The organism is Chryseobacterium hilariae, from assembly GCF_051400735.1.
Classification (GTDB): Bacteria; Bacteroidota; Bacteroidia; order Flavobacteriales; family Weeksellaceae; genus Chryseobacterium.
The window spans coordinates 115,344-173,014 of record NZ_JBLFFJ010000005.1 but is presented as its reverse complement, the minus strand read 5'-3'; the positions used below and the strand labels follow the sequence as shown (position 1 = coordinate 173,014).

Sequence of the window (57,671 nt, the reverse complement as noted above, 5' to 3'; positions counted from 1 at the left end):
ATATTATCTTTTCTATTAAAAATATAAATGCATAAAACCTTTATTCATCATATTCTCATAATGAAATTATCTTTGTTCAAGCCTGAAGAATGATACTGCCAGTTTACGGTAATAATTTCTGTAAGTGACTTTTTCAGGCCGTCATAAGTTTCCGGCTTTTTCATAAAAATATTAGCCCCGTTAACGAAAATTTCTTCTATTTCGTTTTCAGAAATCTGCTCGGCATACACTCCAATTACGATGTTACTGAATTGAGGATTTATTTTAATTTCTTTCAGGCATTCCATGCAGCTTTTTCCTGGAATATCATATTTAATGAAGATTACTTCCGGAATAATTGCGACACTGCTCCTCAGATATTTCATAAGATCATCTCCGTAAGAGAAACATTGAGACTTTACTCCTATCTTTAAATCTTTGAAAATATTTTTAAAGAATATAATATTACCTTCATCATCATCTACTGTTATTACATTCAGATATTCTTTATTCATACAGCACTTTTGAATTGATACTAATGCTCTGGTTTTTTCTTCTTTTTGTAATGATTTTATGAAACTGGGAAGGTGTGATGCCGGTTGTATTTTTGAACTGGGTGCTCAAATGGGCCACACTGGAATAATTCAGTTTATGGGCAATCTCTGTCAGGCTCTGCTTATTATTCAGAATCAGTTCCTTGGTATATTCTATTTTCTGAAGAATAATGAAATTTTCTATAGAGGTATAAGCAACCTCAGAAAAAAGATTGGAAAGATATCCATAACTGTGGTTCAGTTTTTCAGCAATATAAATAGATGCTTTAATGGGAACAGCATCTTCAGAGAAAACAAGTTCTACAATCGCATCTTTTATTTTCTGTACTAAAGCCGTTTTCTGGCTTTCAATAATCTCTATGCCGTAATCTTTAAGATTCTTCTTAAAAAGATTATGCTGCTCCTGGGTAATGGGTTCATAGAACTCTACTTCACCAAAGTTCAGCAGGCGATATTTCAGCCCGTGCTCCTTTAGTTTTTCATCCAACACCTTCTTACAGAGAGCATTGAAATCAAATTTTACATACATTTTCATCCTGGTATAAGTGTGTCAAATTTCGAAGTAAATATAATAATTTATTTCATTTAAAAGTGAAATAGTCCAGAAATTTTTAGCATAATATAAAAAAGAAAAAACTCCTGCATATTGAATACAGGAATTAAACACTAGGGATGAAAAAAATATACTGATAAAAAGCTGCAAAAGCTCAAAACCAAGCATATGAATGTAATATTGAAAGTGATTTGGTTCTTATACAAAGATCAAATAAAAAAAATCATCACTCGTTATAGAATTAAAATTAAATGTTACAGAATTTTAAGTCAATTATTTGTGAATTAAGAATTCCATAAGGTAATCATCCATAACATATCCGCCCCCAATATCAAAGATTCCTTCATCATAAACTTTGTATCCTTGGGATTCATAGAAGTTTCGGGCTGTATTATGTTTATTGACATTCAAAATAATTCTCTGATCACCGCTCTCAGACACTTTGTCGTTCAAAAATTGAAGCGCTTTTTTACCAAAACCTTTTCCTTTGCTTTCAGGAACCAAATAAATCCTGTGCAGTTTTGTAGTTCTCTCTTCATAATGATGCTGGAATCCGATAAAGCCTTCGTAAGAGCCGTTATTTTCATCCTGAATTATATAATAATGGTAATCCGGATTCTGTAAATGATTTCCGATTTCAGCCTCAGAGTACATCTCTGAAAGCATATATTCCATTTGCTCATCCGACAGAATATCTGCATAGGCATTTTCCCATGATCTTCTCGCCAGATCCTGAATAAGGGGAATGTCTTTTTCTGTTGCTGCTGTTAATTTCATAATTTTTCTGATTAAAAAAAGTGAAAAGCCTGAACTTTTCACCTTTGGTATTTTAATGTTAATGGTAAATTGTCAATGGTGAATTTTTAATTAAACTGAGTTCGGAATAAGAAATACCTGAAACAAATTGTATTTTTATCGCAAAGGCAAACAGAATAGATTTTTTTGACATGTTAATAAGGAAAACAATACAAATATATTTCCCTGTATTGCTTACCAGTAAGTGAAACAGCTCTGTCTATCTTTAAAAATCACATGAATGCTTTTTAAAGCTTTGTCTATCCTTGCGTTTAATTTAATCATTAGCCCGAATTCAGATTAATTAAGCCTAAAAAACTGACTATTCACTTGTGAAGCAAAATTCACTATTGACCAATTGACTTTTATATTTTCGCCATTTCAGCTTTAATTTTCGCATAAAGTCCTTCTGAAGCAGGAACTAAAGGAAGTCTTAAATAGTTTTTAATAATTCCTTTTTCAGTAAGGATTACCTTAATTCCGCAAGGGTTTCCTTCTGCAAAAATCAATCTTGTAATTTCTACCAGCTTATTGTGAATTTCATAGGCTTCTTTCACTTTTCCTTCAAAGGCCAGCTGAACCATGGTAGAAAATTCTTTCGGATATCCCTGCCCTATTACAGAAATCACTCCGTTTCCACCTGCTAATGTTACAGGAAGTGTGTATTCATCATCTCCAGAAACCAATGAAAATCCTTCAGGTTTTTTTCTCAAAATGTCAAAATACTGAAGAATATTGGGTGCTGCTTCTTTGATCATGAATAGATTTGGAAACTCATTGGCAAGACGAATAGTGGTATCTGCCTCAACATTCTGACCTGTTCTTGACGGAACATTGTAAATAATGATATTCTTACCGGTAGATGCCAACATTTTATAGTGCTGGTAAAGTCCTTCCTGATTAGGCTTATTATAATATGGAGATACAGAAAGTACTGCATCAAATGCAGAAAGATCTGCTTCTTCTATCTGTTTCTTTACTTCAAGAGTATTATTTCCGCCAATTCCCAAAACCAGGGGAAGACGTTTATTATTTACCTTAATGATATGCTCAATTACCTGTTTCTTCTCCTCTTCAGAAAGCGTTGCAGCTTCTGCTGTAGTTCCCAAAACAACTAAATAATTGGTTCCGTTTTCGATATTGTATTCAACAAGCTTTGCTAAGCTATCGAAATCAACGGATAAATCTTCATTAAAGGGTGTTACCAACGCAACACCTACTCCTTTTAAAATGCTCATCTGTTAGAATTATTTTTTTCAAATTTAATAATTTACGACAAGAATTTGTAATAAATACTAATGTTTTATTATACATATAATTATATTTGCATATACTAAAAGATATTATGACATCGCTATAACCGAAGTTATTTACAAAAACACATACATACTGGCGATTACATATGACCTTTAAAAAATTAATTTACAACATATGAAAAATAAATTCTTGTTACTAGGAATTGTTCTGGCCACACTTACCGCCTGCAAAACAGCTTCCACGCTGCAGCTGGGACAAGTTCAGCCTCAGAAAAATATTTCTATTAATAATGAGCTGAAAAATGATGAGGAGTTTGTAAAAGTTATTGAGCCTTATAAGCAAAAACTGGACAAAGAGATGAACCAAAAGATCTCCCACACCAGCGTAGATCTTACAAAGCAGGGTGATAACAGCAATCTGGGTAATCTTTTGGCCGATTATACCTTTGAAGGTGCCGATGCATGGACGAAAAAAAATCTTAATAAGAACGTTGATGCTGCCCTGATCAATATCGGAGGAATACGTACTACAATTGGTAAAGGCGATATTCTTCTGAAAAGTGTTTTTGAAGTAATGCCTTTTGAAAATGAAGTGATCATCGTAAAAATGAAAGGATCAGATCTGCAGGGACTTTTTGATTATTATGCAAAAACTCAGGTCAACAATCCTGTTTCTCATTTATATATTGAAACTAATAACGGGCAGCTTGTCAAATCTCAGATCAATGGAAAAACAGTAAATCCTGACCAGGATTATTATATTGCTACTTCAGATTATCTGGCACTTGGCGGAGACAATATGAAGTTCTTTTCCAAAGGGGAATCTATTTCTACAGGAATCAAATTAAGAGATCTTTTTATTGAATATTTCAAAAAAACGTCTGAAGTAGTTCCGAATACAGATATTCGTTTAAATTTTATCGGCAAGAAATAATGGATAGAAAAAGTTTTTTAAAAGTAATAGGTAGCGGATCTTTAGCAGCAGCTTTGGCTCCCAATATGATGATGGCAGAAGAATTGAAATTCAATCCTTTTAAATCAGCAAATAAACTTACCATTCTTCATACCAACGATCAGCACAGCAGAATAGAACCTTTCGACGCAAGCTATACCAAGAATCCCAATCAGGGCGGATTTGCGAGAAGGGCAAGCCTGGTACAGCAGATCAGAAGCCAGGAAAGCAATGTTCTTCTTCTGGATTCCGGTGATATTTTTCAGGGAACTCCTTATTTTAATTTCTTTGGAGGTGAGCTGGAATTTAAACTGATGTCGATGATGAAGTATGACGCTTCTACAATGGGAAATCATGATTTTGACAATAGTCTGGATGGTTTTTTGAAAGTTCTTCCTAATGCTAAGTTTCCATTCATCTGTTCAAACTATGATTTTAAAAATACTGTTCTGGACGGAAAAACATCACAGTATAAGATTTTTAATAAAAACGGAATAAAAGTTGGGATTTTCGGAGTAGGTATCCAGCTGGAAGGTCTTGTAGGCAAGAAACAGTATGGCGAAACCATATACTCAGATCCTGTAGATGTAGCCCAGCATTATTCCAATTTCCTGAAAAACGAGCAAAAATGTGATCTTGTGATCTGCCTTTCTCATATCGGCTATGATTATAAAGATGAACCTAATAAAATAAGCGACAAAATTCTGGCTGCCAAAACAGAAAATATTGATATCATTCTGGGCGGGCATACCCATACTTTTTTACCTGAACCACAGACTTTTACCAACCGACAGGGTAAAAACGTTCTGGTGAATCAGGTAGGATGGGCAGGTCTTCTTCTTGGCAGAATAGATTTTTACTTTGATGCAAATAAAAACGTAAAGCATATTTCCTGGAACAACCAGATAATAGACAGCAGCATAACCGTATAATATGAAAAAACTCTCTTTAATCTCTCTTGGTATTTTAGCATCCCTGCAATTCATGAATGCGCAGGTGATTTCATCAAAAAAATGGACGGATCTTTTTTCCTACAACAATGTCTTAGCCATGAAGGAAGACAATGGAAAGATTATTGCCGCTACTGAAAACGGGATATTTTACTATACCATTTCAACCGGAGAGATTACAAAGCTGTCAAAAGCTAACGGCCTCCATGACGTTAATATATCTGCCTTCGACTATAACCCACAGACTAAAATAGGTGTAATAGGATATGCAAACGGTTCTATGGATGTGATTACCCCGCAGGAGATCAAATATATTGTTGATATTCCTATTGCAACCGGCTATAACGGAAGCAAAAGGATCAATCATATTTCAATTACCGGGGATCAGGCTGTAGTATCTGTAGGCTATGGAGTTTCTATATTTAACATTAACAAAAAAGAATTCGGAGATTCTGCATTCTTTGTAACCGGTGGTGTATACGAGGCCAGCAACGAAGCCACCATATTTGGAAACAAGGTATATTCTGTAACCAATACCGGACTTAAAAGTCACGAAATGAATACTACATTTCCGGTATTCTCTACCTGGTCTACAGAAATACCGGGATCATATAAACATATTGATGCAGAATCTTCACTTATATTTTCATCTGCCACATCTGCGTTTATTTACAATAACGGTACAGGCACTCCACTTCCGGCAAGTTTTGGAAACATTCAGGATATTGTGATCAACTCAACCAATATTATAGTAACAGACAGCAGAATTTATACATTCGGACTAAACGGAGTATCTTTAAACGCTGTAAGTATGGGAGAAGAATGTAATACAGCCATAACAGCCAGCGGAAAGGTATACGGTGGAACGATACTGTCCGGGATAAAGGAAGAAAGTGGTACGACCTATAAGCCATCCGGTCCATATTCAAACACTTCATACAAGATCAATCTGTATGATAATAATCAAATGCTGGTATCATCCGGATCCAGAGCGAACAGATATAATCACCCAACATATAACCCAAAAAATCCAGGATTTTATTATTTTAATGGCACAGAATGGATTCGCTCTTCCTTTTTTTCAACAACTACATCCGTAATTAATGTATTGGATGCTGTTATGAGTAGAGCTGACAATAATGAAGTATTTTTTACAAACTATACGAGTTCTTCTCAAGGAGTCTATAAAATGAAGTACAACTCCACTAATAAAGATTTTGATTTTATAAAACGTTATGATCTCGGCACACCCGGTGATAACTCACACCGTCCTGTAGGTTTTGCATTTGATGATCAGAACAATCTTTTTGTTTCTTTTGGTTTTAATGCTGGTAGCCCCTCTATAGGTATATATGATAAAAGCGCTGATGATTTTGTAACTAAAAAATTCGGATTATCCAGTGATGGTATACAAACACCTGTATATTATGAAAATATGCTGTGGATTCCACTTCCAAGAACTAATAATTTCATCGTATACGATTATAAAAACCCTACCAATCTTTCAGATGACACTGATTATATATTAAAGGATACCAATGGATTTGCAGGAAACTCAAAAGGAACGCTATCTGTAGCGTTTAGTAAGTCAGGAGATGCCTGGATAGGTACCGACAGCGGTCTAAGAATTTTGCCTAATGCTGCTGTAGAAATAAAAAATGCAGATCCTAAAGTGGAACCTATCATTATAGAACAGGGTGGACTTGGAGAAGAACTTTTCAGAGATGGCCAGATATTGCAAATAGAAGTAGATGCCGGAGATTATAAATGGATTTCTGTAGATGGTGGTGGTGTATATTATCTTTCTTCCGACGGACAGCAGACTATAAAACATTTTACAAAAGAAAACTCCCCTCTTCCAACCAATTCTGTTACCGATATAAAGGTAGACAGAAAAACAGGAAAAGTATATTTTGTGACATTTAACGGTATTGTAGCTTATCAGGGAGATGTAGCAGATGTAACTGCCAACTTCGGGAATGTAGTGGTTTATCCTAATCCTGTAGTTTATTCAAACTTTAAAGGAAAAGTCACTATTAAAGGGCTTGCAGAAAAAACGAATATCAGAATTGCAGATGCAGCAGGAAACGTAATACATTCTGCAGTAGCAAGAGGAGGTTATTACGAATGGGATCTTAATAATCAAAAAGGGAACAGGGTAGCTTCAGGTATTTATTTTGTACTGATGACCAATGAAGACGGTTCGGATAAAGCTACTGCAAAAATAGCTGTGGTTAATTAATGAATTCACAAAACGGATTTTTATTATCATTCATAAAATACGGTGAAAATAATGCAGTTCTGCATTGTTTTACGGAAGATGAAGGCTTTCAGACCTATTTCGTAAAGGGAATTTATTCCAAAAGAAATAAAAAGAAAGCCCTGCTTCAGCCTTTGAATATGCTCAGCTTTACCATTAATCCAGCAAGAGGTAATGGAATCCCTTCAGTTTCAAGATTTGAGCTGGTAAAGAACCACGATATGTATATGGATATCAAAGCCAATACAGTCATATTCTTTATCTCAGATTTCCTGAATCAGGTTTTAAGGCATGAAAATAAAAATCCGAATCTCTTTTTCAGTATTCATGAATTTGTCAATGAGCTGGCAGTCAAAAACTATCAGTGTCATCTGCTTTTTTTAATTACAATATTAAAAATCCAGGGAGTTGCTCCTTTGATTAATGAAGGACAATATTTAGATCCCGAAACCGGAACATTCTCTATAAGACCTTCTCACCAACTGTTTACCGAAGAAATATCAGCCATCTGGAAAACAGCCATCCGCTCAGAAAATCTCTATGCAACAAAGATACACTCTTCATTAAGAAAAGATTTTTTGGACAGTCTTCTCGTTTACTATCATTATCATATTACAGATTTTAAGATCCCGACATCACTAGAGGTTATCCAACAGATTTTTGAATAATCTTAAGGTAAGGAAGTTCGAACCGCCAATCATTATCCTTTCGCCTCTTCAGGCATTTCCGTTTCAGATTCCGCCATTTCTTTTTTAGAGAATCTTGGCTGCAGAATTTTTGCAATAAGGCCTGTCCATCCTGTTTGATGGGAAGCTCCTACTCCTCTTCCATTATCACCATGGAAATATTCATAGAATAAAATATAGTCTTTAAATTCCGGATCAGTCTGAAATCTTTCATACTGGCCGTTCACCGGACGTTTTCCGTTTTCATCCATTAAAAAGATTTTAGACAGCCTTTTACTTAAAGCATCTGCAATCTGGTCCAGGTTGGAATAATTTCCGCTTCCGGTAGGATATTCCACCATAAAATCGGGGCTGTAATAAAAGAAAAAACGCTGAAGACTCTCAATAATCAGGAAATTGATCGGAAACCAGATCGGTCCGCGCCAATTGCTGTTTCCACCAAAAAGACTGCTGTCACTTTCTGCAGGCGTATATTTTACACAATAATCTGCTCCGTTCAAATTCAACGTATAGGGATTCTGTTCATATTCTTTCGACAATGCCCGCACTCCATATTCGCTTAAAAACTCTTCGGGATTCAACATTCTTTTCAGCAGCCTTTTTAACCGATGGCCACGCAGAAGCGACAGAAGATGCTTGGAATCCTGTCCCTTCACTTCCCATCTTGATACCAGGGAAGCCAGTTCCGGCTTATTTTCAAGAACCCACTTCATTCTTTTTTTGAAATTGGGAAGATTTTCGATCATTTCATCATCAATTACCTCAACGGCAAACATAGGTATCAGTCCCACAATAGTTCTTAATCTTAAATACATATGATTTCCATCGCTGGAAGAAAGAGCATCGTAGAAGAATTCATCTTCCTGATCCCAAAGACTGAAATTCTCATCCCCCATATTATCCAGCGAATGGGCAATAGAAAGGAAATGTTCAAAAAACTTCATTGCCATTTCCTCATACACTTTGTTGTAAAGAGCCAGTTCAAGAGCAATTCTCATCATATTCAAGGCAAACATGGCCATCCAGCTTGTCCCGTCTGACTGTTCCAGTTGTTCACCGTTCGGAAGCGTTATATTCCTGTCAAAAACACCGATATTATCAAGACCTAAAAAGCCTCCTTCAAAAATATTATTGCCATTATTGTCTTTTTTGTTGACCCACCATGTAAAATTCATCAGCAGCTTCTGAAATGCACTTTCCAGGAATTCAATATCAGGTTTTCCTTTGATATATTCATCAATTTTAAAAACCCTGAAAACAGCCCATGCATGAACCGGAGGGTTCACATCACTGAAATTCCATTCATAAGCAGGAAGCTGCCCGTTGGGATGCATATACCATTCGAACAGAAAAAGTTTCAGCTGATGCTTTGCAAAGTCCGGATCAATTAACGAAAAGCTTATCGTGTGAAATGCCAGATCCCATGTCGCATACCACGGATACTCCCACTTATCGGGCATAGAAATGATATGCTCATTATTAAGGTGCTTCCAGTCATAATTTCTAATCTTCTCCCGGGATTTGGGTGGCGGCATTTCTGCAGGATCTCCTTTCAGCCATTTTTCGACATTGTAATGGTAAAACATTTTATTCCAGAGCATTCCCGCAAATGCCTGCCGCTGTACAAGTTTTTCATCCTCCGACTCTATACCTTCCTGAATTTCAGCATAAAATTCATCCGCTTCTTTTTTCCTAAGATCAAAAATATCATTAAAATCAGCAAATGGATCTTTTAAGTCCTTATCTGTCATTCTGAATTCAAAAATTTTTGACTCTCCGGCCTGCAGCATCTCATCAAGAAGAAAAGAAGCTTTAGTTCCCATGCATTGCGGATTTACAGACTGGGAATTTCCGTTAATAACAAATTCATTGATTCCGTCTTTGCTGTATTTTGTTTCGTTGGGCGACTGGTAAAGCTTTTCGGTATTGGTTTCATTATCACAAAACAAGGTCTTCAGAGACTGTTTGGCATACACATTTTTGATTTCAACGTTTTTGTGCCTAATGGCAATATGCTGTGCATCTACGCTGTCCAGCTGTGGCTTATAATTATCGTAGCCCCATTTCCATGTATTTCTAAACCAAACTGTAGGCAGTATGATAATCGGAGCTTCATTTTGAGATTTGTTGACTATTGTAAGTTTAACCAGAATATCATGTTCGCTTTCCTTGGCATATTCTATAAAGAGGTCGAAGTATTCGTTCTGATCAAAGATTCCAGTATCAATCAGTTCATATTCAGGCTCGCTTTTATTTCTTTCTGCGTTGGTTTTTAAAAGATCTTCGTAAGGAAAAGCATTCTGGGGATATTTATACAGCATTTTCATATAAGAATGGCTGGGTGTGGAATCCAGATAGTAAAAATATTCCTTTACGTCTTCCCCGTGGTTTCCCTGTCCGTTGGTAAGGCCAAAGAAACGCTCTTTTACCATTTTATCTTTCTTATTCCAGAATCCTATGGAAAAAACCAGCTGCTGAAGATCATCACAGATTCCACAAATACCTTCTTCTCCCCACCGATAGCTTTTGGATTCAGCCGTATCATGAGTGGTATAATTCCATGCGTCTCCATTTTTGCTGTAATCTTCACGAACCAGACCCCACTCGCGATTGCTGACGTAAGGTCCCCATTTTTTCCATGAAATATCTGAAAGTCTTTGTTTTTCGGACATGTGCTGTTTTTTGTATGATGTGAAATGTTTATGGAACAAGAATAGAGTCAAGAGCCTAGAATCAAGAGTCAAGATTTAGATATCAGATGTCAGATGTTAGACATCAGACTATGAAAATATGAGGCTCTGTTATCTTCAAATAGCAATAACTCATCCCCACTCTAATACTCTCCAACCCAAATCTATCCTCCAGTAGAAAAGCTCTCAAAAGTGGTCATTGCTCCGTCTACAAAAATGCTGGTTCCGGTGATGTAATCTGCGAGATCACTGGCTAAAAAGGCAGCTAAATTTCCGATATCCTGTGGCTGGCCAATTCTGTTGTAAGGGATAAGATTAAGCAGTGAATTCAAAGCTTCCGGAGTACTCCATGCATCTTTATTGATCGGTGTCTGGATCGCGCCCGGACAAATGGAATTGACACGAATCCTGTCAGCTCCATATTCCTGTGCCAAAGTTTGCATCAGCATCCTGACAGCTCCTTTACTCGCTGCATAATTGGCATGGCCTGCCCAAGGGATAATTTCGTGAACTGAACTTATATGAATGATTTTTCCGCAGGCAATGGAACGGGACGGATCTATACCACGGCGCAGAAACTCCTTTATGGCTTCACGCGCGCAGAGAAACTGTCCGGTAAGATTCACTCCTATCACAGCATTCCACTGGTCGAGGGTCATTTCAGTAAATTTCGAGTCTTTTTGAATTCCTGCATTATTGATCAGGATGTCTACCGTTCCGAATTGTGAAACCGTATCCTGAAACATTTTGATGACCTGATCTTCTTTGGAGACATCACATTGGTAAGTGATTCCGTTTCCGCCTGCATCTGTAATTTCTTTTAAGACAGCCTGTGCCTCATCTAAGGATCTTTCTGAAGAATGATTGACAATTACTGTAGCCCCCGCAGAAGCCAAAGATTTTGCTATTCCTGAACCTATTCCGCTGGAAGCTCCTGTAACGACAGCTACCTGATTACGAAGTGATATTTCCATATTTTATTATTTGATGTTACTCAAAGTTATGGAAACAATTCAGCAGGATGGAATTTTTGAATTTAAAATTTTCTTAAAGTTTTTTATACATCAGGTACTGGGGACCGCTTCTTCCCATTCTGGTTTTACCGTCGTACAGATAACCTGCTTTCAGGTAGGTATGATACGCTGAAACATTTTTCTGGTTAACAGCAAGAACAATCTCATTGCAATACGGAAAATTTTCTTCGACAAAACCGCCTGCTTTATGCATCGCTGTTTTTCCGATTCCTTTTCCCTGTAAGCCAGGATTTATAGAAAAAGATCTCAGTAAAACAGATTTTTCGTTGTCGGTGAGATCCAGTTTATCTTCTCCAAAATCCAGGACAAAAAAACCTGCAGGCTTTTCATCTTCAAAAATGGTAACGGCAAACGCTTTACCATCATTCCTCGCTTTGATCCTATTCAAAGCTTTTTCTACCGTTGAAGTATACTGAAGCTGATTTTCATCCAGAGCGTAATTAAGTTCCGTGAAATCGGATTCTTTAAAAAATGCTAATCTGATCATATTTCTTAATGATGATAAATATCCTGGTACATCACACCAGCTCTGATCTCCACCGGAAGCTTATTTTCCTCCGGAACAATCGGACAATTGTAATCGTAGGCATTGTATGCACAGTAAGGCTGATAGGATTGATTGAAATCCAGGATAATGGTATTTCCTTTTGGAATCTTCAGATCCATATATTTTCCGCCACCGTAGGTTTCTTTTCCGTTGGTAGCGTCCCGGAAGGGTAGAAATAAATAGTCCTTATATTTTTTCTGCTTAATCAGATCAAGGCTTTGATATAAGGTTAGCGTATAGGATTTTCCATCCAGTTGAAATGTCGCTTTTCCATATTCCTTATAAGACTTGGTTTTACCAGAAGAGGTTGGAAGCTCAAAAGGCCTGGCATTTTTTGTTTTACTGAATTTAGCAGTAACAATATACTTGAAATCCACCGGAAAGAATGGATGCTCTTTAAAATTGGTAAAATTATCTCCACGCAAAGGCGTTTTCTTTGGATCAAGATATTCTGTGTTGAGCTCTTCCTGAAATTTCCTGATCTCCATGATTTCTTTTGAAACCATTTTTTGAGAAAACATAAAAAGCGGAAAAAACAGAAATAATAAAATATATTTTTTCATGATTCTTTTCAAAATTATGAGTAAAACTATGAATTTTTCGGGTTACGAAAAGTTAAAATTGTAATAAAAACCCACAATCTATTTTAAATAATCTGTACTTCACTCTCTTTAGCATATTTTTTGACCATACAGAGCACATGGACAGAAAGAAATTCATCAAAACAAGCATTCTTGCAGTATCAGGTTTTTATTTCCTCAACTCTAATCTGTTTCAGGCCGTACAGCCCAGAATAGGGAAACAGGAAAAAGAGATTATAGAGGCTCCGATACTTATTATTGGAAGCGGATATGGAGGTGCCGTTTCTGCCCTTCGCCTCTGTGAAGCAGGAAAAAAGGTTGTTATGCTCGAAATGGGCCTCAACTGGGAAAAATCGGGAATTCCTTTTTCCAATATGCTGAAACCAGGGAAAAGTGCTGCATGGCTGAAAAAAAAGACCATTGCACCATTTATGAATATTTTTTCTCTGACTCCTTTTACGGGAACCCTGGACAGGATGGATTTTGAAAATATTAATATCTGGGTAGGCAGAGGCGTTGGCGGCGGCTCTCTGGTTAACGGCGGAATGGCCGTTACTCCGAAAGAAAGTTATTTTAAAGAGGTATTTCCTGATCTGGATCCTGAAAAGTTCTATAATCACTATTTCCCGTTGGTACACAAAGAACTGAAGGTAAATGTTATTGGAGAGCCGTTTTTAAAGGATTGTCCTTATTATAAATTTACAAGAGTGGGTGAAGCAGAAGCCCATAAAGCAGGCTTTAAAACCATACGGGTTCCGAATGTCTACGACTTTCAGTATATGGAAAAGGAATATAGAAATGAGGTTCCCCGTTCTGCTTTTAACACGGAAGTGATTTACGGAAATAATCATGGTAAGAACAGCCTGGATAAAACGTATTTGAAAAAGGCTCTGGAAACCGGGAATCTTGAAATTCTGGACCTTCACTGTGTTGAAAATATTAAGCTTAATGATGATAAAAGCTATACTTTACAAGTTCAGCAAACCGATACTTCAGGAGCTGTAGTTTCTGATAAAGTATTCAACTGCAGGAAGCTGGTTCTGGCTGCGGGAACAATGGGTACTTTAAAACTCCTGTTACATTCTAATGCAGTCAATGGTTTCCCGATTCATGAACAGATTGGAAAAAACTGGGGAAACAACGGTAACTTTATGACCGGAAGGAACTGGGTAAAACCACTTTCAGGCGGAACAGGTTCCAAACAATCAACCATTCCTGTGGGTGGAATAGATAACTGGGACGATAAGGAGCATCCTTTTTTTACAGAAATCGCTCCGCTTCCGATGGGAATGGACGTAGCAACAGCATTATATCTGCTGATCAACCGGGTGGATAAAAAGGGAAACGTTTCTTATGACAACACAAAGAAAAACCTCAGTTTGGACTGGGACCAGAGTCATACGATTAAAATGAGGGAAAATGCTGATTATTTTATTAAAAAAATGAACAGGGCTAATGGCGGAACGAGAAGCCATTTCTTATTTAATAATGGTTTCGGTGCAGATGTGTGCTATCACCCATTGGGCGGCTGTGTTTTGGGTAAAGCTACTAATGAATATGGAAAATTAAAAGATCATGAAAATCTTTATATTCTGGATGGTTCTTTGATTCCTGGAACCATTGGTGTCAATCCGTTTGTAACGATTACTGCTATTGCAGAGTACTGTATGGAAAACCTGATCACACAGAATGAATTTGCCTGACATCAGGGCATGGATTTCACCTCATCAAGGTACTTCCTGATATCATGTTCATGTTTCTGAGGATATTCAAAATCAAGTTTCTGTGCTAAGGCTGTTCCCAGCTCATGTACAAGATCCGCAGCAGCATACAGGGCATTCCAGTTATCATTAATATTGCTGCCTGAAAATGTAGCTTCTACCCGTGTCCAGAGTTCCACAGAAAGATATTTTCTGAAAAGGCGTCCGTGTTTATTGGTCGTTATATTTTTCCAGTCGTGAAAGCTGGCAATATACCATTCGATGAGAGGAACAAGATAATCTGTCCTGATCACGTTTTCGGACATGAATTTAGCATAAAACAAGTCACCACGTTTAAGACATTTTGCTACATAAGTTGTATCCCACCAGAAATCGTTCATTAATTGCTGAAACCTCTGCTCTGTTGGCTTCCGGATCATAGCAGACTGATAGGTCGGCAACTTCAGATCTTTAGTAAGGTTGTCTTTATCAACCAGAACTTTATAGCCTACATCCCAATCTTCCGGAAGATTTTCCTCCTGAACCTCTTTTACAAATTCTGATTTCTGATAAAGTTTAAAATCAACCTTTACATGATCGGCGTACAGTACCATTTTCATAGCGTGTTTTCCGTCAAAATAGGTGTCATTTTCTTCCACCATGGAAATAGGCTCACCAAAAAGATAAATCCATTTTTTATCAGCCTCGTATTCCTTCATGTTTTCAAAAACCAGCTCTACATCAAGATCACTGAAATCATCAACAGGCGCATAGGGATTGACCAGCGAACTGGTCAGCAGTACAGCACGGACGTCGGGATTATTTTCTGCCCAAATAATGATCTGCTTCAGTTTTTCTTCGCGTGCCTTCATGGTTTTCTGTTAATAGGATTCTGATATTTTCACACGGTAAACGTCAAGAGAATTTCTTTTAATAGACTCCACAAAAAAACCACCTTCTTCCGGAATAACTTCTTTAAGGTCGAAACTTTTACAGTCCCTGGGCAAACCGGAAAATACTAAAGTAAACCAGAAATCCCGCATAAACGGAACAGCTGTCCAGTTGGGATAGATCGTAATATTCTCAGCATGGATCAGCTTACTTTTATGGTCAGACTGGTTGTCAAGAAGATAAGTGGAATTCCAGATCCTGATCAGGTTGCCCAAAAACGGTGATGCCGGAAAACAGCAGTGTACAATAACCTGCTTTTCCTCTTCTATTTTGGTTTGAAGAGATTCCAGGAGTTCTTTGGCAATAATGGGTTTTACAATTACTTCTTCCACCTTTTATAACAATGTCAATTGTCAATCATGAATAGTCAATTTTTAGAATTCATAATTGACTATTCACCATTCACTTTTTTAATATTCTAATTCCAGTTTTTCTTTGGTATAATTTCTTACTTTCTCTGTAAGCTCAGGGTTTTGGGCTAATTTCTGCCCATATGAAGGAACCATTTCAAGTAATTTATCCTTCCATTCTCCATGTAATTTTTCAGGGAAACATTTTTCGAGAACATTCACCATGGCATATACCGCTGTGGAGGCTCCCGGAGAAGCACCAAGCAATGAAGCAATGGTTCCGTTTTTATTTACAACAACTTCAGTTCCGAATTCCAGCTTTCCGCCTTCTTTTTCGTCTTTTTTAATGATCTGTACCCTCTGCCCGGCTACTTTCAGTTCCCAATCTTCTTCTTTGGCATCTTTGATGAATTCTCTCAGGTGCTGCATTCTTTGTGATTTCGTCATCGCCACCTGCTGAATAAGATATTTAGTCAGAGGAAGATTATGCCACCAGGCACCAAATAATGATCTTAAATTTTTCGTATTAACACTTTCAGGGAGATCCAGATAACTTCCCTCTTTCAGGAATTTTGTCGAAAATCCGGCAAAAGGACCGAAAAGAAGTGCTTTTTTACCATCAATAATTCTAAGATCCAGGTGAGGAACTGACATAGGCGGAGCATCTACAGTCGCCTGAGTATATACTTTTGCATGATGCTTTTCAACCAGTTCCTGATTATGACTTACCAGCCACTGTCCGGAAACAGGGAAACCTCCGTACCCTTCGCTTTCTTTGATATCCGAACTGTCCAGAAGCGGAAGCGCATATCCACCGGCACCAATAAATACAAAATCAGCAACTACTTCTTGTTTATGACTGTGGATCCTGTCTTTCACCTTCATTTCCCACTTTCCGTCTTCTCTTGGATCAACGTCTTTTACCTCGTGATACAGGAATACCTCAACATTGGAATCTTCCAGCAAATGCCTTCCCATTTTTCTGGTTAATGTTCCGAAGTTAACGTCTGTTCCCATATCCATTTTGGTAGCAGCCATTATTTCAGACTGATTTCTTTTGCTCATCACCAAGGGAAGCCATTCTCTGAGCTGTTCATGATCCGTAGAATATTCCATACCGGAAAACAGTACGGATCCGGACATTTTTTCGTGGCGTTTTCTCAGATATTCAGCATCTTTTTCGCCGAATACCAGACTCATATGAGGACATGAATTGATAAAATCTTTAGGATCCTGAACATATCCTTTGGTAACCAGATATGCCCAGAACTGTTTTGACATTTCAAATTGCTCTGCAATACTTTCTGCCTTGGTAATATCGACAGTTCCGTCTGGTTTTTCAGGAGTATAATTAAGTTCACAAAATGCGGAATGCCCTGTACCAGCATTATTCCAAGCTGCAGTACTTTCTTTCGCAAACCTTCCAAGCCTCTCAAATATGGCAATTTCCAGATTGGGATCAAATTCGTGAAGCAGTGTTGCTAAAGTGGCGCTCATAATTCCGCCGCCTATCAGTACAACGTCATATTTTGGTTTCGGTGTTCTGCTTGTAAGCGAGTGTGGCATAATTCTAAAATTTACATCAAATTTCGGGAAAAGTTTTATAAATAAGGATGGGTTTAACGATTTTAACACGTTAATTTTTGTGCTTAAATAGTTTTCTAACAGGCAAAAAATTCTAGGGAAACTGTCAATATTGTACTATCGAAATAAGTAATCAGATTATCTCTTCATTATTTATTATAACTTTTATATTTTAGCTTATAATTTGCAAATATCAGTTCATGAACGCTTTTTGAGATATTTGTTTTAATATTTAATAACATGTTTGAAAAGAAAGTGTACGTTCAACGACGTTCTGCGTTAAAATCGAAATTAAATTCCGGGATATTGCTCTTTTTAGGTAATGAAGACAGCCCGATGAACTTTAAAGATAATATATATCACTTCAGACAGGACAGTACCTTTCTGTATTATTTTGGAATTAGCGAACCTTCACTGGCAGCCATTATCGATCTGGATGAGGATAAAACCATTCTTTTCGGAAATGAAATGAGTATTGATGATATTGTGTGGATGGGCAGGCAAAAAACGTTAGCCGAAAAAAGTGCAGATTCCGGCTTATCAAATATTCTTCCGCTGGATCAGCTCGATATTTACCTCAAAAAATACCAGGAGAAAAACCGTACCGTTCATTTTTTACCACCTTACCGTCCGGAAAATAAAATTAAACTCGCCAATTGGTTTGATATTCCTATGGATCAGTTGAAAGAACGTTCGTCATTAAGTTTCATAAAAGCTGTTGTTGCACAGCGTTCAATAAAATCGGCTGAAGAAATTGCAGAGCTGGACCGTGCAGCATCGGTATCAGCTGACATTCATCTAATGGTAATGCAACAGGCAAAACCAGGAATGTATGAGCGTGAACTTGCCGCAAAAATACAAGGCGAAGCATTGGCTTCAGGAGGTAATCTGGCTTATCCCGTAATCTTAACTGTTCAGGGTGAAATCCTGCATAATCATTATTACGGCAATCAGCTTAGGGAGGGTCAATTAGTCTTAAACGATTCCGGAGTGGAAACTGCTTTAGGATATGCCGGAGATCTTACCCGAACTTTCCCTGTAGGGAAAACATTCAGTGCGGAGCAAAAGGATGTTTATGATATCGTACTCAGTGCCTATCATCATGCAAAAGGTCTTTTGGCACCTGGTGTCAGGTATCTGGATGTTCATTTGGCTTCTTGCAAAATACTGGCACAGGGCTTAAAAGATATCGGCCTGATGAAGGGTAATATAGAAGATGCTGTACAGGCTGGTGCCCACGCTATGTTTTTTCAGTGCGGTACAGGCCATATGATGGGTCTGGATGTTCATGATATGGAAGGTTTAGGTGAGCAATACGTAGGATATACTGATGATCTTGTTAAAAACACTACTCAGTTTGGCCTTAAATCTTTAAGGTTGGGTAAAGCACTGGAAGCAGGTTATGTGCTAACCGTTGAACCGGGTATTTACATTATTCCGGAACTTATCGACCGTTGGAAAGCATCTAATCAATTTGCTGAATACATCAATTATGATAAACTGGAAACATTCAGAAACTTTAGCGGCATCAGGGTGGAAGATGATTTTCTGATTACGGAAAACGGAAGCAGAATGTTGGGTAAACATTTGGCTTTAACTACTGAAGAAATCGAATCGATCAGGAGCGAAGCCTATTAAAAATAAGAATACAGTATACAATGGACTGGGGTTTTCCCTGCCGTAACTACGAAATTTACAGCGAACCATGAATTAGATTTTCAGGCATTTGATTTAAACATTGAAGCTCAATTAGAAGCCGGTACAGAGGGGATTATTTGAAATTAAAACCGAACATGTTTCCGTGGCCAGGTAAATAAGCTAACATTTTTGTGGCTCATCTGAAAAGATTACATTGTTCAAATATTATCAAAATGTAGCTATATTTTAACCTAATTATACAAACAACAACTCTAATTTGGGGTAATATCATTAATTTTAATCGTAATTGATAAGTCCAATTACGATGAAAGTATTACCGTTTACCATCCTGGTCCCAAAAGATAAAAGCGTGATCACAGAGTATATTAAACTCCCCCATTTTTATCAATATCTCCACAGACATGATGAGTGGCAAATTACCTATGTGGAAAGTGGTGAAGGAACTTTAATTGCCGGTAATGATATGTGCCCGTTCCGTTCCGGAGATGTCTTTGTCATCGGTGCCAAGCTTCCCCATTTATTTAAAAGTAATGCTGAATATTTTTCCGATAACAGCGATAAGGTGATTAAGGCCTGTTCCGTTTACTTCAATCCCAATGGTACTCTGGCTTCTTTGTTCGGCCTGCCTGAAATGAAGATGGCGAAAACTTTTCTAGAAAAAAACAAACATGGTTTTAAAGTTCCGTATGGCTTTACGGAGGACATCATAAAACAAATCTTTACGGTTCATAAGGCAACAGACATCGATGTTCTGGTCAGTTTTGTGAAATTAATTAATACTTTGCAGCATCTGAACGAAAATGTCGAACGGTTATGTTCAGATCTTTATTCATCCAACTTCAGCGAGAATGAAGGAATGCGACTGAGCAAAATCATTAATTTCATTACGGACAATTATAGCAATCCTATCTCTCTGGAAGATGTCGCCAATGCTGCTTTTATGACTCCGCAGGCTTTTTGCAGATACTTCAAGAAACACACAGGTCATACGTTTATTTCTTTTCTGAATGAAGTAAGGATTAATGCTGCGTGTAAAAGTCTTATTGCGGGAGAAAAAGCAGACTGTATTTCAGGAGTTGCTTACAGAGCAGGATTTAGCAGTATTACGAATTTTAACAGGTATTTAAAAGTATTATCGGGCAATCTCCAAAGTCTTATATTGCTACCTACAACAGTGTGAGCAGGGTAAACCAACCAGTCTGATCAACCTGTAAAACTAATCTTTATGGTTAAAATAGTAGTATTATTCGTCAATATATAAAAAGAATCTTTAAAATTCCAAGGTTATATTTACAATAAAAACCAACCTATGTTTTATCCTACCGCTAAAAAAGCGATAGCACTGATCTTCTGTATTTCAATTTTTTTTCAGACAAAAGCACAACAATCTACATTAACGCCTTATAAACCCAGTGCGGCAGAAATAGCGCTTGCCTATCTATCGGCCAACAAATTGGATACGATCATCCGCAATATCCCAACCAATAACAACATTGTCCCTTCCTGGAAAGAAGACGGAAGCGGCTTCTGGTATAAAAAAAGCCTTCCGAATAAAACATGGGAATATTACTATGTAGATGCAAGAACAGGAAAACGGAAAATCGCATTTGATCATCATAAATTAGCTCAGAATATAGAAAAGTATACAAGTCAAAAACAAAATCCACAGAAACTGAACATTTCTGAACTCTCTTTTGATGATCAAAAGAAAACAGCAACATTTAAAATGCGTGATGATTGGTATCAGTTCAATTTAAAGAATTATGCCATATCAGACGCAAAAGATACCCTCATTTATCATTACGACCCTAAAGGCCTGTTGCAAAAACGTAAATTGCGCTGGCAAAAAAACATTGAAGTAAAACGGTCACCGGATAGTAAAAATGAAATCCTGATCCGTGATGGAAATCTGTTTGTCATCAATATCAAAAATAAATCCGAAATCCAGCTAAGTGTTGATGGCACGGTCGATCAACCTTATAGTAATTTTGCATGGTCACCTGACGGCAAAAATATTATTGCTTACAAAACGGATCCAAAAAAAATCAAAGAAGTACATTACGTCCTGAGCTCTGTTCCGGGAACTACCCGCGGCCAGTTAAAATCAAGAGAATATGCCCAACCTGGTGACGATTTTACCACTTATCAACCTTATATTTTTAATCTAGAATCTAAAACATCAATAAAAGTGGAGGCAGATCCGATAGATTTTTTTGATGCCCCAGAACTGAACTGGCAAAACAACCGATATTACAGCTACGAGAAAGTGGATAGAGGCCATCAGCGATTCAGGGTCACTGAAGTGGATGTGGCCACTGGAAAAACAAGAAATATTATCGACGAGAAAACAAAAACGTTCATGTACGAAAGACGTATCTATACTCTGTATCTGCCCCAAACCAATGAAATGATATACAGCAGTGAACAGGATGGATGGAGGCATCTTTATCTTGTAGACACGGCTACCGGAAAACAGTCGCTTTTCACTAAAGGAGATTGGGTGGTCAGAGATATCGACAGTGTGGATGTGGTAAAAAGACAGGTTTGGTTCAGAGCAAGCGGAATGAATGTAGGTGAAGATCCTTACTTTATCCACTATTACCGGATCGGATTTGATGGTAAAGGGCTCATTGATCTTACTCCAGAAAAAGGAAACCATAATATCAGTTTTTCTCCTGACCGTAAATATTATATCGACACTTATTCCCAGGTCAATGTGCCTCCTGTTACTGAATTAAAATTAACAGCGAATGCCACAAAAATAAGTGAAATAGAACATGGGCAGAAAGAGCCTTATCTGGCAACCGGTATAAAATTGCCTGAAGTATTTGTTGCCAAAGGCCGGGATGGCATCACGGATATTTGGGGGATCATATGTTTCCCATCAAAAATGGATCCCAATACAAGTTATCCTGTCATTGAAAATATTTATGCAGGACCGAACGATAGTTTTGTTCCCAAAAGCTTTCTCCCTGCCAGCGAAATGCAAAGCATAGCTGAACTGGGCTTTATTGTCGTACAGATAGACGGTATGGGCACTGCCAACCGGTCTAAAGCCTTTCATGATATCTGCTGGAAAAATTTAGCAGATGCAGGATTACCGGACCGTATATTGTGGATGAAAGCCATGGCCCTCAAATATCCGAATGCTGATATTACGCGTGTCGGGATTTACGGTACTTCAGCAGGCGGACAAAGCTCTACAGGCGCTTTACTATGCCATCCCGAGTTTTATAAAGTGGCCGTATCTGCCTGCGGCTGTCATGACAACAGAATTGATAAGCAATGGTGGAACGAGCAATGGATGGGGTATCCTGTTGCAAAGCATTATGAAGAACAGTCAAATATTACAAACGCTGCTAAATTGCAGGGTAACTTATTTCTGATCGTTGGGGAAGCAGATGAAAATGTACCTCCGGAAGCCACTTATCGTCTTGCAGATGCATTAATCAAAGCCAATAAAAATTTCGATATCTTAAGCATCCCGGGAATGGGTCACAGTGATGGAGGTGTTTATGGGCGCAGACGGAAGAAGGATTTTTTTGTAAAGCATTTACTTAATGTCGAACCTCCCAAACCCAATACAACGAAGTAGACTCATCATATCTACAATCTAACAAAAAACCGTCATTACACTCAAAGAGCAAATGACGGTTCATTATTTTTTAAGCTGTATTAAACCATTAGCTTAATTCAATTTTGCTGTTAATTTTTTAAACTGTTTTTCTGCATTTTTTCCTTCATAAAGGATTGCGTAAACTGTATCAATGATTGGCAGTTTCAGATGTTTCTGCTTAGCTGTTTTATAGATGGAATCTGCTGCATAATATCCTTCTGCCACCATGTTCATAGACTGGATTGCTGATTTCACAGTGTATCCTTTTCCGATAAGATTTCCTAAACTCCGGTTTCTTGAGAACAGAGAGTATGCTGTTACCAGAAGGTCACCCAGGTAAGCACTTTCGTTAACGTCTCTTGGGGCCTCATATACGGCTTCCAGGAAGATTTCCATTTCACGGATCGCATTGGATACGAAAACAGCAGTGAAATTATCTCCATAACCCAGTCCGCTTGCTATACCCGCACCAATCGCAAAAATATTTTTAAGGATGGCACTATACTCATTTCCTAAGATATCTTTACTGGAATGTACTTTGATAAAATCTGAACTGAAAATTCCTTCCAGCTTGTCGGCCGTTTCATCCTCCACGGCAGCAACGGTAAGATAAGAAAGTCTTTCCATAGCGACTTCTTCTGCGTGGCATGGTCCTGCAATAACAGCCTGATTTCTGAAACCGATCTTAAATTCATCTCTTAAATAATGGGCTACCACATCATTTACTTTAGGAATAATTCCTTTAATGGCGGAAACAAAGATCTTATCACCATATTCACAGGTCATTTTATCCATGGTATCCGACAGGTAGATGGAAGGTGTTGCCAATACGATCACATCGCAGGCACTCACCAGCTCGTTGATATCTGTTGTAAGTTTCAGACTTTTAAGATTAAAATTAACTGCTGTAAGATAGGAAGGGTTGTGTCCGCGGAGCTCAATAGCTCCTTTTACGAATTCACTTCTTACGCACCAGTGTACCGTTTTACAGTTTTCAACAAGCATTTTTACGATAGCGGTTGCAAAACTTCCGCTGCCTACTACTCCTACAGAAATGTCTTTCTTATTCTTTTTTGGATTAGAAGATTCTGAAATTATTTTCTTTTTAGCCATAATTGGAATGTGAACTGCAAATATATTAAAACAAAGACGGAACGCAGACTTTGGAGCTATGATATAAACCATTTTCTGAAAAAATTAACACCCAAACACAATTAAATATCTAATTAGACGTTAAATACAGAAAAAACTAAGTTTTCTTTAAAAATATCCCTAAAAGAGTATTTTTAATTAAATTTGCATGCTTAAAACTGTTTTGTAATATACTAAGAGAAGAAATATGAAGAAATTTCTAAACAGCAAGAAGAACGTGAATGTTCTCCTCGGAGGACTTTTACTAGTAGTTTTTGCACAGGCGATCTTTATTGCCAGGTTATTTTCTGAGAAGGATGACAAGAAGTATGAAGTGAACCTTGTCAAAATAAACACTGAAAAAGACAGTGTAGATTATTTAAAGATGAAAACAGATCTTACTTTGGTAGATCAGACCGTAGCCGAACTTAATTCATTCCTGAGATCCAAAGACATCGCCAACGAAAAGGTGATGATCCTGAGTAAAGACAGTATCTCGAATTCTGTATATCTGGCAAAGCAGGCCAACCGCTACAGCCAGTATTTAATGAATCTTCAAAAAAAGCTGATGGAAGTTCCTCTGGGAATGCCTACCGACGGATACATCTCCTCTAATTTCGGTATCAGAAAAAATCCAATTCCTTTTAAAACCGTATTTGCCTCTGTAAAGCCTAGTGCTGCAGAATCCAAACCAATGGCTGCCGCTGCACCAAAACCAGAAGTAAAAGCTGAACCCGTTGAAAAAATCATTGAATTAACGGACAGCTACGGTAATAAAAGAGAAGTAAAAGTAATGGTGACTCCAAAAGCGGCACCTGCTGCTCCGGCACCATCTCCAACTGCTGCATCAACAAAAGCTGTTGCCGGCAATACCTCAACGAAAGCCCCAATGGAAAAGAACAATCCACCTGCTGAAGCAGATCAGATGCAGTTTCACAAAGGGCTGGACATTGCAGTCGCTTATGGTTCAGACGTGAGAGCTGCTGCTGCAGGAACCGTTATTTTCTCTGGTCAGAAAGGAGGCTATGGAAACTGTGTTATTGTATCTCATGGAAACGGACTGGCTACGCTTTACGGCCACTTATCACAGTTGGTTTCAAAAGTCAATGACAAGGTAAAGGTAGGACAGGTTATTGCCAAATCCGGGAATTCCGGGCGTTCTACAGGGCCGCATCTTCATTACGAAGTACACAAAAACAACACACCGGTGAATCCGAAACTGTTTATGAATTTATAAAAAAAGGGCTGTCAGGTAGACAGCCATTTTTTATGCTCAATTATTAATCGGATAAGAATTTAAACAGATTTAAAATCTTTTTGAACTATTAAGATTAAACTCACATGAATTCGGGTTAAGAAGATTATATCAGTGGCTGGAAGTTCATACCTTTGTCATGGTTTAAAGCCTTGACAAGGATCTATTTTTCTCGATTAGTATGAAAATTAATAAAACAGTCCTGCAAGTCTGGTTTTAGTTCAATAACATCTCTCTTCCTAATATCAACTTTCTGATATCAAAAAAACTACCATCTGATGACGGCAGCTTTTTATTTATTATTTCAGAATTTTAAGGGTTCCTTTCAGGTGAGTGAACGATCCGTTCGGCTCTGCAATATTGGTGTAGATTATATTCTTATTGTAATCCTGAACATGGGTAACATTAGAGCCTAATTTAGGTTCGTGCCAGTATACCATAAATATATTTTTTGCCACTTCTACAGCAGTGTACTGTACGGTATCTGTATTGCCTTTCCCAATTCCTGAAACTCCTGTAAAGGACATTTCTTTGTTATCTTTAAAATCCAGAATGAATTTAAGTGTTCCGAAATCGGCTTCTACTTTGTTTCCTATGGCCGGATAAGGCGATCTCAGATCCCAGTCCATCTCGCCAAAAAAAACTTTTGCTCCCATTCCCAGCTCATCCTTTCCATGAAGATCAGGGTATTTTTTAACCATAAAATCTACAACAGCAACAGATGTTTTATTTTCTGTGACTGCTTTTTTATAGTTTTCCAGATAGTTTTTAACGAAATCCAGAGATTGTGGTGACAGCGAAAGCTTTGCAAAATGGGAAGGAATTACCTGTTCAGGTTTTAATGCTTTCATGGCATCAATCTGTCCTATCCACTGATCAATTGCTTTGATATTCTGGGTGTCTGCCATCCAGATATGGGAATCTACGGAAACGGAAATACCGCCGGCCACTGTTTTTAAAGATGGAATCCATACAAAACTGTGAGCAGGATCTTCAGCATTCTGTTTTATTTCAATTTTATTTCCTTCCAGATCCGGAATAGCATTGGCGGCTGAGGGAATAATAATCTCTGAGGGAGTATCTTCTTTCAGCTGCGGCTTCCATACGGCCATTTTATCGTCTTTTGAAGCGGATATCAGGTAGGCAGTCTGTGCTGTTGAAATGATTTTTGCATTGGGAAATGCTTTTTTGATAACATCCAGCCCAAAATAAAAATCAGGGTCGCTGTGGGAAATAAAAACTGTTTTAAGATTTTTTCCTGTTGCTTTTATTTCTTTAACCAATTGTTCTGCATACTGTTTCTGAAACTGGGCATCAATAAGTACAGCGTCTTTATCTCCATAAATAATGGTGGACGTAATAGGGAAAATAGCCTTGGGACCGGGATTATAAACTTTAATCTTTAAATTCCCTGCGGACATAATGCTTACAAATCCCAGCAGAGCCAGCAGTGATAATAATTTCTTTTTTAACATTGTCTATTTTTTTAAAGGATTAATAAGCTGCTGTAAAACGCTCACGGATATGGTTGTTCTGTTCCAGCTCATCTACTAAAACTGCTGCTACATCTTCTACAGAAAGACGGCTTCTTCCGTTTTCATCAAAAACAGGAGTTTCTAAAGAAGTTCTGTACTTTCCTGTTCTCTCTCCTACATTAGCCTGATTCATTTCAATGGCAGGGCTGAAAAAAGTCCAATCCAGTGTATTGTTTTCTTTGATCTTGTTTAAATAATCCCTTGCTGCCGTTGCTCCCGGTTTGTAAGCTTCAGGGAAATCCGGAGTATCTACAATCTGTACGTTATCCGGAGTGTAAAGGCTTCCGGCTCCACCAACCACGATAAGTCTTTTTACACCCGATTCCTCTACTGCTTTTTCAATATTGATAGAACCGTTCAGAAAATCATTGTAAAGATTGGGATTCGTCCATCCTGCATTGAATGCACTAATCACGGCATCACTTCCTTTTAAAGCTTCTGCAAGTTCTCCTGTATTGTTTACGTCAACACTTTTTGCTGTTACATTTTCTTGTGATTCTACTTTAGAGGCATCTCTTACCAAAGCTTCTACAGCATATCCTCTTTCCACTAATTCATTAACTACTTTTTTCCCTACAAAACCGGTCGCACCGATTACTGATACTTTTTTCATAATATTTTATTTTAAAAATTAAATTGTAATAAAACTTGTTACATTTTGGGTTAAAAAAATTTTATTCGAACTGCTCCGAAAATTCTTTCAGGGACTTATCCCCTAAAAACTGAGTAACCAGCAGATCTGTTTCTTCAAATAAGGTATTCAAATGGATATTGATCTCTTTACCAACACTGCATGCAGGATTGGGATTCTGATTTTTCTTGCCTAGAACCTCTGTATTCTTCACAGCTCTGTAAATCTCCGAGATATTGATCTGTTCTGCATTTTTGGCAAGCTGGCTTCCCCCGTCTTTTCCCTGTCTGCTGGCAATCAGGCCTGCTTCTCTCAATACGCTTATCTCTTTTCTGACAATGGCCGGGTTGATATTGATGCTGCCGGCAATCCATTCAGAAGTGAGCCACTCCTGAGGACTTTTTGCCAATAAGGTCATAATATGTATTGCCGTAGCAAATCTTGTATTGTTCATTGTAATTACAGAACAAAGGTAAACAAATTTTTAAATGTAACAAATTTTATTACAGTTAAATTTTTCTTAAAGGATCAATTTATCCAGATCCAGCAGCAGGTAATTGATATTCTGGTTAATAGTCCTTGTTGCGGACTGCATCTGATTCAGCATGGCAGCACGGTTATGAAGATCATCTGCCCTGTAAAATCCTCCATCGCTGAAAATAACGGACTGATCAGCGGCTTTTTTAACATCATCAAACTGGTAATGAAGCCATCTTTCTTTCATGTTGCTGATAATGGAATGCTCTTCTTTATTGGAAAACTTTTTCTCTGTATACATATACCAGATGAATGGCGGAAAATTCGGAGATTCCAGCTTTTCTCTCCAGATGTCTCTCAACAGGTTTCTTTGATGGATAAATTCTACTTTTCTGCCTCTTGGATTAAGGGTGGCAAGCCCGAAACCTGCTCCAAGAACTCCCCCACTGATGTCAACAGCATTGCTCCAGCCTCCATCACTGATGATTCCTCCCGCGACAGATGCAGCTGCCCCGGTTACAATGGAAAGTAGAATCAGCTTATTATTTTTGGAATCGTTCAGGTTGTCTACATAATTTCCAATTTGTGCCACTCTTTCTCCCTCGCAGTCAAATTCTGCTGCAACAGCATCCAGTTCTGTTAAGGCAATTGTGATCTTGCTGTTGATCTTCGTTTTAAGCTGCAGTACTTTAACCTGGGAAGCAATGGATGAGTCTTTTTTAAGATCAATAATTTCATGAACTTCATCCAGATTATCCAACGCATTCAGAATAAGGATGCTCTGATCTGAAAATTTTCCCTGCAGTTCTTTATTGGCTGCCAGAATAGAATCCGAATTATAGGATGGAATTCTGTTGGTGTAATTGTATTTAAAAGGTGCTTTACAATAACTGTCCTTCAGGGTAAGGATATTTTGTTTAATCACCTGATTTTTTTTGGAGACACAGGAAGTTAACAGACTGAATACTGCCAAAAAGTAAAAGAGTTTTTTCATTCAGCTTATATTTTTTGCTTTGTGTAATATTGTTGGGAACCGCAAGGCGTAAGATTAATGGCGCAAAGATTTATCTCCGATAAAATTTAAAACTGCATATTTTGTACACCATTTTCCGGGATTCCCTGAAACCTTAAAAAATTACAACAATCTTTCTTTTGTTAAATTGATCTACACGAATATAATACAAATAAAAAAAATTACCTGAATTCAGGTAATTTTTTAAGCTATTTTTAAGCAGGATTATTTTATATCCAGTAATTCCACTTCGAAAACCAGTGTAGAATTCGGACCGATCTCTTTACTGATCTGCTGATCTCCGTACGCTAAATGCGGAGGAAGGATTAATCTCCATTTACTTCCAACAGGCATTAACTGAAGGGCTTCCGTCCATCCTTTGATCACTTTATTTAAAGGGAAAGATGCAGGAGTTCCTCTTTTTACGGAGCTGTCGAAAACTTTACCGGAAATAGTAGTTCCGTGGTAATGGCACTTTACTGTGGATTTAGGTCCTGGCTTTGCTCCGCTTCCCTCGGTAATGATCTCATACTGCAAACCGCTCGGCAACTGTACAACACTTTCTCTCTTACCGTATTCTTCCATATACTCTTTACCGTCATTAAGATTCTTCTCGGCAAGTTCTTTTTTCTTTTTAAATAACATATCTGCTACTCCCATTGTTGATATTTTTTACAAAGATAGGAGTTTTTGTGAAGATCGAAAGATGGAAGATTCTAATTCCCTCTTGTGTCCCTTCAGCTAAGACACAGACTGACAACAACTTCCTTTTTTTTCTATTCCCCTATTTCTTTCAAACTGCTTCTCACTCTCAGAATTCAAACAATTTTAATATTATGTTAACACAGATTCGGAAACTTGGCGTTATAATTGGATTTAAAAACTAAATGCCACAACCACTAAAATATAATAAGAAATTCGATGAGCTTAATGAAGAGGAAAAACAACTTCTCGAAATCAATAAAAAGTCGATTGCCGACTTTGTTGAACAGTCCTCTTCTATAAGCAATGTCAACTATGCCACCAGAAATGCCCATGCAAAGACTTATGCTGCAGCTGATGGCACATTCATTATTGATAAAAATATTCCTGAAGAACTTCTTCCGTTTTTCGACGGTGAAAAATTTGACCTTACCATAAGGATTTCGAATGCCAATCTGAAAATCAATGCAGCTGAAAAAGATGTTCCTGCTTATGGATTCGCTGTTAAAGTAAAAGATGAAAACGGTGGACTGATCGCTAATTTTCCTTTGGTTAATTTTCCTTTATTTCCTACCAATTCGGTTTCTCATTTTCTGAAACTGTTTACTGCTGTAAACCGGTTATATCTAAAAAAATGGAAAGGTATATTTTCACTGGCCGCCCAGGCTGTTAAGATGATTCCTTATTTTTTTACTTTGTCTTTTTTCAAAAATATTTTAAAACTTCTGGGCAAAAGGAATGATTTTATTCTCTCTTTTGATTATTATTCTGTGGGCGCTTACCGCCTCGGTGAGAATATGATTAAGATAAAACTGGTTCCGAAATCTGTCAATAAAAAATTCGGCCGGAATCTAAAAATGCAAGATGCTTTGAAAAACTATTTTCAGGAGAATAGTTATACAGCAGATGTTTTTATACAGTTCTGTTATAACCTGAAAGACCAGCCCATCAACCGACTGAATGTAGAATGGAAAAATTCTCCTTACATCAAGATCGGGGAAGTGATCATCAACAAAGGAGCACTGCTTGATCCCCGTGACTGTACCAATGAGCTGCTTTCATTCAATCCATTTGAAAGCAAACCCTATTTTCAGCCTGTTGGAAAGATACAAAAACTGCGTGATGAGGCGTATAAGGTTTCTTTGCAGACCAGAAGAAAAATTAATAAGCTGCTGAATAAACATCAATAAATCAGGGCTTTATTTTTAACTGGTTTGATATTTTCAATAAAAGACTGTTCTCCTGAACAGTCTTTATACCATTATTTAAACTTCCGGTCTTCTTCCCGGATGCTTAAATCATTGATGCTGGCATATCTTTTCTGCATAAGGCCATTCTCATCAAACTCCCAGTTTTCATTTCAAGAAACATACAGAACGGTCTGTACTTTTTTTCAAAAAATTACTTATAATTTAAATTCGTGCAGTGATTAAAGTAAAACGCAAGGGTAAACAGAATTTTAAATTTAAGATAAACAAGGCCGTTTCACTTATTGTCAGCAATACAAGGAAATATTTATTATCTCTGATTTCAAGTTAAAGATATATAAAAGTCAATAAAGAAGATCATAAAAAAAGCCCCTGAAAGTTGACTTCAGGAGCTTCTATGTTTATATTATAAAGAATTTATAATGTTTATTCTTCTTCCAGTTTTTCTTTATCATCTTCTTTCTTTTCAGGGAAAAGAACAGAAACAAGAACAGAAAGTACCAACACTCCTCCAACGATTCCCAATGAAATCGGAGACGGAATATGAATCCAAGGGGCAATCAGCATTTTTACCCCAATAAATGCAAGGATAATAGCCAACCCGTACGGAAGCTTGCTGAACATATAGATAAAGTTCGCCAACAGGAAATATAGGGATCTCAATCCTAAGATCGCGAAAATATTTGATGTATACAAGATGAACGGGTCATTGGAGATTGCAAAGATCGCCGGAATAGAGTCTACTGCGAATAGAACGTCGGTAAATTCAATAACTCCCACCACTACTAAAAGCGGTGTTGCCATTTTGATTCCGTTCTGAATGGTGAAGAATTTATCTCCATCATAATTATCGGAAACTTTCCAGAAACTCTTGATCAGTCTTGCACCAGCCGTATTGCTGTAATCTTCATCATCTTCACCATCTCCTTCACCCCAGGATTTGATTCCGGCATACACAAGGAAGAGACCGAAGAGGGTCATCACCACATTAATCTTCACTGCTTCTCCGAAAACATTCATTTCAGGAAGATAGGTCAGGTTAATAAGTTCTACTCCTGCAAAGATAAATATCGCTCTGAATATCAATGCTCCAATAATTCCCCAGAAGAGAACTTTGTGATGGAGGTATTTCGGAACTTTGAAGAACCCGAAAACAAGGATAAATACAAATAAATTATCTACAGAGAGGGCTTTTTCAATCCAGTAGGCAGCCTGATATTGCGTAAATTTCTCTACGGCCATGGCATGGCTTTCAGGGGTTCCGTCTGTATTAAAAACCCAATACACTACTCCGGAAAATATCATGGATAATGAAATCCATACGATAGACCAGATGGTGGCTTCTTTGGAAGTTACTTCATGGCTTTTTTTGTTGAATACTCCTAAATCCAGGAGCAGCATGATAACCACGGTTACCGCAAATCCCCACACCAAGCCCGGGTGCAATTCTAAAATACTTTGATGTTCCACTTCAGTTTATGTTATTATATGATAAAAGCAATAGATGTACGGTATGCACAAATATTGCTAATTTTTAATGTTTTTTATTTGATATCAATATTATTATAAATAAGTTTTTGCTCAAGGCCTGTAAAACTATTCATTTTTTTCGAATGAGCCAAGCCCATTCTTACTGATTATCTATTGATTACAAATAATTGGCCTGAACTGTCTGGATCGTCTGCTCCAGTTTTCTGTCCGAGGTAGGATCTCCGATTGCATTGAACTTCCATTCACCGTTTCTTTTGTAGAAAACACCCATTACCATGGCAACATGCCCTTTGAATGAGGCGTCATTGGCGATATCATATTTAGCGAAAACCTCTCTTACGTTGGTAGGAGTTCCTTCATAGATACGGATAGAAGCGAAAGGAATTGTTCCGAAATCCTGTCCCTGGTAGCTGTTCAGTACCAGCGCAACGTGTTCTACATTCGGTTCCAGCTGGCTGAAATCTACTGTGATCACTTCATTGTCCAGTCCATCGTCTCCGTTTACGTCACCGGTAAGGTCGTCCCCGCTATGTTTTACAGAACCGTTTCTGGACTTCAGGTTTCCGAAATAAATGACTTCTGTAAGCGTTTTGTTTGAATCAAATAAAATACAGCTTCCGTCTAAGTCTACTGCTTCTTTTTTTGTTCCGAAAAGTCCTTTTTTCTCAATTGCTCCCCAGTTGATTCCCACACAGGCTTGGGTAAGCTCGGCACCGTTTTCCTTTTTCAGGTTGATTCTTTGACCTTTTTGTAAGTTAATAGCCATTTTTTTATGGTTTAGTATTGTTATTTTATTGTTGGGCGAAATGATAGCTTTCTTTCGCTTTAATTATTATTCAAATTCAGATTAAGCATGGCGCGCAGAATATTCGTTTCTTCATCAAAATCGAATATTTTGCTCATAATATCTATATTTTCCAGGTTTTTGAGATAGTCTTTCAGCACATTTTCCACTTCTGCAGGAAGCATTCGCTTTCTTTCATTGATGGAATTTTCCAGCAGCTCATTTTTATTTTTCAGCTGATTGATGATCATCGTCTGGTTCGACTGGTTCTCGGAAGTATCAAGTTTTTCCAGATCACCGTCAAACAGGTAGAGTTTTTTTTCATCAATACCAAAAATAAAATAATCATCCGACTGAAATATTCTGAAGAGCTCATACTCGTAGGTCCCGATCAGATAACCGCAGACAAAACGCACCTTAAAGCTCTGGATATTCAGTCTTCCCAAAAGTTTCCTTTCTATCGTATAATCTTTATACTGATAAGCAGGAAAAGGCTGGGATTTCAGCTGTTCTTCATCTGCATTGGTCCTGTAGAATTCCTGTCCGTATTTTTTATGGAAATACAGAACCTTGTTCCAGTCTGCCGTGAAAATATTTTCGGTAAGATCTTTATAGAGCGTTTTCAGATGCTGGGAAAATATACCGCTATACATTTTCCGCTCGGTCTGAAAGCTGTCTCCACGCCTTTCTTCAAAACCTTCAATATATTTATTATTTACGTCAATTTCGTTAATCACAGCCAGCATATCATTTTCCTTCTGCCTTTTGATCTTGGTGAGAAGTTCTATGAGGCTGTCGGTATACTGCAGGTGAAAAAGTTCCAGCTTCTTGTAGTCCAAAGCTTTATTTTCCTGAAATAAATTATGTATAATATCCGTTTTGATGTAAATAGATATGATATCAATATGTTCAAAAAAATTAGCAAGAAGTTTAAGCTTTGTTAATCTTCTTTTACTCTGAGACATTATGGTTGCTGCATCATCCCCCACCTTGGTATTCCTGTTATTAACCTCTGACGTTTGCTTTTAATTCATGTTCCAGTGTCTGAAGATCCTGATCCAGTTTTCTTCTTCCTTCAGCACCCTGCTTTTGGATCTGTTTCACTTCATTCAATGTATTGATCAACATTGAAGTCGTTTCTCTCAATGTTTCTACAGATACGATAGTCTGCTCGTTTGCTCTCGCTACATTCACTGAATTCTGACCCAGACGCTCTGCATTTTTCTTAAGAATCGCTTCCGTAGTGGAAGATACTTTCTGCTGGATCTCGATATTCTGCTGCTGTCTGTACATGGCAACGGCCAGTGAAAGCTGGTTTTTCCAAACCGGAAGTGTTGTCGTAAGAATCGTCTGTGCCTTTTCAGCGATAGATACATTGTTATTCTGTACCAGTCTGATCTGCGGAAGTGACTGCATCATGATGATACGCACCACTTTAAGATCAGCCATTCTTCTGTCTAATCTTGCGATAAAGTCTCTTTTGTCCGCGATCTGGTAATCCTGATAGCTTTGCGGGTCGGCTTCCATTTGGGCCAATTCTCCTGCAGCTCTTTCCATTCTTACATTTCCTGCGATCACAAGCTCTTCGATCTGCTTGATGGAATTCACATTGCTCTCAAAGATTGTCTGTAAAACAGCGTTGTCTTTGGTAGACGTGATAATTCCTGCATTTACTTTATGAGCGATCTGTTCGATGTTGTTGATGATCTTATCATATTTCGCAAACAGATTCTCTACCTGCGAAACAATTTTTTTCATAAAAGGGATCTTGCTGAGGAAACTTTTCACTTTATTTTGCTGAAGTTCATCAACATCTACATAGTTAAGTTCCACCAACAGATCATTAATAAGCACTCCCACTTCTCCTGAGTTGGATCTTCTTACGTTTCCTAAAAAGCTGTCACTCTGGTTGGATAAGGTTTTCTGAAGTTCAGCTCCGTAATTCACGATGGAGCTTGGATTGGTCTCATCAATGGAATTCGCAAGAACCTCATATTTTTGACGTTCTTCTACCTGCAGCTGATTCAGATTTACATTTCCTTCTTTATCCACAAGAACCGCAGGTGCTGTATTTTGTACAGGCTGGCTCGGTGGAGCCATTGGGGTGGGTTCAAATGTTTTAAGAGGTTCAATTGATCCCATTGGATCTATGGGTTGGTTGTCCTGATTGTCCATAATTACTTTTGATAAATTGATACGAATTTGTCAAGACCGTCTCTCTGACCCGCCCCGACAGCTTCAAATTTCCATTCTCCGTTTCTGTTGTAGATTCTTCCGAATTCTACAGCAGTTTCAATAGAGAAATCTTCATCTAATTCATATTTCAGGATTTCTTCGTTGGTATCTGTATTGAAAATTCTGATAAAAGAATTTCTCACCTGTCCGAAGTTCTGCTTTCTTGCATCAGCATCGTGGATCGTTACCACTACTGTAATTTCCTGAATCGCTGAATCGATTTTTGTAAGATCTATCTTGATTTGCTCATCATCTCCTGAACCTTCACCGGTAAGGTTGTCTCCTGTGTGGATTACAGATTTGTCCGGAGATTCTAAATTATTATAAAAAATAAAGTGATTATCTGATACTAATTTTTTGTCCTCGCCTAATAAAAATAAAGAGGCATCAAGGTCAAATCCTGTACCTGTAGAAGTATTATTGATATCCCATCCTAAACCTACAGTGAATTTAGGTGCGTTAATGTTTTCTCTTTGTCCTTTTTGTAAGTTAATAGCCATAATAGAGTTCCGTTTGCGTTAAAGTATTGATATTATTTTCGTATTCTTTTATTAAATGGTAATTATTGCTGATGGCCAGCTCCAGAAGCAGGTCTATCTGCTCCTTTTTTACTTTAGACGTAAGATAGTCAAAATTACTTGAATCCAGGCCTAAAATATATTTCACAATCCTTGTATTAAATTCAAAACTTGGCTTTCCCATTACTTCTGCGACGTGTTTTACGTTTTTTACTGCATAATAGTTGAAATGGTTTTCAATCTTCGGATCAATATCAAAGTTCATCAGTTCAGCATAATAGAGAAACATAAAATCTGCTTCCACATTATATTCATTCAAAATCCTGTTCACCGTATATTCGTGGCTTCCGGTAATTTTTATATCGTCTATAAAAATACAAAGTTTTCCACGTAAAAAATCCTTATCAATATAATAAGTATCATTCGCGATCAGATTTTTACGGTCTTCAAAATTAAGGTTTCCATAATCCGTTATATAAGTGTGGTTACGATTGATCTTCGATAAAATGCTGGATCTCATTCCTTTCTGAAAAAGGTACAGGTCCAGATGCTTTTTAAAGAAAAAACATAAAAAATTAGAAGCTGTAGGAATCGCCATATACGGGCTTGGAAGAACTACGATCTCCTTTTCTGTGTTTAAAAGCTCCGCATGTTCTGCAATAAACCCGCTGAATAATTCTTTAGCAAACTTTTCAGCATACGATTTATCGCCATACTTGAAATAGCTGTATTCTGCGGGTGAAAAAGTGAACTCATCCGCCGAATGAATGTGGTGTAAGCTGTATCTCCTATTCATATTAATTTAGTGTTTAAGTAGGTGTGCACTGAAACCAAAATCTTTTGCCCCTTTAAAATCTGCTACCGGATTGTCTCCGATGTGAAGAATACGGTGCATAGGAAGATCCCGGTCTTTAAGATTATTTTTCACTTCCTGGAAAATAAGGGGATTTGGTTTGGAAATATTGATCTCATCAGAATAAATATGGAAATCAATATACTGGTCCAGCTCTTCCTGAATCAGAAACTTTCTCATTGTTCTTCCTTTGATAAATCCTGTATTGCTCAGAATATTCACCGTTTTTCCCTGATTTTTAATCTGATCAAAAAAATCTTTTATATTTTCGAAAATGACAACAGGTTTATATTCCAGAAAAAGCTCTTCACTCTTCAGATAAAAGCCGTTAAGTATTTCTTTATCTAATTGTCTTACATCTACATCCAGTGAACCGAGGATGAGTAAGTACATTTCAAAAGTATCAATATTCCCGCCTGTAACCTCATTAATCGTGTTGCACAAATCATCGTAATACTTTACTGTCTTCGCAACTTCCTCTACAGGTTTAGCAATATCAAAAAACGAGGTGAACAGCTCAACTCTTTTTGTTTTAAATTCAGGGTGAGATTTGATTAAGGTGAGCCACAGGTCAAAAGAAAAATGACAGTGGTTGTGAATGTCGATATCCGTTTTCAATAGTTTTAAGTTAAAAGTTTTATTTAGCTTTCTTGAAAAAGATTTAAAATTGTTTAATCATCAACAAGTGTTTCATTGGGTATTCTTCCCAAAGATAAAATTTTTCTTATAAAAGCATGACGTACTTCTCTGTTTTAAGAAATTTTTATGAATTTTCACCTACTTTTCCACCGATTACAGTCGGGCTTAACAATTTGTTTAAATTCGTTTAACAAAAAATAAGCATGAAGCTGTCCCACTATGCTTTAGATCGACTGGTGAATGGGTCAATAGTCAATTGTGAATTTTGTGGTTGATAATTATTTCCCGCAAATTTTAAATTTCTGAATCTTTAAATTTTTAAATTTTTAAATTTCCAATCCCCTACTTCTCCGGCATCACTTTATACGTAGGATCCTCCTGAATATTCACTTCAATAACGGCTTCGGCATTTTTCAACATTTTACGGCAGTCTTCACTGAGATGGCGAAGGTATAGTTTTTTGTTCTGTTGATTATATTTTTTAGACAGCTTATCCAAAGCATCAATAGCACTCATATCCACGATGCGGCTTTCCTTAAAGTCTACTACGACTTCATCAGGATCATCCATCAAATCAAATTTATCCATGAATGCAGTTACTGATCCAAAAAATAAGGGCCCATATATCTCGTAATGCTTCACTCCATTTTCATCGGTTGATTTTCTGGCCCGGATTCTTTTTGCATTGTCCCATGCAAAAACCAATGCAGCAATTATAACCCCTACGAGCACTGCCAATGCAAGATTGTGAAGAATAATGGTTATTAAGGCTACAGTAATCCCAACAAAAATATCAGACCTCGGCATTTTGTTGGCTATACGGATGGAAACCCACTGAAATGTACTTATGGCGACCATCATCATGACTCCCACCAACGCTGCCATGGGTATTTTTTCAATAAACGGAGCCCCGAATAAGATAATAACAAGAATCATAATAGATGCAATAATCCCTGATAACCTAGCCCTTGAACCTGCATTGAGATTGACCAATGTCTGTGCTACCATCGCACAGCCTCCCATTCCTCCAAAAAAACCATTTGTGATATTGGCTATTCCCTGTGCTACAGATTCTTTGTTAGCATTTCCTTTTGAGTTGGTGATCTCATCTACCATGGAAAGTGTCAAAAGAGATTCAATAAGACCCACTCCTGCCATGATCAAAGCATATGGAAAAATAATTTGCAGCGTTTCTAAAGTGAAAGGAATCTGAGGGATATGGAAACTTGGAAGATTTCCACTGATGCGGGCAATATCTGCCACTGTTTTTGTAGGAATTTCAAAACCAAAAACCACCGCAAAAACTATGATAATTGCTACTAAAGATGCAGGAACAGCCTTTGTGATTTTAGGAAAAAAGTATACAATTGCAATGGTAAGAGCTGTCAGTCCTATCATAATATATAAAGGCATTCCCTGAAGCCATCCGGAAACTCCAGCACTGTCTGTTATTTTAAACTGCTCTATCTGGGCCATAAAAATAATAACCGCGAGACCGTTCAAAAAGCCGTACATCACAGGCTGCGGAATAAGTCTTACAAATTTTCCCAGCTTAAAAACTCCAACAAGTATCTGGAAAATTCCGGCTAGGGCAACGGCAGCAAAAAGATATTCTATTCCGTGAGATTTTATCAGAGCGATCAATACAACAATAGTGGCTCCGGCTCCTCCCGAGACCATTCCGGGACGGCCTCCTAAAATTGCAGTGATGAGTCCCATCATAAAGGCAGCATAAAGCCCGGTAAGCGGGGATAATCCGGCCAGAATAGCAAAGGAAAGTGACTCAGGAATCATGGTCATAGCCACTGTAAAACCAGCCAGTAGCTCGTTTTTGTAATTTATTTTTTTCGAGAAATCGAATAAGCTTATTGTATTTTTCATTGAACTGCAAAGGTATATACTTGAAGAATGGGATGCAATTCCTATGTTTGATCATTTTAATTAAAATAATTCACACATATGTACAGTTAATTTGTTAATTTTATTTAAAATTGATTTTTAAAGATATTTTTTATGCATTTTTGAGAATTAGCTTCTATTTTTTATTTAAATTTGACAACTAACGTGCAGATTATTCACTATCAATTAAACATTTCATAGGTAGTAGGAACTGTCAACACTAAGGTCAATAGTTAAAAATATTACTAAAACTGTATGAATTGTTTTATTAGCATATGCATACAGGAGCATAAATAATGGTTACATTAGAATCAATTGATAAGGCATACAGCAGAAGGAAATGGAGATGTATAATATTCTTAAGGTTTAAATAACCTGAAAACAATTATCGGCTGGTCATCCCTCGGACTGCGACTGTATCTATACCAAGTGTGGTACTGAGCTTAAATTTTCTTTTTGCCGCCGTTGAGATTTCCCAACGTCCCCATATTTTACATGTGCTGCCATTTTGCTGAAATGTAAATATTTTATCTATTTTCTTTAATTCATGAATTAAAAAAATATTACTTAATAAATGTTATATAAAGAAATTCATATAGGAAAGTTTATCAAAGAGATGGTAGATGAAAATGAGATATCCATGGAAAGGATCTGTAATTTTCTCAATAAGGATGATCAATTTATTGAAAATGTATACCAAAGCAAATCTATAGATACGGATTTACTTTTAAGATGGAGTAAGCTTCTGGAATATGATTTTTTCAGACTCTACAGCTCTCATCTGATTCTTTATGCACCTCCGTCGGCCGTAAATAAGAATCAAAAGAAATCTGATAAGATTCCTTATTTCAGGAAAAATATTTATACTCAGGAAATCAAAGATTTTATTATGAACAGGATTTTATCCGGCGAAATGACTTACGGTGAGGTCATCAAAGAATATTCTATTCCCAAAAGCACGCTTCACCGATGGCTTCAGAAAAATAATGATAATACTAACGGATAAACAGAATTCTTTATGCGCCCCAATTACAAAAAGATATATTATGATATGCTGAGGCTGGAGCATCCGGAAAAGCTAAAAAACCCAAAGATCAAAGAACTCCTGGGAAAGCTGAATACCACGGAAGATGTATTAAATCTCAATGAAAAGATTTTTGAACAGTCGAAAGAAAGCCAGATCAACAACCAGAAGCTTAAAACCTATGATAAGGAAACAATGTTTAAGCTTTTACAGTATCAGAATAAGCATGGTTTTTCTACCAGCTATATGTCCCGGAAATATAAGATCAGCAGAACAACGATCATGAACTGGAAGAAAGCTTTCGAAGAAGAAATAGAAGAAATAATCAATGCCGGCGAATAATTCGCCGGCATTTTTGTAAAAGGTAATGGTCAAAGAAAGTAAGGGCTGTGTCTACCGGATTCGAACCGGATAGCCTTGCCGGAATTGCCGACTTCGCTATTCCTCCCAAAATGTGTGACGATGTAACTTTCCTTTACGACACTTTTATATTGTAAAACAAGGCAACAGCTGAAAGTGTATAAGCGTGCTCTAACCAACTGAGCTACTCTTCCTATTGATAAACTGTGTTTTTTGTGGAAAAGACGGGACTCGAACCCGCGACCCCGTCGTGATGAGCGAAGTAACACTGTTCCACGGCACTTGATATTAACCTTTTTTACTTTTAATTTATATCCTCATTTAAATGAGTGATTTTTATAAATCAAGGTAATACTGAAAGGATCTTTCTGCGTTTTGCTCTACCTGCTGAGCTACAATCCCGTTTACAACAAGGAAGGCAGGGATCGAACCTGCGGCCTAAACGTTTAACAATCGAAGTATGATCCTAAAACGACACTTGATTATTTAAATTTTCATGATTATTTATTTTTACTTTAATGGTTGATTTTAATTGATGTCATATTTATCTAAATGATATTCCTTTTTTTTAAATCAAGGTAACAATGAAAGGATCTTCCGTGCATTTGCTCTACCTGCTGAGCTACCTCTCCTTTTCGAGGGAAAAGGCAGGAATCGAACCTGCGACCCAATGTTTCTAAATCCCGAAGTATGACCCTAAAACGACACTTGATTATTTTTAAGCAGGGCATTCAGTTCAAACAGAAACTTACGACAGAGTGATACTATTACACCATCTGTTTCCAGAACAGGATTTGCACCTGTGTTGCTGCCTCCCAACGAAGCAATTCTGTTTTACGGCACCTGCTTTATATTTTTATAGTGAACCTTTCTATATCTTTTCCAGTTTCTCTGGTATTTTTCCTGACGGGAATTCACTGTTTCGAAGCCATGTGGAAAGCAATATGAACATCCCATTTTATCTCCATGCAGCAGTCTTGAGATCTGTATGCTGGAAATCTTCTTTGGAAAATCAATGAGCCCGTATTCATTGACTCCAAAAGCTTGTCTTAATACTTTTTCTATTTTCATATATTGAGAATTAACCTCAATACACTGCTTCTTTAAGACATGGTTTATAGATTTTCATGGTTATTTGTTTTTAATTTTACTTTTTCATTTATAAAAACCAAGCAATAGATCATAAGAGTTTTGAATATATTCAAATTGAGAGTTTGACGATGAAACTCTAGTGTACGGCATTGGTTTGTTTTACGGGCGATTAAGCGGAAAGACTTTGTTTCAAGTCGGAGTCGAAGAAGTTCTTTCCTTACGGCACCGGATTAATAACAATGCAAAGTTATTTGTAAAGTGCGTATTCTTTTTACGCAGTCAATTTTATTTCTGTTATTGTAAAGATTTAAATTATTGATGATTGATGAAAGCAGTGCCTCTTACAGCACTACTTTTTTAATCATCTGAATAGCAGACTTTCTGTCTTCCAAAGCATTCAATACATCGAATACCTTGTCGGACCAACCTGCAATAAGGTATACATCATTCTTTCTGATATCCAGTGGCTGTTTTCCATAACCTGCAAGATCAAAAATATATAATTTTGCATCCGGAGCAATACTTTTATACCGGTTCCAGGAATCTTCAAAAGAATGTCTGGTACCGTTACTGTTCCACAATTGAGTGTCGGTAAACAACATTACTTTATCTGTTTTCTCTCTTCTTTTGATAAGATCTTCAATCACCAGATAACCGTTGGTAGAATAACCTACTTCGCCTTCACGCTTGTAAAATTCATTAACGTTTCTAAGAATACCGTTTTTAGGCATCGGAACTCTTTTCCAGCTGTCACCAAACATACCTGTTATAACATTCTTACACTGCGACTGCAAAATCATAGACATCAATAATCCGATATCATAAAGCAATACTTTACTCCTTGGTGAAACCGGCTGCTGCATAGAGCCCGAAACATCCGCTGCAATGACCACCGAAGTATTAAAACCAAAACCTTTAATGTTTTTTGCACTCACCATCACAGCATCTTCCAATGCTTCCAAAATGGATGACAGAAAAGGTGAATCAAGAGTTTTCAGTTCCCTGTAAGCAGCCAAAAATCTGAACGGAAGCTGTTTTGAATTCATGACAGCTTTTTCGTTAGATAAATAGGTACAAACTTTATACATCGCATCAGAAGAAACCCCTGCTTCTATAATATTTCTCAGGTTTCTTAAGGTTGCCATATAACCCAACTTATTACTGAAGATCAATTCTTCCCATTTATTTTTAAATGCCTGCTTTTTTTCGGTTTCATCAGCAAATTTTGTCTGACCTAAAACTGAAAGTTCAACTTCCCATGTGTAGGGAACTTCCAGAGTATTACCCACAATTTTATTAAAAACTGCCTGCTGATCTTCATCTTTTGCTTTCGGGTGAACCAGAAATAAGGCATCTTTCAGGGTTACTTCTGCTTTTCTATTGTATTTTGCGAACTGGTATTCAACAAATTTATTGAAAGACTTCGCAAGACCTTTCTGGATTTGCTTGGAAAGCCTGTTCAGCTTTTTGGTTTCTGTTCTTTCATTAGCAATCTGATAGTATGCTAAAAGTTCAGTAATTTCATCTGCCCTCTGAACAACACCATCTACTGTTTTGCTCACTAAGTCTGTACCAGAGGCTTGTTTTGCCAGTTCTGCAGTCAGCACCAATGGAATAGAACGGAGATACATATCTTTTCTCGCATAAACCGCCAGCTTAGCTACAAATTCATGGTCATTTTTTTTGATCAGAGATTGAATTCTTTCCAATCTGTCATTTCCTTTTTCATAAGATGCGTTGGATAATCCTGTTGTAACAACAGCACTATATAGTTCTTCGGCAGGTGTCATGGTAAATGCCTTTGCACCTTCGTAGTTCACTACGGCATTTTTCTCTTTTTTTAAAAAATTAAATTTCATGAGTTACTGTTTTTTTTGTTAAACATTCAGAGGATCATCTCCCTCTCTGATTTCTGATGCAAAGTAAAAACAGTATTACGCAGTCTTTTTGCGCAGCAAATATTTATGTGATTTTTTTTATTTTGAGAAAAATAATCTCACATATTTCCTTGCATAGATTGTGGAATTTGTGCTTCAAATTTATTTTTCGGCTAAAGCCAATGCTACTATTATATTTTTTAAGCGGGCTAAGCTCGATTCTATTGAATTTTAACAATAAGTTCTTTTTTCTTTAAATAAAATTTTTCTATCACTCAATTCAAATAAAGGAATCACAGAACTTATATTGTTGGAGGCACATTGTCTAGCTTTGTAAGTATTAAAAATTAAATCATGATCAAAGGATTATATGAAACCCATATTCAGGTAAGCAGTCTAGAAAATTCTATCAAGTTTTATACTGAAGTTTTAGGATTGAGACTTGCCCATAGGGATGAAACACGTCCTATTGCATTTTTGTGGATCGGTGAAGGTAAGGAATTCATGCTGGGACTGTGGGAACAGAGAGAGAACCTTCAGCCAAGACATTTTGCCTTTTCCAGCAGCAAGGAGGATATTTTGAATTATTCAGCAGATTTTCTGAAGAAAAAAGATCTGAAGCCTTATAATTTTCTAAGAGATGGCAAAGATGAACCTATGGTCTTCGCATGGATGCCTGCACTTGCGATCTATTTTAATGATCCGGACGGTAATCAGCTTGAATTTATTTCGATCCTTGAAGGTGAAGGAAAACCGGAATTGGGTGTGATTTCTTATGAGGAATGGATGAAGATTCAATATTAAAAAGGACAGACTTATTTTCAGAAGCTGTCCTTTTTAGTTAGTTATATATCAATTTTTTTACGGCAAGAACATGTTTACATGGTCCTCTTTCGCCCTGATATTTACTGAACCATTCGCAGGTACACCGTTCTTTATCATCATCTATGATCACAGTATGGTGTACATGGGTACCTTCTACCCTTGCCTCGGTTCTAATTGCATTTTTATTTAAGATTTCCACTTTTCCTTCTGCAATGAGCTTTTCTGCATTTTTCATCCGTGGGTTCAGACCGGCAATTCTATTGAGTTTAAATGGCAGCCTTCGATAGAAAAACCCGTTATTATCCAGATCATAGCCCAAAAGTCCCATCGCAGCCAGCCTTCCTGTAAGATTGTCTGTTCTTTTCAGACTGATATTTTCATCTAAAGCAAATGCTGAAGGACTAAAAGATTGATTGGCATAAGCATATTTATCCAATGCATCGATCCATTCATTTGAAATATCATCAATGAGGCTGTCCAGCACTGCTCCTTCCCCGGAAAATCCCCGCCAGGTTTCCCTTGACAATGAAAAACAGAACCTGATATTTCCCATATAAAGCTGCCATGTGGTAGACTGCATATCTGCATGCGGAAATACCTGCATCTGATCGATATAGGGAAGAAGAGGTTCCAGCAGGCGCAACCTATGAAGTCCGCCGATACAAACCGCATCAGCTGATTTTACTGGTGAAAACATAGGCTTATTTCCTCTGATGATCAGATAATAATCTGATTTTACAGAGCCCTTCGGTATTCCTCTGAAGAGCTGCTGGGTCTGGATTTTACTAAAACAGTGAAGCTTTTCCGATTCAGACAGATAGATCTGAACAGTGCTCAATCCTTTAATCCATTTTACAGGCAAAGGAACCTTTCGTTCGATCACTTTTTCTTCTTCTTTGTAAAGCCCAACTTCTTTTTCACCCACGGAAAGCATTATTTTTTCATTGGGACGGATGCTTCCCAGTGCAGTAATCATCGGCTGGTTAAAATCTACATTGGTAGTTCCGTTTTCCAGAAATTCACCATGCAGGCCGTCCGGCAGTACATCAACCCTGGCATAAACACCGGCACAGTGTGAAAATCCTTCAAAGCGTAACCGGCTGTTTCCGGCAGTGACGATAGGGTCTTTAAGCAAAGCCATCTGAAATGGTGACAGATTAAAGCTTGATTTCACAATATTGGAAAGCGTAATCAGGCATCTTGCCAATATAAACGGCTGGCTGACATCTCCCCAGAAAAAGCAGGGAGCATCTGTATTTTTCTGAATTTCGCTGTACTTGGACAGAAATAATTCTTCAGATACATCTTTTTTTATCAGAGACGATGGTTTCTGATAATTGTAAATTAGCATCTCTTCCATAATCTATTTTTTTAGAAGAAGATTGCAGATTTTTTTCAGGCTGGAATTGTCTTTCCAGCTATTCAGTTTTTCTTTTAAGTTTTTCTCGGGTTCTGATTGATTTAAAGCCAAAACCTCGTGGTAAATATCCAATATTTTTTTAAGATTGGTAACCGGGGTTTCCATCTGAAGTAAAATATGGGTAAGAAGATGTTCCAGCGCCAGATTGTGATCTTTACTGACGTTGAGCATCTGGTGCTGTACAAGATCTGTAAATCTTTTTACAGGAGCCCATTCCAGTTTTTCATGAAGGCCGATCACCTGTCCCAGACAAGCATTATCCATTACTTTATGGGAAACATGTTCCAGCCAGATTTCAGCAGCGGTTCCGCGGATCACTTTGTCTGCGTCCAGGAAAATAGTTCCCAGAAACAGGTATCCCATTGCGTCCAGAGGTTTTTTCATCTGATGCAGTGCCTGTGCAGTGCTCAGAACGAGGCTTCTTTCATAGACTTCTGCGATCCCTGAATAAAACAGACAGTCTTTAATGATTTTGGCAAAAACATTTCCGGGAGTATTAGGGAAGCTCCATACGAAAGAAGAGATTTCAGAAATATCTTTCTGTTCTGCAATAAAGTATTCTAAAAAAAGCTGATGTTCTCTTTTTTTCAGATGATATTTCGGAACGCTGATATTAAGCTCAACCGGATAATAGGAATTCTTTTTGCTGTCGATGGTTTTCCATTCATAATTACCCGTCAGGAATTCTTTAGGAATATCATTATATCCGAAGTCTTTGAATTGTTCAAAAACTTTTTCCGGGGAACGCGTAATTCCTGCAGTCATCCACCACGAAGGATGCTCAAATTTTCCTTCAGGAACAGATTTTTTATTAAAGAAGAAAAGCAGGAGTTCTTTATATTCTCCTTTTAATTGTTCTTCAGCCTGCTGTAATGCGTCTGAAATTTTTTCGAGTGAACAGCGCTGCAATGCAAGCTGTACATCCAGATCATCCGGAATTATATTTTTATTCTGATAGATTTCAAATCTTTCCACTAATGCTTCCGGGCTTACCCAACATGGCTCATGGGTTACTGTTGACAGCAGCGGAGTTTGATCTCCTGATGTTATTTTATTGAAAATATGCACTGCTATATGTTTGAACGGCTCTATGGCCAATCCTCCGGCATAGATATCTTTGATTGGCCTCAGCTTTTTATGGTAGGAGGAATGGGTTTCTCTTGCAGCTTCATCTTCGCGGGTTCTTTTATATATTTTTTCCAGGCTCTTAAGCTGAAGCGGAAATTTTTCTAATAACAAAAGTCCGTAATTAATGATCAGATTGCACAGCAATACATTGAAATGGTGTACTTCCCATCTGGCAATAGTTTTACATGCTTTCTGAAATACGGGCTCAAATAGCTTTACGGAATCTGCATCAGCTTCATCAGCAAAACGTACAAGTCCTGCCAACGCCAGATCGTAATAATAAGTTCCGGGATTTTCTATGGCCTGCGGAAGAAGAAACATGAGGTCCTCAAAGCTTTCCGGTTCCTGAACTCTGCATTTTTCATTAATGAGTTCCAGGGTTTCCGCCTCAACGGCATCCAGTTCCAGCTGCTTGTTCTCTATGTATTGAACCAGCCCTGGCCTTACATTGGCCAATATATTATCTGCATAATGGGATAAGGCTTCCTTTATTCCTTCTGAAACAGGAATATATTTAAGAATGATTTTTGAAGCTTTGGTCTGTATGCTTTCATCTTTATTTACAAATGCTGCACTTAAAGCTGTTGCCAGGTTTTCTGTATCAGTTTTCTTTTTCTGAAAGATTTTTTCAGTAACGGCTAAGCTGGCTGCCACAACTGTTTTGACTTCTGAGCTTAGCAAATTGGGAAGAAAATATGAAAATTCACCAGTTCTGAATGCCGGATTCTGAACTATTTTTTTTAAATGAGCAAGTATGGTATTCACTGCCTTTGACTGTCCGGAGGCTAAGCCTGCCATCAGTTCGTCCTGAAGCATGATGAGTTCATCGTCCGAAGGTTTCAGGATATTGAATGCATCCATAAACCATCCTGTCACATTTTTATTAAAATTTCTGTTTGCAGCCAGAAGGCATTCTCTGAGAAATCTTTTTCTTTCAATTTTATTTTCAGCAATCAGCTTTTGGACCAATGGAAGCCATTCTCTTTTAAAAGGAAGTGATTTTGAAGGAAATTCGCACAGATACCAAAAGTGGGTTTCCAGTGTTTCCGGATATTTCTCCAGTTCATATGGATGAAGGCTTAAATGATATCCAAGAAGTTCGGGTCTGGCCTGTATATAGCCTTTTTCTGCCCATCCTAAGATATCATGATAATTAAATGCTGTAAATTCTGCATCTATGGAATCATTAATAAAATCCGAAAACCAGTGCGGACATCCCCACTCCAGTAATTTTTCGGCCTGTTCTTTATCTCTGAAAAGGCTCCAGTAATTTTTTCCGTAATGCTTCTGATCCATGCAGATAAAAGATGCTATATCAATAATGGAATGCTGATCTGCAGAACCAGCAGTATGGTAGGATTTTTTCGTCATTACAATCTTACTGATCTCCCGGTCCAGCTTTTTTATGGTTGGGACCAACGCTTTCTTTTCTTCTTCTGCAAGCTGTTTTAGAAATGGAATAATCTCATGTACTCTTTCCTCATTAAGGATCTCATAAAGTCTTTCTTTCATTTGTTTTTTAATTTGATAATAATTTTTTTCAGGTTATTTTTTGTTTTTGCATTCGCTTAGCCGTCTGGCTACAGAATGGTCATATAATTCATCATAAAATCTCTGGTACTGCGGCAAGCATAGAAATATTGTTATGCCCCAATTTTTATTTAAGAATTTCTTTAGAATTACTGAAGTTTTTTTGAGGCTCATTTTATAAGTAAAGGAATAATTTTCCTGATTTTATAGTTTAAATAAATCACCTTTAATTCATCTTCAATAAGTATAATTCCAAACTTAGGGACTAAAATAACAAAAATTGTCTGACAGACATAAAATTATCCTTTTAAAGTAATTTGTTTTAACAAAAAATTATGCTTTTAACAGCAGTTTAAGAGGCATTTCTGAATAAAAGTTAAAAATTTACCTGTTATTTTATAAGGTTATTATTCTTGATGGTTATTATTCTGTGATGTAAAATAAACAGTATTACGGAAATCTTTTGACAAAAAAAAACTCCCTTAAAAAGGGAGTAATCATATTTCAATTTGAATTCATATTTGCAGCAAACACCAGTGCAGGATTTTTGCGATGTTCTTCGCATCATCTATTTCCCTGTGACGGATACTTTCAAGCTTCAGATTGAGTTCACCAGGCGCTCTGCTCATTCCAACGCTTTTTCCAACGGTAGGATGCAGCTGCCTGAATAATGTTTTCACATTGATATGGTCATCGCTTAACGGATAATCTACATTGAGCCTTCTGGCCTGGTTCTGCAGCATATTCAGGTCATAGTTTTCTGTAGCTTGTCCAGGTAAGGTCTTCGGAATCGTGTTCCGCTCCCAGAATATCCAAAGCTTATTTCAGCAAAACTCTTCATTATCTAGCATGCTTTGGGTAATGGAAGTCAGTGGTGTACATCAAGAACTTAACTTTGAATATTGTAGTTTTACCAAAATGCTTTATTCATTACAATTTTTTAAAGTTTTCCAAAAAGCTTAAAATATTCTCCTTTCCTACCGGATTCATTGAATGACAATAAAATTTTGGTAAATCCAAATAGTTATCCAAACAATATTCTGTCAGCCATTTAGCACAATCATAGCCTGTTTTTTCAGTGTACTCATCAGAATCCGGTTTCAGGTACTGTATATCAGCCAGGTCATGGTCAAAAGATATCATTTCCGGAAGTCCTTTTTCCAAAATTCTGTTGACAAACTGCTCGTAATTGCGAACAATATGCCAGTCTTTTCTGAGGAAAATATCGTGTTTTGTATAATGATATACTTCAACGGGATATCTGATATCATCCAGAAACAGTAATCTTTTTGTCATTTCCATTGTTTTATTTTTTAAGCCTGAAAGCCTTTAAAGACAATTATTTTTATTTTTTAAACCATCATATCGGCACAATTGGAGCTTGCAAATGCATGAGGCTTTGCTTTAAACACATATCCCATTCCCAGAATATAGCCCATAGCATCTTTCAATGCGGTATTTGATTTGAAATCCGGGTCGGTATTAATGTCTGCGTGCACCTCCATTTCCACACCATAAGCATCCAGAACGGCACAGATAGCGTAAGCAATTTCTACGGATCTGTTGACCTCATTCAGCATTCGTTCTTTGATACTGATTTTCTGTATTTGTCTTTCTTTTCTGATAAAGGTAAACGCTCCTTTTCCCTCACGTACAAATACTACTGCCGTAGCATAGCTGATCGCTTCGCCGTAAACATGGGAATCTGAGCCCACACATACTTTCAGGCGGTGACCGTTAGCCTGTTCGCGGATAATGGCTTCTTCTACCAGCTGGGTGATAGGTTTCTGGAAAAAATTTCCTTTCATATTCTGCCATACTTCTTGTTGCGTTTCCATTTTTTTTACATGTTTTAAATTTGTTTTGTTTATATATTAATTTATGAATTGTGAACTATCAATTCGCTTTGCTGTCAATTTTTAATATTCACTTGCGTAGCAAATTCATTATTGACCATTCACTTTTTTGCACTCCGAACAGGACTCGAACCTATACCATCAGTTTTGGAGACTGAGATGCTTCCATTACACCATCAGAGTAGTTTTTTATAATAATTGATAAGTGATCATTGATGCCATAACATCTACTGTTTAGTATTTATGATCAATCATCATTTATAATTCTGTGGAACAGACAGGAATCGAACCTGTACCTTTAGTTTTTCAGACTAACGTGCAGACCAGCTACACCACTCTTCCCTGTTTTATAAGTAATGAGTAATTGGTAATGAGTAATCTGTAATATTTGTGAATTGTCAATGGTCAGCTGTTCATTTTTTCATGGTTCTAATTCACGTTTGATGTATTCACAATTGACTATTCATTGCCAGTCAAATTAATTATTGCTATTATTCATTACTTATAATTAAGGTCAGAGAAAGCCTGTCTTTAAAACTATGCCTGTTAGTGTTTGTAAGATCTTCTGCGCTTGACAAACTTTTCTCTTACCTATTTTTCTGTGAATGATCATCCATCAATTTTTCTCATCTGAACTTTCATGGTATTAATAATTCACCATTGACTTTAGACCATTCACGTCTGTACTCCATAAGGGAATCGAACCCTTGTCGTCCGGTAGAAAGCCGGATGCACTTACCGCTATGCTAATGGAGCATTTTAAACCAACCGACCAGGAATCGAACCTGAACAACAAGAGTACTTTTCCTGCATGCTGCCGTTACATTATCAGCGGTTTTTGTGGAAGTAGCAGGATTCGAACCTGCTCAGCAATGAAGCAACAGATTTACAGTCTGCCCCGGCTCTCCAACTCCGGCGTACTTCCAGATATCATGAGTAAATAGGTAATTAGTAATGAGCAATTTTCTAACTTCTAATTTCTCTTTTGAAGAAAAACAAAGTCTGTCTTAATTTTTTGTTTGATATAAGAACTTCTTCGCTCGACAAACTTTTACTTTTTCTTCTGAACTAACTAAATTTTATAAATGATATGTGATTCTACAACTATCTGTCACTTTTAATTTCTAACCTAACCCCATTGTGAAGAAAACAAAAGCCTGTCTTAATTTTTTGTTTGATATAAGAACTTCTTCGCTCGACAAACTTTTACTTTTCTCCGGAACTAATCTCATTTTAGTTATTTGAGATGGTTATGGGATTCAAACCCACTCAGCTTATGCAACGGTTTTGCAGACCGCCCCGACTCTTCCACTTCGGCGAACCATCAGATGTGATTATAAATGATAAAAGACCAATGATTGTTACCGGTAAATTTCTACCACTTCTAATTTTGCACTTCCATCCTCTAAAATCTAACTTCTAATCTCTAACATCTCATAAAAAAAGAAAAAGGCTGTCGGTATTTTCCATATTTGGCGTAAAGATCTTCTGCTCTTGACACACCTTTTTTCTTCTCTTTTGAAACAATTAACATTTAGTTATCTGCGATTTTGGAAAGACTCGAACTTTCAACTTCCGGTTTAACAGACCGGCGCTCTACATTGAGCTACAAAATCTTTTTTTGTGAATTGTGAATTGTGAATAATCAATCAATTAAATTCACTTGCGAAGCAAATTCACCATTCACTTTTCATCTTGTAATTTCGGAAGGACTCGAACCTTCAGCCTCCGGTGTATCAGACCGATGCTCTAACCACTTGAGCTACGAAATCGTTTTTCTTTTGCGAATTGTGAATCGTCAATCATTTAAATTCACTTGCGAAGCAAATTCATCATTCACTATTCACCATTCACTTTTTTAGTCTGGAAAGCAAGATTCGAACTTGCGACCTCCCGCGTCCAAGACGGGTAAACAACCACCGTTATCTTTCCAGTTTTCAGGTTCAGTTTCCATTTTTTCCGGGAGACAGCCGGAATTAAAATTTCCATGAACCTTGCGGTCTATGCGGGAATCGAACCCGCAGTACCCAAGAGACAGTCGGGCAGGTTAGCCTTTACCTCAATAGACCTTTGTGACCTCGACAGGATGCGAACCTGTAACCTACTCTATCAAATTGATTTACGAGACCGTTTGTAATCCCAGAAAGACTTGAACTTTCAACCCCCGGTTTAAAAGACCGGTGCTCTGGCCACTTGAGCTATGAGATTATTTTAGTGTGAATAGTCAATTGTCAATTTGTTTTGCCTGTCAATTTTCGATTCACAATTGACTACCATTTCACATTTAACAAGATTCATCATTCACCATTCACCTGTGTTGGGGTATCTTCGGGGATCGAACCCTGTTCTCCGGTTCCACAGACCGGCGCTTTACCAAATAAGCTAAAGAAACCATAAAAAAAGCACCTCTTTTCGGGAGGTGCTGTATATTCTGACGTAGGAGATCATTAGCTGACCCACGTATATAAGCACCTTTTAACTATAAATTCATTATCGAGAATGATACATGCATATACTTTCGGCTCCTGTCCGTGTAATCTGCAATACTGATTAGATATGTGATGTAATTGTTTCATTATATTCTTGTTATTTAAAAAGTTTTTTGAATCCTGAAAACCTGTTGCTTTCAATTTTCGGTTGCAAAGTAAGTATGAAATTTTTTAACTCACAAATTTATTTTTCATTTAAATTATTGAAAATCAATTACTTAAACACAATTTTTAGCATAAGAAATATCTGTCCGCAATATCCTGCAGATCTGTTAAATACCTAAATGACTGTCTCTCATCGGGTTACTTATCACTCTTATTTATTGTATTAAATGTTCATTGTTAATTAAAAAATTTTTGTTTTTATGGTTATTTTTTTTCATTCTAAATAATTTATGGCTTAAAACACAAGAAACGCCTCGAGTTATCGAGGCGTTTCTGCGGTATTTTGTTTAAATTTTTACGGGTTTATTGTAAATAATTTTCAAAGCAAGCACATTTCGCCTCATTCCTTATCATCCATTCGTATCCGAATAATCCTTTTATTGAAGGGCTATCGCATAGATTTATATTGATATGTGCTCTTTGTATTGTCATAATTTTCTGGCGCAAAGATATAAAAAATTGTTTTTCCGTTATGAAATTATTACTTCTGCTCACCAGGAAGAGAGATATGATAAGGTGGCTTCGGGTGCCTTAGCCTCCTTGGTTTTGACGGTGGAACATAATACCGTTTAAATTTTTAATGTCTAAATTATTAAATCTTTAAGTGCTTCAATTTTAATTCCTCAACATCTTATTCCGTCCTGTTTTAAACCTCGAAATATCTTTCAGGATCACACTGTCCTCAGGATTGAAATGTTTCAGCTCATTAATAATCTCCGACCTGGCACCTACTTTTTCGGCAATAATTTCATAAGCAATACTTCTTGTTACAGGCTGTAGTTTTGGATCTTTTTTAAATTCATGCTTCATGGCTTCAAGGTAGATAGTCTTTTTGTAGGAAGGCGTTTTCTGATAAAGATTCTGAATCTCAGTTTCCAGTTTTTTAACATCAAAAATATTGGCGAAGTAATTATTCAGGCAGTTGAATGCATCTTTATCTTCATTCCAACCCTTCAGCAGTACTTTTTGGGCTTCTTCCGGCAGCTCCATTTTCTTGCTGTATACCAAAGAAGCTTTTACCATCTGGCTGTTGGCTGTGTAATCGTCTGCTACCATCTGATAATAGCTGTGTGCATTTTTTATATCGTTCAGCTCTCTGTAGAGGTCTCCCACTTTTTCTTTCTGTTGCATTTCTTTATACAGATCGATGGCTTTTTTGTACTGTTTTGCTTTTTCGTAACAGGATGCTGCTTCTGATTTATTATTCAGTTTTTTAAGATAAACTGCTGCCGCTTCATTGTAGAAGCCTCCATTTTCCAGTGTTTTTGCGCCCCTGAAATTATCCTGAAGAAGATTCATATATACTTTTGCTGCCTTTTTATAATCTTTTTCAGCGATATATTTTTCGGCAAGTTCTTCGTATTTATTTCTGATTCTATCAAATAAGGAAGTTTCCAGGTAAAAATTTCCACCTCCGGAACCTCTCCGCCCAGAGTTTTTCCGGTTCTGTTCTTTATCTTTTAAAGCAGTAATCACAATCATGATTATAAAAGCTACGACAAGAAAAATCACCAGCGTTCCCACCACGCTCCAAAAGCTTTCGTGAAATAACTGTGCTGCGATGCCAATGATCTTAAACACCGCCAGGATCATAAATGCAATCAGGAATTTATCAATAAATTTCTGCTTATTCATCATCTTCAGGGTTTAAAATGGTTTTATCTTCATTGAACAGGCGGTAAAGAAGAAGGATGACACAGATCACCAGGATCCACACAAACCAGTTGTACCCAAACATCTTTATCAAAGGATAAAATAGATAAACCAGCATGGAAACAAGGACTGCCGACAGAATGAGCTTTACCCATAAAGGCACATTATCTCCGCCAAGGTTCAGGGATTTCCTTTTGAAGATGAAAGAATAGATCCCCACTGCTCCAAACATAAAAATTACAAGATACAGAATATCTGAAATGGAGGTTTTATTTTCTGACGCATTGGTACTTTTCTCCAAAGTTCCTATTTGGGAATCTTTAACCGGAGACGGGGGAAGTTCCGTTATATCAAGCGTTCCATAAAGCTTTCCGAGAGAATCCGCTACGAGTGCCTGTTTTTTCTTTAAAACAAATTTTACAACTTCGCCATTGACCGGTTTTCCCTTGCTGTACTGTTTGAGGGAATCTGAAATGCGGCGCTTCATAGCTGCTTCCTGTTGAACAAGATGTTTCGTTATTTTTTTTGAATACACAATTTTCAGGGAATCTCTGCTGTTCTGTTCTCTGGCATTGAGCTTTTCGATATCATTTCCGACCTCGCCAAGGTTTCTGCCACCTGATTTTTTATACTGTTCCCTTTCGTTTTTATCTTTTGACATGGCAGCACCTGCAGCAACATATTCACTGGAAAGTTTCTTTCTTGCCTTTCCGTAAATAGAGTCAATTTTCATATCAATATCCGTCACTCCGGACTGATAAGCGATCATATCTGCCTGTGCTTTTTCAGTGCCGTTCATAATTTTGCCGGATGAAACGAGAAAATCCTCTTTCACGGTTCTGTCTTTATCTGAAGGCATAAAAATTCTGAAGATTATAGCCATTACGACAACGCCCCAGAATATCCAGCGGAAATTCCGGCTTCCTGTTGTTTCTTTTTTGTCTCCAGAACTTCCAAACAGAGCACTCAGCCAGCTGTCTCCGAAAGTGAATTTTCCAAAGCCGTCACCACGGGAAGTCCCCATAATATCTAAAGGCACACCCAGTTCTACCGCTCGGTCAGGATACTTTTCTATATATTTTAAATATTTTTCAATTTCTTTTTTATTTCCTGCCATCACTTTTTTGAGATCAAAAGGCAGGTTTTTCATCCACTCTTCTTCATTTCTCGGCTGCTGAAGGGTTGCCAGAACTTTTTCATCATCCATCTCAACGGCAAAGCTTTCGATATATTGAGGGGTTTTCACACCATTGGATGGTTTTCTGACCCTGCCTTCTGCTATTTCGGGTTCCTTTAGTACTAAAATCCAGTCAATTTCTTCTGAAAGCTTCACAAAACCAAAATCAGGATGCATAATAACAAACCGTGAACCGACAGAATGCCAGTCTTCAGGATTGATCCTGGGATAGAATATGGTATTTTCAGGAATAAAAAGCCTGTCGTCTACACACTGGAAATAAGCATTCTTACCGATTTCCTGCGGAGCTTCATCAGAAAATATAAGCAGGCATCCGTACAAGACATTGGGCTGATTTGCCGGAACAGCATAGGTTTTTACTTTATTGAGATCTATCCCCAATGCTTCCATTTCATAAAGCCATACGCGTGGCGACGGGTCTTTGATCAAAAGTCCTTTTTTAGGATAGCTATTTTTCGGAAAAGGTTTTATTCTAAGCTCCATAATCTAGGATCTGATCAATAAACGCTGTTAAATATTGAGAATACATTTCTTCCATAGTCTTCACTTTCAGCAGGGTTTGTTTCGGAAGGTAATATTCCGAGCCTCCATACTCTGTGTTGGTTGCCAAGGCCAAAAATCCATACTCTGTGGAAGGAATATAAAATGTAGGAATACCGGTATTGCTGCTCTTAAGAGTAAGCATTCCGCGGGAATCCGTAATGATTTCGCTGCCATCCTGAAAGGTAAATTTATTTTTATTCTGCTCTGCGAGGATCTTTACTGTAAACCTGTTTTTATAAAGGTTCAGTGAATTGTCATACAGCCTGCACAGTTCATTTCCTGAGATGACGAGATTATTATTCTCATTGATTCCTATTTTATTGAAGTTACTGATTATTTTCATACCGCTGTAATTCAGCTTGGCAACTTCTGCTTCCGCTTTTGCCATATTCTTATCTATTTCGGTATCATCATTAAAGATGGATTCTACAGAAACATTTCCTTCTAAATTGATTTTATAGCGGGAAGAGTTCATAGGCTGATGAAGGTAAAAGTTTCTTCCAAAATAGATCAGATGGTATGATTTGGGGATATTGAGTCCGGTAACATTCTGTTCGGAATATTCTTTTGTATTCAGATTCAGTTTAGAAATGAGCTTTTTATCCGGCTGATACTGACATAAAATAAAATGCTGCTGTTTGTTTTTAGCGAGAGCAAACTGTCCTCTTGGTTTCACAGAAATATCTTCTATTAAAACTTCGCATCCATGATATGTTTTGTAGTAATCATAAGAATTCCGGTCGTAATAATTATCAGAAAGGTAAGTTTTCAACAGCTGTTTTTTTGAACTCAAAATATAAAATTCACCTTCATAAAGAAACTGAGCAATTTTATTGGATGGAGTCGGAAACAGGATCGGATAATTCTGTGGCAGATCTGTTTTTTTCCCGTTAATATTATGAACCTTTTGTTTTCGCTGTGGCGGGTTGGCCCATAATTCCTGCAAGGGAAGCTTTATTTTCTGAATATGCTTTCGCGCTCCTTTATGATGTTTATAAAAGTTCAGTTCCCCGTCTGAAGCGGTTGTGATCAGGAATTTTAGTCTGTCTCTGTTTTCGTGGATTACTTTCCTGGTCTTTTCATCAGCAAGGTTTTCCTGGTGGGTAATGAAGAAAACTTCGAGATCTTTTTCGGTATGTTCTTCATTGAAAAATTTCCCAAGTGCTTCTGAAACATCCAAAACCGGGCTGACCAGGTTCAGGGTTTCAATAACATCTTCCGGTTTGTCAAGAGAGACGGGTACACCAGCCTGTCCTAGGGCAAAAACTTTACACTCCGAATGGGCCTTCGGATGTCTGATCACTGCAATAGCCGACGCAAAAGCCAATACTTTAGGGGTTCCCCAGTTTTTCAGGGAAGTATCAATTAAAATAATACGTTCAAAAATATTTTCTTCCGGCGGGATTTCTCTCTGGATATACAGAGCTTCGTTATTGGCCACGCG

The 57,671-nt window shown here is 37.4% G+C and carries 48 protein-coding genes, 11 tRNA genes and 1 pseudogene (1 of these 60 only partly in view); 13 read left to right on the top strand and 47 right to left on the bottom strand.

Going from position 1 to position 57,671, the window contains the following annotated elements; genetic code table 11:
• Positions 1-47: 47 nt before the first annotated feature.
• The 4 genes from ACMGDK_RS15645 to dapA all read right to left on the bottom strand — a co-directional run bounded on the left by ACMGDK_RS15645 (position 48) and on the right by dapA (position 3,119).
• On the bottom strand, positions 48-494 hold the full coding sequence (locus ACMGDK_RS15645; protein ID WP_436808805.1) for a response regulator: 447 nt from the start codon (positions 492-494) through the stop codon (positions 48-50).
• Positions 487-1,068: a helix-turn-helix domain-containing protein gene (locus ACMGDK_RS15640; RefSeq protein ID WP_436808804.1), complete on the bottom strand. Its 582-nt coding sequence runs from the start codon at positions 1,066-1,068 to the stop codon at positions 487-489. Before ACMGDK_RS15640 ends, ACMGDK_RS15645 begins: the two co-directional genes overlap by 8 nt.
• A gap of 291 nt (positions 1,069-1,359) precedes the next feature.
• Positions 1,360-1,863 carry a GNAT family N-acetyltransferase gene (locus ACMGDK_RS15635; RefSeq protein WP_436808803.1) on the bottom strand — a complete coding sequence of 168 codons (504 nt, stop codon included), beginning with the start codon at positions 1,861-1,863 and terminating at the stop codon, positions 1,360-1,362.
• A gap of 383 nt (positions 1,864-2,246) precedes the next feature.
• Positions 2,247-3,119, bottom strand: coding sequence for a 4-hydroxy-tetrahydrodipicolinate synthase (dapA, locus tag ACMGDK_RS15630; RefSeq protein WP_436808802.1), 873 nt, complete (start codon positions 3,117-3,119; stop codon positions 2,247-2,249).
• 193 nt (positions 3,120-3,312) lie between these two features.
• On the opposite strand from dapA, the gene ACMGDK_RS15625 reads away from it, so the two are divergent.
• The 4 genes from ACMGDK_RS15625 to recO are packed head-to-tail and all read left to right on the top strand — an operon-like array spanning position 3,313 to position 7,967.
• Positions 3,313-4,071, top strand: coding sequence for a 5'-nucleotidase C-terminal domain-containing protein (locus ACMGDK_RS15625; RefSeq protein ID WP_436808801.1), 759 nt, complete (start codon positions 3,313-3,315; stop codon positions 4,069-4,071).
• Positions 4,071-5,021, top strand: coding sequence for a bifunctional metallophosphatase/5'-nucleotidase (locus ACMGDK_RS15620; RefSeq protein WP_436808800.1), 951 nt, complete (start codon positions 4,071-4,073; stop codon positions 5,019-5,021). The genes ACMGDK_RS15625 and ACMGDK_RS15620 overlap by 1 nt, the downstream gene beginning before the upstream one ends.
• Position 5,022: 1 nt before the next feature.
• Positions 5,023-7,281: a type IX secretion system anionic LPS delivery protein PorZ gene (porZ, locus tag ACMGDK_RS15615; RefSeq protein WP_436808799.1), complete on the top strand. Its 2,259-nt coding sequence runs from the start codon at positions 5,023-5,025 to the stop codon at positions 7,279-7,281.
• Positions 7,281-7,967 carry a DNA repair protein RecO gene (gene recO / locus ACMGDK_RS15610; RefSeq protein WP_436808798.1) on the top strand — a complete coding sequence of 229 codons (687 nt, stop codon included), beginning with the start codon at positions 7,281-7,283 and terminating at the stop codon, positions 7,965-7,967. Before porZ ends, recO begins: the two co-directional genes overlap by 1 nt.
• Positions 7,968-7,999: 32 nt before the next feature.
• Here the strand turns inward: recO and ACMGDK_RS15605 are convergent, their stop codons facing one another.
• The 4 genes from ACMGDK_RS15605 to ACMGDK_RS15590 form a co-directional block, all read right to left on the bottom strand.
• Entirely contained in the window at positions 8,000-10,657 is a 2,658-nt protein-coding gene (locus ACMGDK_RS15605) for an MGH1-like glycoside hydrolase domain-containing protein (RefSeq protein ID WP_436808797.1), read from the bottom strand.
• Between the two features lie 182 nt (positions 10,658-10,839).
• Positions 10,840-11,649 carry a glucose 1-dehydrogenase gene (locus tag ACMGDK_RS15600; RefSeq protein ID WP_436808796.1) on the bottom strand — a complete coding sequence of 270 codons (810 nt, stop codon included), beginning with the start codon at positions 11,647-11,649 and terminating at the stop codon, positions 10,840-10,842.
• A gap of 73 nt (positions 11,650-11,722) precedes the next feature.
• Positions 11,723-12,196: a GNAT family N-acetyltransferase gene (locus tag ACMGDK_RS15595; RefSeq protein WP_436808795.1), complete on the bottom strand. Its 474-nt coding sequence runs from the start codon at positions 12,194-12,196 to the stop codon at positions 11,723-11,725.
• Between the two features lie 5 nt (positions 12,197-12,201).
• A complete protein-coding gene (locus ACMGDK_RS15590; protein WP_436808794.1) occupies positions 12,202-12,762 on the bottom strand; it encodes a DUF1684 domain-containing protein in 561 nt (186 codons plus the stop codon).
• Between the two features lie 194 nt (positions 12,763-12,956).
• Between ACMGDK_RS15590 and ACMGDK_RS15585 the strand changes: the two genes are divergently transcribed.
• Positions 12,957-14,540, top strand: a complete 1,584-nt coding sequence (locus ACMGDK_RS15585) for a GMC family oxidoreductase N-terminal domain-containing protein (RefSeq protein WP_436808793.1) — start codon at positions 12,957-12,959, stop codon at positions 14,538-14,540.
• 2 nt (positions 14,541-14,542) lie between these two features.
• On the opposite strand, the gene ACMGDK_RS15580 is transcribed toward ACMGDK_RS15585, so the two are convergent.
• From ACMGDK_RS15580 to mqo, 3 genes are all read right to left on the bottom strand, one after another.
• Entirely contained in the window at positions 14,543-15,409 is an 867-nt protein-coding gene (locus tag ACMGDK_RS15580; protein WP_436808792.1) for an AadS family aminoglycoside 6-adenylyltransferase, read from the bottom strand.
• Positions 15,410-15,418: 9 nt separating this feature from the next.
• Positions 15,419-15,820 carry a hypothetical protein gene (locus ACMGDK_RS15575; protein ID WP_436808791.1) on the bottom strand — a complete coding sequence of 134 codons (402 nt, stop codon included), beginning with the start codon at positions 15,818-15,820 and terminating at the stop codon, positions 15,419-15,421.
• 78 nt (positions 15,821-15,898) lie between these two features.
• Entirely contained in the window at positions 15,899-17,404 is a 1,506-nt protein-coding gene (gene mqo, locus ACMGDK_RS15570) for a malate dehydrogenase (quinone) (protein WP_436808790.1), read from the bottom strand.
• Positions 17,405-17,662: 258 nt separating this feature from the next.
• Here mqo and ACMGDK_RS15565 point away from each other — a divergent pair, with 258 nt between their 5' ends.
• The 3 genes from ACMGDK_RS15565 (at position 17,663) to ACMGDK_RS15555 (ending at position 22,676) form a co-directional block, all read left to right on the top strand.
• The gene (locus ACMGDK_RS15565) at positions 17,663-19,060 is read left to right on the top strand and encodes an aminopeptidase P family protein (RefSeq protein WP_436808789.1); all 1,398 of its coding nucleotides are present in this window, start codon (positions 17,663-17,665) and stop codon (positions 19,058-19,060) included.
• A 325-nt stretch (positions 19,061-19,385) separates the two neighbouring features.
• Positions 19,386-20,261 carry an AraC family transcriptional regulator gene (locus ACMGDK_RS15560; RefSeq protein ID WP_436808788.1) on the top strand — a complete coding sequence of 292 codons (876 nt, stop codon included), beginning with the start codon at positions 19,386-19,388 and terminating at the stop codon, positions 20,259-20,261.
• Positions 20,262-20,390: 129 nt separating this feature from the next.
• Positions 20,391-22,676 (top strand): S9 family peptidase, encoded by a 2,286-nt coding sequence (locus tag ACMGDK_RS15555; protein ID WP_436808787.1) that lies wholly within the window; start codon positions 20,391-20,393, stop codon positions 22,674-22,676.
• A 93-nt stretch (positions 22,677-22,769) separates the two neighbouring features.
• On the opposite strand, the gene ACMGDK_RS15550 is transcribed toward ACMGDK_RS15555, so the two are convergent.
• Entirely contained in the window at positions 22,770-23,810 is a 1,041-nt protein-coding gene (locus tag ACMGDK_RS15550; protein WP_436808786.1) for an NAD(P)H-dependent glycerol-3-phosphate dehydrogenase, read from the bottom strand.
• A gap of 226 nt (positions 23,811-24,036) precedes the next feature.
• Here ACMGDK_RS15550 and ACMGDK_RS15545 point away from each other — a divergent pair, with 226 nt between their 5' ends.
• Positions 24,037-25,065, top strand: a complete 1,029-nt coding sequence (locus ACMGDK_RS15545; RefSeq protein WP_436808785.1) for a M23 family metallopeptidase — start codon at positions 24,037-24,039, stop codon at positions 25,063-25,065.
• A 317-nt stretch (positions 25,066-25,382) separates the two neighbouring features.
• On the opposite strand, the gene ACMGDK_RS15540 is transcribed toward ACMGDK_RS15545, so the two are convergent.
• The 5 genes from ACMGDK_RS15540 to bamJ form a co-directional block, all read right to left on the bottom strand.
• The gene (locus ACMGDK_RS15540) at positions 25,383-26,558 is read right to left on the bottom strand and encodes a MoaF-related domain-containing protein (protein ID WP_436808784.1); all 1,176 of its coding nucleotides are present in this window, start codon (positions 26,556-26,558) and stop codon (positions 25,383-25,385) included.
• 19 nt (positions 26,559-26,577) lie between these two features.
• The gene (locus ACMGDK_RS15535; RefSeq protein ID WP_436808783.1) at positions 26,578-27,231 is read right to left on the bottom strand and encodes an NAD(P)-dependent oxidoreductase; all 654 of its coding nucleotides are present in this window, start codon (positions 27,229-27,231) and stop codon (positions 26,578-26,580) included.
• A gap of 61 nt (positions 27,232-27,292) precedes the next feature.
• Positions 27,293-27,703, bottom strand: coding sequence for an Rrf2 family transcriptional regulator (locus tag ACMGDK_RS15530; protein ID WP_436808782.1), 411 nt, complete (start codon positions 27,701-27,703; stop codon positions 27,293-27,295).
• 66 nt (positions 27,704-27,769) lie between these two features.
• The gene (locus ACMGDK_RS15525) at positions 27,770-28,720 is read right to left on the bottom strand and encodes a hypothetical protein (protein ID WP_436808781.1); all 951 of its coding nucleotides are present in this window, start codon (positions 28,718-28,720) and stop codon (positions 27,770-27,772) included.
• A gap of 243 nt (positions 28,721-28,963) precedes the next feature.
• Complete coding sequence (gene bamJ, locus ACMGDK_RS15520; protein WP_436808780.1) at positions 28,964-29,398, bottom strand: BamJ family beta-barrel-assembly machinery protein; 435 nt, start codon at positions 29,396-29,398, stop codon at positions 28,964-28,966.
• A gap of 227 nt (positions 29,399-29,625) precedes the next feature.
• On the opposite strand from bamJ, the gene ACMGDK_RS15515 reads away from it, so the two are divergent.
• Positions 29,626-30,630: a catalase family protein gene (locus tag ACMGDK_RS15515; RefSeq protein WP_436808779.1), complete on the top strand. Its 1,005-nt coding sequence runs from the start codon at positions 29,626-29,628 to the stop codon at positions 30,628-30,630.
• A gap of 71 nt (positions 30,631-30,701) precedes the next feature.
• Here the strand turns inward: ACMGDK_RS15515 and ACMGDK_RS15510 are convergent.
• From ACMGDK_RS15510 to ACMGDK_RS15470, 9 genes and pseudogenes are all read right to left on the bottom strand, one after another.
• A pseudogene (locus tag ACMGDK_RS15510) lies at positions 30,702-30,800 on the bottom strand (DUF1348 family protein); the annotation flags it as partial.
• Positions 30,801-31,074: 274 nt separating this feature from the next.
• Positions 31,075-32,118, bottom strand: a complete 1,044-nt coding sequence (locus ACMGDK_RS15505) for a TerC/Alx family metal homeostasis membrane protein (protein WP_436808778.1) — start codon at positions 32,116-32,118, stop codon at positions 31,075-31,077.
• Between the two features lie 178 nt (positions 32,119-32,296).
• The gene (locus tag ACMGDK_RS15500; protein ID WP_034703446.1) at positions 32,297-32,905 is read right to left on the bottom strand and encodes a TerD family protein; all 609 of its coding nucleotides are present in this window, start codon (positions 32,903-32,905) and stop codon (positions 32,297-32,299) included.
• Between the two features lie 59 nt (positions 32,906-32,964).
• Positions 32,965-33,888 carry a hypothetical protein gene (locus ACMGDK_RS15495; protein ID WP_436808777.1) on the bottom strand — a complete coding sequence of 308 codons (924 nt, stop codon included), beginning with the start codon at positions 33,886-33,888 and terminating at the stop codon, positions 32,965-32,967.
• A gap of 40 nt (positions 33,889-33,928) precedes the next feature.
• The gene (locus tag ACMGDK_RS15490; RefSeq protein WP_185144598.1) at positions 33,929-35,098 is read right to left on the bottom strand and encodes a toxic anion resistance protein; all 1,170 of its coding nucleotides are present in this window, start codon (positions 35,096-35,098) and stop codon (positions 33,929-33,931) included.
• A 2-nt stretch (positions 35,099-35,100) separates the two neighbouring features.
• Positions 35,101-35,658: a TerD family protein gene (locus tag ACMGDK_RS15485; protein WP_073331796.1), complete on the bottom strand. Its 558-nt coding sequence runs from the start codon at positions 35,656-35,658 to the stop codon at positions 35,101-35,103.
• Entirely contained in the window at positions 35,648-36,472 is an 825-nt protein-coding gene (locus ACMGDK_RS15480; protein ID WP_436808776.1) for a phosphoribosyltransferase family protein, read from the bottom strand. The genes ACMGDK_RS15485 and ACMGDK_RS15480 overlap by 11 nt, the downstream gene beginning before the upstream one ends.
• A gap of 6 nt (positions 36,473-36,478) precedes the next feature.
• Positions 36,479-37,147: an HAD family hydrolase gene (locus ACMGDK_RS15475; RefSeq protein ID WP_436808775.1), complete on the bottom strand. Its 669-nt coding sequence runs from the start codon at positions 37,145-37,147 to the stop codon at positions 36,479-36,481.
• A 363-nt stretch (positions 37,148-37,510) separates the two neighbouring features.
• Entirely contained in the window at positions 37,511-39,049 is a 1,539-nt protein-coding gene (locus ACMGDK_RS15470) for a SulP family inorganic anion transporter (protein WP_436808774.1), read from the bottom strand.
• A 592-nt stretch (positions 39,050-39,641) separates the two neighbouring features.
• On the opposite strand from ACMGDK_RS15470, the gene ACMGDK_RS15465 reads away from it, so the two are divergent.
• Positions 39,642-40,073 (top strand): transposase, encoded by a 432-nt coding sequence (locus ACMGDK_RS15465; RefSeq protein WP_436808773.1) that lies wholly within the window; start codon positions 39,642-39,644, stop codon positions 40,071-40,073.
• A 12-nt stretch (positions 40,074-40,085) separates the two neighbouring features.
• Entirely contained in the window at positions 40,086-40,433 is a 348-nt protein-coding gene (locus ACMGDK_RS15460; RefSeq protein WP_436808772.1) for a helix-turn-helix domain-containing protein, read from the top strand.
• Between the two features lie 852 nt (positions 40,434-41,285).
• On the opposite strand, the gene ACMGDK_RS15455 is transcribed toward ACMGDK_RS15460, so the two are convergent.
• Together ACMGDK_RS15455 and ACMGDK_RS15450 are read right to left on the bottom strand one after the other, a co-directional pair.
• Positions 41,286-41,522 carry a phosphate ABC transporter substrate-binding protein gene (locus ACMGDK_RS15455; protein WP_436808771.1) on the bottom strand — a complete coding sequence of 79 codons (237 nt, stop codon included), beginning with the start codon at positions 41,520-41,522 and terminating at the stop codon, positions 41,286-41,288.
• A 362-nt stretch (positions 41,523-41,884) separates the two neighbouring features.
• Positions 41,885-43,402, bottom strand: coding sequence for a TROVE domain-containing protein (locus ACMGDK_RS15450; protein ID WP_436808770.1), 1,518 nt, complete (start codon positions 43,400-43,402; stop codon positions 41,885-41,887).
• 372 nt (positions 43,403-43,774) lie between these two features.
• On the opposite strand from ACMGDK_RS15450, the gene ACMGDK_RS15445 reads away from it, so the two are divergent.
• Positions 43,775-44,224: a VOC family protein gene (locus ACMGDK_RS15445; protein ID WP_436808769.1), complete on the top strand. Its 450-nt coding sequence runs from the start codon at positions 43,775-43,777 to the stop codon at positions 44,222-44,224.
• Positions 44,225-44,261: 37 nt separating this feature from the next.
• Here ACMGDK_RS15445 and ACMGDK_RS15440 read toward each other — a convergent pair whose 3' ends face one another.
• From ACMGDK_RS15440 to ACMGDK_RS15350, 19 genes are all read right to left on the bottom strand, one after another.
• On the bottom strand, positions 44,262-45,605 hold the full coding sequence (locus ACMGDK_RS15440) for an SWIM zinc finger family protein (RefSeq protein ID WP_436808768.1): 1,344 nt from the start codon (positions 45,603-45,605) through the stop codon (positions 44,262-44,264).
• A 3-nt stretch (positions 45,606-45,608) separates the two neighbouring features.
• Positions 45,609-48,305 carry a DUF6493 family protein gene (locus ACMGDK_RS15435; protein WP_436808767.1) on the bottom strand — a complete coding sequence of 899 codons (2,697 nt, stop codon included), beginning with the start codon at positions 48,303-48,305 and terminating at the stop codon, positions 45,609-45,611.
• Positions 48,306-48,838: 533 nt separating this feature from the next.
• A complete protein-coding gene (locus ACMGDK_RS15430; protein WP_436808766.1) occupies positions 48,839-49,066 on the bottom strand; it encodes a hypothetical protein in 228 nt (75 codons plus the stop codon).
• Positions 49,067-49,253: 187 nt separating this feature from the next.
• Complete coding sequence (locus tag ACMGDK_RS15425) at positions 49,254-49,619, bottom strand: cyclic-phosphate processing receiver domain-containing protein (RefSeq protein ID WP_436808765.1); 366 nt, start codon at positions 49,617-49,619, stop codon at positions 49,254-49,256.
• A 56-nt stretch (positions 49,620-49,675) separates the two neighbouring features.
• A complete protein-coding gene (locus ACMGDK_RS15420) occupies positions 49,676-50,161 on the bottom strand; it encodes a ribonuclease H-like YkuK family protein (RefSeq protein WP_223558376.1) in 486 nt (161 codons plus the stop codon).
• A gap of 130 nt (positions 50,162-50,291) precedes the next feature.
• Positions 50,292-50,362: transfer RNA gene (locus tag ACMGDK_RS15415), tRNA-Trp, on the bottom strand.
• 86 nt (positions 50,363-50,448) lie between these two features.
• Positions 50,449-50,521 (bottom strand) — tRNA-Phe (locus ACMGDK_RS15410).
• A gap of 342 nt (positions 50,522-50,863) precedes the next feature.
• Positions 50,864-50,935, bottom strand: a tRNA-Glu gene (locus ACMGDK_RS15405).
• A gap of 85 nt (positions 50,936-51,020) precedes the next feature.
• A tRNA-Tyr gene (locus tag ACMGDK_RS15400) sits at positions 51,021-51,104 on the bottom strand.
• 319 nt (positions 51,105-51,423) lie between these two features.
• Positions 51,424-51,505: transfer RNA gene (locus ACMGDK_RS15395), tRNA-Cys, on the bottom strand.
• A gap of 219 nt (positions 51,506-51,724) precedes the next feature.
• Positions 51,725-51,795: transfer RNA gene (locus tag ACMGDK_RS15390), tRNA-Asn, on the bottom strand.
• Between the two features lie 82 nt (positions 51,796-51,877).
• Positions 51,878-51,951, bottom strand: a tRNA-Ile gene (locus tag ACMGDK_RS15385).
• Between the two features lie 90 nt (positions 51,952-52,041).
• A tRNA-Pro gene (locus ACMGDK_RS15380) sits at positions 52,042-52,113 on the bottom strand.
• A gap of 63 nt (positions 52,114-52,176) precedes the next feature.
• A tRNA-Asp gene (locus ACMGDK_RS15375) sits at positions 52,177-52,248 on the bottom strand.
• A 65-nt stretch (positions 52,249-52,313) separates the two neighbouring features.
• Positions 52,314-52,387 (bottom strand) — tRNA-Lys (locus ACMGDK_RS15370).
• Between the two features lie 110 nt (positions 52,388-52,497).
• A tRNA-His gene (locus ACMGDK_RS15365) sits at positions 52,498-52,571 on the bottom strand.
• An 877-nt stretch (positions 52,572-53,448) separates the two neighbouring features.
• Positions 53,449-54,471 carry a soluble NSF attachment family protein gene (locus ACMGDK_RS15360; protein WP_436808764.1) on the bottom strand — a complete coding sequence of 341 codons (1,023 nt, stop codon included), beginning with the start codon at positions 54,469-54,471 and terminating at the stop codon, positions 53,449-53,451.
• Positions 54,461-56,167 carry an APC family permease gene (locus ACMGDK_RS15355; protein ID WP_436808763.1) on the bottom strand — a complete coding sequence of 569 codons (1,707 nt, stop codon included), beginning with the start codon at positions 56,165-56,167 and terminating at the stop codon, positions 54,461-54,463. The genes ACMGDK_RS15360 and ACMGDK_RS15355 overlap by 11 nt, the downstream gene beginning before the upstream one ends.
• Positions 56,157-57,671, bottom strand: partial view of a hypothetical protein gene (locus ACMGDK_RS15350; protein WP_436808762.1) — the 3' portion only. It continues 867 nt past the right edge of the window; only the last 1,515 of its 2,382 coding nucleotides appear in the window; the start codon falls outside the window, past its right edge; it ends in the stop codon at positions 56,157-56,159. The genes ACMGDK_RS15355 and ACMGDK_RS15350 overlap by 11 nt, the downstream gene beginning before the upstream one ends.

What these genes read in the sequence shown, in the direction of transcription:
- ACMGDK_RS15645 (WP_436808805.1), bottom strand. Translation starts at nt 494, where the DNA reads ATGAATAAAGAATATCTGAATGTAATAACAGTAGATGATGATGAAGGT.
- ACMGDK_RS15640 (WP_436808804.1), bottom strand. Translation starts at nt 1,068, where the DNA reads ATGAAAATGTATGTAAAATTTGATTTCAATGCTCTCTGTAAGAAGGTG.
- ACMGDK_RS15635 (WP_436808803.1), bottom strand. Translation starts at nt 1,863, where the DNA reads ATGAAATTAACAGCAGCAACAGAAAAAGACATTCCCCTTATTCAGGAT.
- dapA (WP_436808802.1), bottom strand. Translation starts at nt 3,119, where the DNA reads ATGAGCATTTTAAAAGGAGTAGGTGTTGCGTTGGTAACACCCTTTAAT.
- ACMGDK_RS15625 (WP_436808801.1), top strand. Translation starts at nt 3,313, where the DNA reads ATGAAAAATAAATTCTTGTTACTAGGAATTGTTCTGGCCACACTTACC.
- ACMGDK_RS15620 (WP_436808800.1), top strand. Translation starts at nt 4,071, where the DNA reads ATGGATAGAAAAAGTTTTTTAAAAGTAATAGGTAGCGGATCTTTAGCA.
- porZ (WP_436808799.1), top strand. Translation starts at nt 5,023, where the DNA reads ATGAAAAAACTCTCTTTAATCTCTCTTGGTATTTTAGCATCCCTGCAA.
- recO (WP_436808798.1), top strand. Translation starts at nt 7,281, where the DNA reads ATGAATTCACAAAACGGATTTTTATTATCATTCATAAAATACGGTGAA.
- ACMGDK_RS15605 (WP_436808797.1), bottom strand. Translation starts at nt 10,657, where the DNA reads ATGTCCGAAAAACAAAGACTTTCAGATATTTCATGGAAAAAATGGGGA.
- ACMGDK_RS15600 (WP_436808796.1), bottom strand. Translation starts at nt 11,649, where the DNA reads ATGGAAATATCACTTCGTAATCAGGTAGCTGTCGTTACAGGAGCTTCC.
- ACMGDK_RS15595 (WP_436808795.1), bottom strand. Translation starts at nt 12,196, where the DNA reads ATGATCAGATTAGCATTTTTTAAAGAATCCGATTTCACGGAACTTAAT.
- ACMGDK_RS15590 (WP_436808794.1), bottom strand. Translation starts at nt 12,762, where the DNA reads ATGGTTTCAAAAGAAATCATGGAGATCAGGAAATTTCAGGAAGAGCTC.
- ACMGDK_RS15585 (WP_436808793.1), top strand. Translation starts at nt 12,957, where the DNA reads ATGGACAGAAAGAAATTCATCAAAACAAGCATTCTTGCAGTATCAGGT.
- ACMGDK_RS15580 (WP_436808792.1), bottom strand. Translation starts at nt 15,409, where the DNA reads ATGAAGGCACGCGAAGAAAAACTGAAGCAGATCATTATTTGGGCAGAA.
- mqo (WP_436808790.1), bottom strand. Translation starts at nt 17,404, where the DNA reads ATGCCACACTCGCTTACAAGCAGAACACCGAAACCAAAATATGACGTT.
- ACMGDK_RS15565 (WP_436808789.1), top strand. Translation starts at nt 17,663, where the DNA reads ATGTTTGAAAAGAAAGTGTACGTTCAACGACGTTCTGCGTTAAAATCG.
- ACMGDK_RS15560 (WP_436808788.1), top strand. Translation starts at nt 19,386, where the DNA reads ATGAAAGTATTACCGTTTACCATCCTGGTCCCAAAAGATAAAAGCGTG.
- ACMGDK_RS15555 (WP_436808787.1), top strand. Translation starts at nt 20,391, where the DNA reads ATGTTTTATCCTACCGCTAAAAAAGCGATAGCACTGATCTTCTGTATT.
- ACMGDK_RS15550 (WP_436808786.1), bottom strand. Translation starts at nt 23,810, where the DNA reads ATGGCTAAAAAGAAAATAATTTCAGAATCTTCTAATCCAAAAAAGAAT.
- ACMGDK_RS15545 (WP_436808785.1), top strand. Translation starts at nt 24,037, where the DNA reads ATGAAGAAATTTCTAAACAGCAAGAAGAACGTGAATGTTCTCCTCGGA.
- ACMGDK_RS15540 (WP_436808784.1), bottom strand. Translation starts at nt 26,558, where the DNA reads ATGTTAAAAAAGAAATTATTATCACTGCTGGCTCTGCTGGGATTTGTA.
- ACMGDK_RS15535 (WP_436808783.1), bottom strand. Translation starts at nt 27,231, where the DNA reads ATGAAAAAAGTATCAGTAATCGGTGCGACCGGTTTTGTAGGGAAAAAA.
- ACMGDK_RS15530 (WP_436808782.1), bottom strand. Translation starts at nt 27,703, where the DNA reads ATGAACAATACAAGATTTGCTACGGCAATACATATTATGACCTTATTG.
- ACMGDK_RS15525 (WP_436808781.1), bottom strand. Translation starts at nt 28,720, where the DNA reads ATGAAAAAACTCTTTTACTTTTTGGCAGTATTCAGTCTGTTAACTTCC.
- bamJ (WP_436808780.1), bottom strand. Translation starts at nt 29,398, where the DNA reads ATGGGAGTAGCAGATATGTTATTTAAAAAGAAAAAAGAACTTGCCGAG.
- ACMGDK_RS15515 (WP_436808779.1), top strand. Translation starts at nt 29,626, where the DNA reads ATGCCACAACCACTAAAATATAATAAGAAATTCGATGAGCTTAATGAA.
- ACMGDK_RS15500 (WP_034703446.1), bottom strand. Translation starts at nt 32,905, where the DNA reads ATGGCTATTAACTTACAAAAAGGTCAAAGAATCAACCTGAAAAAGGAA.
- ACMGDK_RS15495 (WP_436808777.1), bottom strand. Translation starts at nt 33,888, where the DNA reads ATGTCTCAGAGTAAAAGAAGATTAACAAAGCTTAAACTTCTTGCTAAT.
- ACMGDK_RS15490 (WP_185144598.1), bottom strand. Translation starts at nt 35,098, where the DNA reads ATGGACAATCAGGACAACCAACCCATAGATCCAATGGGATCAATTGAA.
- ACMGDK_RS15485 (WP_073331796.1), bottom strand. Translation starts at nt 35,658, where the DNA reads ATGGCTATTAACTTACAAAAAGGACAAAGAGAAAACATTAACGCACCT.
- ACMGDK_RS15480 (WP_436808776.1), bottom strand. Translation starts at nt 36,472, where the DNA reads ATGAATAGGAGATACAGCTTACACCACATTCATTCGGCGGATGAGTTC.
- ACMGDK_RS15470 (WP_436808774.1), bottom strand. Translation starts at nt 39,049, where the DNA reads ATGAAAAATACAATAAGCTTATTCGATTTCTCGAAAAAAATAAATTAC.
- ACMGDK_RS15465 (WP_436808773.1), top strand. Translation starts at nt 39,642, where the DNA reads ATGTTATATAAAGAAATTCATATAGGAAAGTTTATCAAAGAGATGGTA.
- ACMGDK_RS15460 (WP_436808772.1), top strand. Translation starts at nt 40,086, where the DNA reads ATGCGCCCCAATTACAAAAAGATATATTATGATATGCTGAGGCTGGAG.
- ACMGDK_RS15455 (WP_436808771.1), bottom strand. Translation starts at nt 41,522, where the DNA reads ATGAAAATAGAAAAAGTATTAAGACAAGCTTTTGGAGTCAATGAATAC.
- ACMGDK_RS15450 (WP_436808770.1), bottom strand. Translation starts at nt 43,402, where the DNA reads ATGAAATTTAATTTTTTAAAAAAAGAGAAAAATGCCGTAGTGAACTAC.
- ACMGDK_RS15445 (WP_436808769.1), top strand. Translation starts at nt 43,775, where the DNA reads ATGATCAAAGGATTATATGAAACCCATATTCAGGTAAGCAGTCTAGAA.
- ACMGDK_RS15440 (WP_436808768.1), bottom strand. Translation starts at nt 45,605, where the DNA reads ATGGAAGAGATGCTAATTTACAATTATCAGAAACCATCGTCTCTGATA.
- ACMGDK_RS15435 (WP_436808767.1), bottom strand. Translation starts at nt 48,305, where the DNA reads ATGAAAGAAAGACTTTATGAGATCCTTAATGAGGAAAGAGTACATGAG.
- ACMGDK_RS15430 (WP_436808766.1), bottom strand. Translation starts at nt 49,066, where the DNA reads ATGCTGCAGAACCAGGCCAGAAGGCTCAATGTAGATTATCCGTTAAGC.
- ACMGDK_RS15425 (WP_436808765.1), bottom strand. Translation starts at nt 49,619, where the DNA reads ATGACAAAAAGATTACTGTTTCTGGATGATATCAGATATCCCGTTGAA.
- ACMGDK_RS15420 (WP_223558376.1), bottom strand. Translation starts at nt 50,161, where the DNA reads ATGGAAACGCAACAAGAAGTATGGCAGAATATGAAAGGAAATTTTTTC.
- ACMGDK_RS15360 (WP_436808764.1), bottom strand. Translation starts at nt 54,471, where the DNA reads ATGATGAATAAGCAGAAATTTATTGATAAATTCCTGATTGCATTTATG.
- ACMGDK_RS15355 (WP_436808763.1), bottom strand. Translation starts at nt 56,167, where the DNA reads ATGGAGCTTAGAATAAAACCTTTTCCGAAAAATAGCTATCCTAAAAAA.